50 protein-coding genes and 2 pseudogenes (1 of these 52 only partly in view) are annotated in these 56171 nt (G+C 66.2%); 27 read left to right on the top strand and 25 right to left on the bottom strand.

The features are described from left to right. The first annotated feature begins 477 nt into the window (after positions 1-477). Positions 478-1644 (top strand): annotated as a pseudogene (gene nhaA / locus HL666_RS31165) (Na+/H+ antiporter NhaA). 228 nt (positions 1645-1872) lie between these two features. Then, positions 1873-2073: a hypothetical protein gene (locus HL666_RS31160; RefSeq protein ID WP_172114697.1), complete on the top strand. Its 201-nt coding sequence runs from the start codon at positions 1873-1875 to the stop codon at positions 2071-2073. Positions 2074-2162: 89 nt separating this feature from the next. On the opposite strand, the gene HL666_RS31155 is transcribed toward HL666_RS31160, so the two are convergent. After that, positions 2163-2678, bottom strand: a complete 516-nt coding sequence (locus HL666_RS31155) for a hypothetical protein (RefSeq protein WP_246740029.1) — start codon at positions 2676-2678, stop codon at positions 2163-2165. Positions 2679-2809: 131 nt separating this feature from the next. Next, a complete protein-coding gene (locus HL666_RS31150) occupies positions 2810-4357 on the bottom strand; it encodes an acetolactate synthase large subunit (protein ID WP_172134023.1) in 1548 nt (515 codons plus the stop codon). A 280-nt stretch (positions 4358-4637) separates the two neighbouring features. Between HL666_RS31150 and HL666_RS31145 the strand changes: the two genes are divergently transcribed. Together HL666_RS31145 and HL666_RS31140 are read left to right on the top strand one after the other, a co-directional pair. After that, positions 4638-5210: a L,D-transpeptidase gene (locus tag HL666_RS31145; RefSeq protein WP_172185366.1), complete on the top strand. Its 573-nt coding sequence runs from the start codon at positions 4638-4640 to the stop codon at positions 5208-5210. 137 nt (positions 5211-5347) lie between these two features. Then, the gene (locus HL666_RS31140; RefSeq protein WP_210262376.1) at positions 5348-6091 is read left to right on the top strand and encodes a DUF2927 domain-containing protein; all 744 of its coding nucleotides are present in this window, start codon (positions 5348-5350) and stop codon (positions 6089-6091) included. 224 nt (positions 6092-6315) lie between these two features. On the opposite strand, the gene HL666_RS31135 is transcribed toward HL666_RS31140, so the two are convergent. The 3 genes from HL666_RS31135 to HL666_RS31125 form a co-directional block, all read right to left on the bottom strand. After that, on the bottom strand, positions 6316-7455 hold the full coding sequence (locus tag HL666_RS31135) for a M48 family metallopeptidase (RefSeq protein ID WP_172134021.1): 1140 nt from the start codon (positions 7453-7455) through the stop codon (positions 6316-6318). Further along, positions 7430-8563 carry a DUF898 family protein gene (locus HL666_RS31130; RefSeq protein WP_172134038.1) on the bottom strand — a complete coding sequence of 378 codons (1134 nt, stop codon included), beginning with the start codon at positions 8561-8563 and terminating at the stop codon, positions 7430-7432. Before HL666_RS31130 ends, HL666_RS31135 begins: the two co-directional genes overlap by 26 nt. 215 nt (positions 8564-8778) lie before the next feature. After that, positions 8779-9951, bottom strand: a complete 1173-nt coding sequence (locus HL666_RS31125; RefSeq protein WP_172185364.1) for an isovaleryl-CoA dehydrogenase — start codon at positions 9949-9951, stop codon at positions 8779-8781. A 224-nt stretch (positions 9952-10175) separates the two neighbouring features. Between HL666_RS31125 and HL666_RS31120 the strand changes: the two genes are divergently transcribed. The 9 genes from HL666_RS31120 (at position 10176) to HL666_RS31080 (ending at position 21430) form a co-directional block, all read left to right on the top strand. Further along, positions 10176-11471, top strand: coding sequence for a cytochrome P450 (locus tag HL666_RS31120; protein WP_172185362.1), 1296 nt, complete (start codon positions 10176-10178; stop codon positions 11469-11471). A gap of 188 nt (positions 11472-11659) precedes the next feature. Next, on the top strand, positions 11660-12931 hold the full coding sequence (locus HL666_RS31115) for a cytochrome P450 (protein ID WP_172185360.1): 1272 nt from the start codon (positions 11660-11662) through the stop codon (positions 12929-12931). 216 nt (positions 12932-13147) lie between these two features. Then, positions 13148-13693, top strand: coding sequence for a thiamine pyrophosphate-binding protein (locus tag HL666_RS31110; RefSeq protein ID WP_172134017.1), 546 nt, complete (start codon positions 13148-13150; stop codon positions 13691-13693). Next, positions 13693-14274, top strand: a complete 582-nt coding sequence (locus HL666_RS31105) for a thiamine pyrophosphate-dependent enzyme (RefSeq protein WP_172185358.1) — start codon at positions 13693-13695, stop codon at positions 14272-14274. The genes HL666_RS31110 and HL666_RS31105 overlap by 1 nt, the downstream gene beginning before the upstream one ends. A 158-nt stretch (positions 14275-14432) precedes the next feature. After that, a complete protein-coding gene (locus tag HL666_RS31100) occupies positions 14433-15599 on the top strand; it encodes an acyl-CoA dehydrogenase family protein (RefSeq protein ID WP_172114716.1) in 1167 nt (388 codons plus the stop codon). Positions 15600-15607: 8 nt separating this feature from the next. Then, the gene (locus HL666_RS31095) at positions 15608-16720 is read left to right on the top strand and encodes a CaiB/BaiF CoA transferase family protein (protein ID WP_172185356.1); all 1113 of its coding nucleotides are present in this window, start codon (positions 15608-15610) and stop codon (positions 16718-16720) included. Positions 16721-16722: 2 nt separating this feature from the next. Beyond that, complete coding sequence (locus tag HL666_RS31090) at positions 16723-17571, top strand: HTD2 family dehydratase (RefSeq protein ID WP_172185354.1); 849 nt, start codon at positions 16723-16725, stop codon at positions 17569-17571. Between the two features lie 108 nt (positions 17572-17679). Continuing rightward, positions 17680-19299 (top strand): benzoylformate decarboxylase, encoded by a 1620-nt coding sequence (gene mdlC / locus HL666_RS31085; RefSeq protein ID WP_172185352.1) that lies wholly within the window; start codon positions 17680-17682, stop codon positions 19297-19299. A gap of 352 nt (positions 19300-19651) precedes the next feature. Beyond that, positions 19652-21430: a hypothetical protein gene (locus HL666_RS31080; RefSeq protein ID WP_172185350.1), complete on the top strand. Its 1779-nt coding sequence runs from the start codon at positions 19652-19654 to the stop codon at positions 21428-21430. Positions 21431-21833: 403 nt separating this feature from the next. On the opposite strand, the gene HL666_RS31075 is transcribed toward HL666_RS31080, so the two are convergent. Continuing rightward, entirely contained in the window at positions 21834-23531 is a 1698-nt protein-coding gene (locus HL666_RS31075) for an outer membrane beta-barrel protein (RefSeq protein WP_246741667.1), read from the bottom strand. A gap of 439 nt (positions 23532-23970) precedes the next feature. Continuing rightward, entirely contained in the window at positions 23971-24768 is a 798-nt protein-coding gene (locus HL666_RS31070; protein WP_246740027.1) for an SDR family NAD(P)-dependent oxidoreductase, read from the bottom strand. Between the two features lie 86 nt (positions 24769-24854). Here HL666_RS31070 and HL666_RS31065 point away from each other — a divergent pair, with 86 nt between their 5' ends. Continuing rightward, positions 24855-25325, top strand: coding sequence for a MarR family winged helix-turn-helix transcriptional regulator (locus HL666_RS31065; RefSeq protein ID WP_246741666.1), 471 nt, complete (start codon positions 24855-24857; stop codon positions 25323-25325). 636 nt (positions 25326-25961) lie between these two features. Continuing rightward, positions 25962-26117 carry a hypothetical protein gene (locus HL666_RS31060; RefSeq protein ID WP_172185346.1) on the top strand — a complete coding sequence of 52 codons (156 nt, stop codon included), beginning with the start codon at positions 25962-25964 and terminating at the stop codon, positions 26115-26117. An 83-nt stretch (positions 26118-26200) separates the two neighbouring features. Here the strand turns inward: HL666_RS31060 and HL666_RS31055 are convergent, their stop codons facing one another. Together HL666_RS31055 and trhA are read right to left on the bottom strand one after the other, a co-directional pair. Then, positions 26201-26995, bottom strand: coding sequence for an SDR family oxidoreductase (locus HL666_RS31055; RefSeq protein ID WP_172185344.1), 795 nt, complete (start codon positions 26993-26995; stop codon positions 26201-26203). Between the two features lie 24 nt (positions 26996-27019). Next, positions 27020-27715, bottom strand: a complete 696-nt coding sequence (gene trhA, locus HL666_RS31050; RefSeq protein ID WP_172114734.1) for a PAQR family membrane homeostasis protein TrhA — start codon at positions 27713-27715, stop codon at positions 27020-27022. Positions 27716-27920: 205 nt separating this feature from the next. Between trhA and HL666_RS31045 the strand changes: the two genes are divergently transcribed. After that, positions 27921-29384, top strand: a complete 1464-nt coding sequence (locus tag HL666_RS31045) for a YcjX family GTP-binding protein (RefSeq protein WP_172185342.1) — start codon at positions 27921-27923, stop codon at positions 29382-29384. Next, positions 29381-30412, top strand: coding sequence for a YcjF family protein (locus tag HL666_RS31040; protein WP_172185340.1), 1032 nt, complete (start codon positions 29381-29383; stop codon positions 30410-30412). The genes HL666_RS31045 and HL666_RS31040 overlap by 4 nt, the downstream gene beginning before the upstream one ends. Here the strand turns inward: HL666_RS31040 and HL666_RS31035 are convergent, their stop codons facing one another. Then, a complete protein-coding gene (locus tag HL666_RS31035; RefSeq protein ID WP_172185338.1) occupies positions 30413-31918 on the bottom strand; it encodes a glycosyltransferase family 39 protein in 1506 nt (501 codons plus the stop codon). Between the two features lie 224 nt (positions 31919-32142). Here HL666_RS31035 and HL666_RS31030 point away from each other — a divergent pair, with 224 nt between their 5' ends. The 3 genes from HL666_RS31030 (at position 32143) to HL666_RS31020 (ending at position 35799) form a co-directional block, all read left to right on the top strand. Beyond that, complete coding sequence (locus tag HL666_RS31030; protein ID WP_172185336.1) at positions 32143-33879, top strand: adenylate/guanylate cyclase domain-containing protein; 1737 nt, start codon at positions 32143-32145, stop codon at positions 33877-33879. 241 nt (positions 33880-34120) lie between these two features. Then, positions 34121-34321 carry a cold-shock protein gene (locus HL666_RS31025; protein WP_006609369.1) on the top strand — a complete coding sequence of 67 codons (201 nt, stop codon included), beginning with the start codon at positions 34121-34123 and terminating at the stop codon, positions 34319-34321. Between the two features lie 269 nt (positions 34322-34590). Further along, positions 34591-35799, top strand: coding sequence for a CaiB/BaiF CoA transferase family protein (locus HL666_RS31020; protein ID WP_172114742.1), 1209 nt, complete (start codon positions 34591-34593; stop codon positions 35797-35799). 1 nt (position 35800) lies between these two features. Here the strand turns inward: HL666_RS31020 and HL666_RS31015 are convergent, their stop codons facing one another. Both HL666_RS31015 and HL666_RS34720 read right to left on the bottom strand, forming a co-directional pair. Beyond that, positions 35801-37345 carry a hypothetical protein gene (locus HL666_RS31015; RefSeq protein ID WP_172185380.1) on the bottom strand — a complete coding sequence of 515 codons (1545 nt, stop codon included), beginning with the start codon at positions 37343-37345 and terminating at the stop codon, positions 35801-35803. A gap of 184 nt (positions 37346-37529) precedes the next feature. Continuing rightward, a pseudogene (locus HL666_RS34720) lies at positions 37530-37709 on the bottom strand (hypothetical protein); the annotation flags it as partial. A 2687-nt stretch (positions 37710-40396) separates the two neighbouring features. On the opposite strand from HL666_RS34720, the gene HL666_RS31005 reads away from it, so the two are divergent. Then, positions 40397-40864, top strand: a complete 468-nt coding sequence (locus tag HL666_RS31005; RefSeq protein WP_172185332.1) for a hypothetical protein — start codon at positions 40397-40399, stop codon at positions 40862-40864. Between the two features lie 98 nt (positions 40865-40962). On the opposite strand, the gene HL666_RS31000 is transcribed toward HL666_RS31005, so the two are convergent. The 3 genes from HL666_RS31000 to HL666_RS30990 all read right to left on the bottom strand — a co-directional run bounded on the left by HL666_RS31000 (position 40963) and on the right by HL666_RS30990 (position 43268). Next, on the bottom strand, positions 40963-41349 hold the full coding sequence (locus HL666_RS31000) for a DUF302 domain-containing protein (protein WP_172114748.1): 387 nt from the start codon (positions 41347-41349) through the stop codon (positions 40963-40965). A 302-nt stretch (positions 41350-41651) separates the two neighbouring features. After that, positions 41652-42074, bottom strand: coding sequence for a hypothetical protein (locus HL666_RS30995; protein ID WP_172114751.1), 423 nt, complete (start codon positions 42072-42074; stop codon positions 41652-41654). 114 nt (positions 42075-42188) lie between these two features. Further along, complete coding sequence (locus tag HL666_RS30990) at positions 42189-43268, bottom strand: endonuclease/exonuclease/phosphatase family protein (RefSeq protein ID WP_172114753.1); 1080 nt, start codon at positions 43266-43268, stop codon at positions 42189-42191. A 320-nt stretch (positions 43269-43588) separates the two neighbouring features. On the opposite strand from HL666_RS30990, the gene HL666_RS30985 reads away from it, so the two are divergent. After that, positions 43589-44542 (top strand): right-handed parallel beta-helix repeat-containing protein, encoded by a 954-nt coding sequence (locus HL666_RS30985; protein WP_246739365.1) that lies wholly within the window; start codon positions 43589-43591, stop codon positions 44540-44542. Positions 44543-44660: 118 nt separating this feature from the next. Here the strand turns inward: HL666_RS30985 and HL666_RS30980 are convergent, their stop codons facing one another. Next, positions 44661-45305 carry a glutathione S-transferase family protein gene (locus HL666_RS30980; protein ID WP_172114755.1) on the bottom strand — a complete coding sequence of 215 codons (645 nt, stop codon included), beginning with the start codon at positions 45303-45305 and terminating at the stop codon, positions 44661-44663. 87 nt (positions 45306-45392) lie between these two features. Here HL666_RS30980 and HL666_RS30975 point away from each other — a divergent pair, with 87 nt between their 5' ends. Further along, positions 45393-46376 carry a helix-turn-helix transcriptional regulator gene (locus HL666_RS30975; protein ID WP_172185330.1) on the top strand — a complete coding sequence of 328 codons (984 nt, stop codon included), beginning with the start codon at positions 45393-45395 and terminating at the stop codon, positions 46374-46376. 241 nt (positions 46377-46617) lie between these two features. Here the strand turns inward: HL666_RS30975 and HL666_RS30970 are convergent, their stop codons facing one another. The 6 genes from HL666_RS30970 to HL666_RS30945 form a co-directional block, all read right to left on the bottom strand. Next, entirely contained in the window at positions 46618-47115 is a 498-nt protein-coding gene (locus HL666_RS30970; RefSeq protein ID WP_172114759.1) for a TPM domain-containing protein, read from the bottom strand. 11 nt (positions 47116-47126) lie between these two features. Next, positions 47127-48023 (bottom strand): TPM domain-containing protein, encoded by an 897-nt coding sequence (locus HL666_RS30965; protein ID WP_172185328.1) that lies wholly within the window; start codon positions 48021-48023, stop codon positions 47127-47129. A gap of 15 nt (positions 48024-48038) precedes the next feature. Continuing rightward, on the bottom strand, positions 48039-48650 hold the full coding sequence (locus tag HL666_RS30960; protein WP_172114763.1) for a LemA family protein: 612 nt from the start codon (positions 48648-48650) through the stop codon (positions 48039-48041). Positions 48651-48807: 157 nt separating this feature from the next. After that, positions 48808-49635: a sterol desaturase family protein gene (locus tag HL666_RS30955; RefSeq protein WP_172185326.1), complete on the bottom strand. Its 828-nt coding sequence runs from the start codon at positions 49633-49635 to the stop codon at positions 48808-48810. 58 nt (positions 49636-49693) lie between these two features. Further along, complete coding sequence (locus HL666_RS30950) at positions 49694-50020, bottom strand: hypothetical protein (RefSeq protein ID WP_172185324.1); 327 nt, start codon at positions 50018-50020, stop codon at positions 49694-49696. Positions 50021-50104: 84 nt separating this feature from the next. After that, entirely contained in the window at positions 50105-50368 is a 264-nt protein-coding gene (locus HL666_RS30945) for a hypothetical protein (RefSeq protein ID WP_172114800.1), read from the bottom strand. Between the two features lie 210 nt (positions 50369-50578). Between HL666_RS30945 and HL666_RS30940 the strand changes: the two genes are divergently transcribed. After that, complete coding sequence (locus HL666_RS30940; RefSeq protein WP_172114770.1) at positions 50579-51286, top strand: response regulator; 708 nt, start codon at positions 50579-50581, stop codon at positions 51284-51286. Between the two features lie 3 nt (positions 51287-51289). Next, entirely contained in the window at positions 51290-52642 is a 1353-nt protein-coding gene (locus HL666_RS30935) for a sensor histidine kinase (RefSeq protein WP_172185322.1), read from the top strand. Positions 52643-52655: 13 nt separating this feature from the next. Here the strand turns inward: HL666_RS30935 and HL666_RS30930 are convergent, their stop codons facing one another. The 3 genes from HL666_RS30930 to HL666_RS30920 are packed head-to-tail and all read right to left on the bottom strand — an operon-like array spanning position 52656 to position 55371. Then, a complete protein-coding gene (locus HL666_RS30930) occupies positions 52656-53669 on the bottom strand; it encodes an ABC transporter substrate-binding protein (RefSeq protein ID WP_172185320.1) in 1014 nt (337 codons plus the stop codon). Between the two features lie 38 nt (positions 53670-53707). Continuing rightward, positions 53708-54574, bottom strand: a complete 867-nt coding sequence (locus HL666_RS30925) for an ABC transporter permease (protein WP_172185318.1) — start codon at positions 54572-54574, stop codon at positions 53708-53710. 17 nt (positions 54575-54591) lie between these two features. After that, the gene (locus HL666_RS30920) at positions 54592-55371 is read right to left on the bottom strand and encodes an ABC transporter ATP-binding protein (protein WP_172185316.1); all 780 of its coding nucleotides are present in this window, start codon (positions 55369-55371) and stop codon (positions 54592-54594) included. A 116-nt stretch (positions 55372-55487) separates the two neighbouring features. Between HL666_RS30920 and HL666_RS30915 the strand changes: the two genes are divergently transcribed. Then, positions 55488-56153, top strand: coding sequence for a response regulator transcription factor (locus HL666_RS30915; protein ID WP_012046528.1), 666 nt, complete (start codon positions 55488-55490; stop codon positions 56151-56153). After that, positions 56128-56171 carry the 5' portion of a sensor histidine kinase gene (locus HL666_RS30910; RefSeq protein WP_172185314.1) on the top strand. Its footprint extends 1363 nt past the window's final position, so only the first 44 of its 1407 coding nucleotides appear in the window; its start codon is at positions 56128-56130; its stop codon lies off the right edge, out of view. The genes HL666_RS30915 and HL666_RS30910 overlap by 26 nt, the downstream gene beginning before the upstream one ends.

Below are 56171 nucleotides of genomic sequence, written 5' to 3'. Positions count from 1 at the left end.
CTCGGCTTCTTCTGTCACCACCTCGCCTCAAATGCCCTCGCCTCGCAGGCCTCTCCCTGCAGGGCTCGGCTCGCTCCACCGAAGCGAGCCACTCGCCGACCGAGACGAGAGATCCGGAAATAGGGTGGCATGGGCCACGCGCGGGGCGGCGTTCGCTCAAGAGCGGACGCGGCGAAATGCGCCAGCGAATCGGCCGCACATCCTGCGGTCGTAGTCCGGATCAAGTGCCATGCTTCGACAGGCCGAAGAATCGGAAATCGTCGCCGGTGCTCTGACAAGCGGCGCCATCCGCGCGGCGGCTGTCAGGTTCATCGTTAGGGAGCGACGCTACCGAGATCTTCGTCTTCATCTCGGACGATGCGGCTGCCCAGGTTCCGTCGCTTGCCGGGAGCATCGAGCCATGCGGGCCGCAGCGATTGGCCGCATCCGTGTCAGAGCCACAAGGTTTGACTGCCTGCGGCTGGCATAGACCATACGATGTTGCCACTGTTTCATTCGTTGAAGCGTCATGCGGCCAGTCAAGCGGGCGCCGGCGTCATCCTGATGATCTCGGCGACCGCCGCTCTGATCATCGCCAACTCTGCGGCATCAGATGTCTACTTCGGCACTCTCCAGCGATACGTCGCGGGTCTGTCCGTCCTGCATTGGATCAACGACGCTCTCATGGCGGTGTTCTTTCTGCTCGTCGGGCTGGAGATCAAGCGCGAGTTCCTGACAGGGCAGCTTTCAAGCTGGCCGCGTAGGACGCTCCCGGCGTTTGCGGCGGTAGGCGGAATGGCTGTTCCCGCCCTCTTCTACGTTGGCTTCAACCTGAACGATCCCGAGACGATTCGCGGGTGGGCGATACCGACAGCCACCGACATCGCGTTCGCTCTCGGAGCACTGGCCTGCTCGGCTCCCGCGTTCCGGCATCGCTCAAGGTGTTCCTGACCGCGCTCGCCATTCTGGACGACCTTGCGGCGGTCACGGTCATTGCGGTCTTCTACACCGATCATCTTCTGCTCGGATGGCTCGCGGCGGCAGCAGCCATCATCTTGATGCTGCTGATCCTCAATCGAGCCGGGGTTGCCAGGGTGTGGGTCTACTTGATCCCTGGCTCCGTCCTCTGGTTTGCCACGCTGCAGTCCGGCGTCCACGCCCTTGGCAGGTGTCGCACTCGCACTGACGATTCCTGCGTCGGGAGCCGGCCAGTCACCGCTGCTCCGGCTGGAGCATGCAATCCAGCCATGGGTCTCCTTCGTGATCCTGCCTGTCTTCGCCTTCGCGAACGCCGGCGTCTCTCTTGCCGGAATGGCCTGGGTGGTGCTGAAGGAGCCCGTGACGATCGGCATCGTGACCGGCCTGTTCCTGGGCAAGCAGATCGGCGTGTTTGCCGCGACATGGATGGCCATTCGCCTTGGACTGGCTGAACGACCTGACGGAGCGGCCTGGCACCAGATCTACGGGGTGGCAGTCCTGTGCGGCATCGGCTTCACCATGAGCCTGTTCATCGGCCTTCTTGCATTCCCCAGCGCCGGGACGCTTCAGAACGAGGTGAAGGTCGTTGTTATGCTGGGATCTCTGATGTCCGGACTACTCGGCATGGCGCTGCTGAGTCTGCCCGCGAGGCGTGACCCGCCCCAGTTGGGACATAGCCCGGCATGAAGGGCAATCGGATCGCGCTCACCCGGCCATTTTGACCTCGCTCGCCCACGCATGTCGTCCCTGCGTCCAGCACATTCGCCACAGAATGCGCCAGCCAGCTCCAGCGGCGATGGCGCAAGGCGGCAATTGCAGGGCGGAACTCTCACGTTTTCCTGACCCATGCGTCAGAACGCCGCGGTTCGAAACCGCCTATGCTCCTGGCGTTTCCAACCCACGGAGGTTTTCCGCATGCGTAAACTGATCATCGCCACCGCCGCCCTCGCCTTCGTCTCGTCGGCCGCTCTTGCCCAGTCGACCGAGAAGCCGATGACGACCACCGGCCAGGCGGCCAAGGGCGGCGACGCCATGGGCGGAGGCGACGACATGAAGATGAGCAAGACGAAGAAGAAGTCGTCGAAGAAGTCGTCCGGCGACGCCATGTCGAAGTAAGGCGCGGTCACCCGCGAATATCGCCGACGAGATCGGGCCGCTCCATGCGGGGCGGCCCTTCCTCGTGTGAAGGTCCGCCGGCGAGCATCTCAGCCCCCGGCCAGACCCATCTGCTGCAATCTTCCCGCGAACCACGCGGACAGCCCCGGATCGATCCGGGCTCCGACATAGATCTCAGGCGTGATCACGCTGCGACGGTCGAGAATCACCAAGACGCCGATCCAATAGGCAAACCACAGATGCGGGTCGGTCAGGGCCATCAGCTTGTGCCGGTCGTGCGCCAGCGGCTGATGGTTGCTCGCCTTGCGGACCTCGATCGCCAGCAGATTGTCGGGCACGGCGCGCTTGTGCACGACGATGTCGGGGTAGATCGACTTCCCGAGTTCGTCATCGGTCGAGACGATCGCGCCGCGCGGCAGCAGCATGGCGCGGTCGCCGAGCCGATTGTAGTCGCAATCGACGTCCCAGCCGAGGAAGTTGCGTTCGAGATGCACCGCCAGCCGGTGCGTCAAGGCGCGCTCGCCGAGATCCCGGTCGAGGATGTAGCGCTCGCGCGCGTAGAACTCCTGCAGCGCGGAGATCAGCCGGTTCAGTTCACTGTGCATGCCGCTCGGATACAGGAGAGAAGGACACCTCACCATGAACACGCGATCGGCGTGAGTCGCCAACCCCATAAATCGAGGCGAGGCGCCTTCCCTCGGCCGGCGGCCGTTTTGCGGCCGCCGGCGTTGCGGATTTACATCTGCACTTCGATCAGGCGCGGGCCGTATTCTGCATTGGCCTCCGCCAGCGCGGCGTTGAACTCGTCCGCCGTGGTGACGGCGCGGCCCGGAACGCCCATGCCCTTGGCCATGGCGACGAAGTCGAGCGTCGGGCGGTCGATCTTGAGCATGTCCTGGGCGCGCTGGCCGGGTTCGCCTGCGCCGACGCCGTCGAACTCACCGCGCAGGATCTGGTAGATCCTGTTGGCGAACACCACCGTGACCACGTTGAGGTTCTCGCGCGCCTGGGTCCACAGCGACTGGATCGTGTACATCGCACTGCCGTCACCGACGAGGCACATCACTTTCCGATCCGGGCAAGCCACCGCGGCGCCGGTCGCGACCGGAGTCGAGAAACCGATCGAGCCGCCCATGTTCTGCAGCCAGTCATGCGGCTTTGCCGCCGCCGTCGGCGGGAAGAAACCGCGGCCCGTGGTGATGGATTCGTCAACCACGATCGCATTCTCCGGGATCGCATAGGCAATCGCCTGGGCGATCGTCGTGTGGTTCAGCGCGCCGGTCGGCTTGATCAACTCGGCGAGCGGCTGCGGCTTGACGTCTGCGGCCTTGGCGCCCAGATGGCCGGCCAGCGCCTCGAGCGCGGCGGCGGAGTTCTCGCCCCAGGCGGTCATGCGGTGCACCTCGGTGCCCTCGGCCTTGAGCATGCTCGGCTTGTTCGGATAGGCGAAGAAGGCGACGGGGTCGTTGGCCTCGACCAGCACGATGTGCTTGTAGTTCTTCAGGATCGGCAGCGCCTGCTCGATCACATAGGGGATGCGGTCGATCGAGAACCGCCCTGCCCCGCGCGCCATCCGCGGGTGATAGGTCTGGCCCATCACGCGGCAGCCGGTCTTGCCGGCGATCTGCTGGGCGAAGGTCAGCGCCTGCTCGGTCAGTGCGCCCGCGGTCATCAGCACCAGGGTCTCCGGACCGTGGGCGTGCAGGATCTTCGCGGCCTTCTCGACTGCGTCAGCCGAATAGCTCGGGCGCTGCGCGTCGGCCGGAACCGGGGCGATGCCGTCGGCCTCGTTCCAGGCGGTGTCGGCGGGCAGAATCAGGGTGGCGATCTGCGGCGGCGCGCTCTTGGCGGCGGCGATCGCGGCGGCGCCGTCGGCGGCCACGGCCTTGGCGCTCGGCGAGGTCCGCACCCAGTCCGACATCGGCCGCGCCAGGCCCTCGATGTCCGAGGTCAGCGGGGCGTTGAAGCCGATGTGGTAGGTCGCGTGCTGACCGACGATGTTGACGATGCCCGAGCGCGCCTTCTTGGCGTTGTGCAAATTGGCGAGGCCGTTGGCGAGGCCGGGGCCGAGATGGAGAAGCGTCGAGGCCGGCGTGCCCTTCATGCGGAAATAGCCGTCGGCCGCGCCTGTCACCACGCCCTCGAACAGGCCGAGCACACAGCGCATGCCCTCGACCCGGTCGAGCGCTGCGACGAAGTGCATCTCGGAGGTGCCCGGATTGGTAAAGCAGACGTCAACGCCCCCCGCGACCAGGGTCCGTACCAGGCTTTCCGCACCGTTCATCCTATTCTCCCGTTTAAGTCCGCGCGCCATTTGCAATGCCGGGCAGATCAATCATTGTTCGCCGGCCGCGTCAAAGGGGCTGGCCGCATTGCTGCCATCGCCGCGGCGCCCATGCGCCGTCGTGGCTAACAGGGTGTTCGACCCGCGCGCCCCAGGATTTTCCGTGGGATTTGGGTCACGGACCGCCGCCACATACCGGCCTCACGCCGCCGTGGGTTGCGGAATGCAACCGTTTATGGCCTGTCTGCGGGCGGAATTTGATGTTTGCCAGGGGATGGAAATGAAGCGCTGTCTTGCTTTGGGAATTGCTGCGATCGCGTTGATGGCAAGCGCCGGGATGGCGCGGGCGGAAATGTTCGACACCAGGGACATCTTCGGCGGCGGGACGAACTTCTACCAGAGCGGCGTCAGCCCCATTCCGCGCGAGAGGGTCATGTTCCAGGGCGACTATGCGCCCGGCACGATCGTCGTGAACACCTCCGAGCGCCGGCTCTATCTGGTGCTGCAGGGCGGCCAGGCGCTGCGCTACGGCATCGGCGTCGGCCGCGACGGGTTCCGCTGGAGCGGCGTCCATCGCATTACCGCCAAGAAGGAATGGCCGGCCTGGACCCCGCCGTCGCAGATGCTGCGCCGCCGCCCGGATCTGCCGCGTCACATGGCCGGCGGCATCGAGAACCCGCTCGGCGCGCGGGCGATGTATCTCGGATCCACGCTGTATCGCATCCACGGCTCCAACGAGCCGGAGACGATCGGCCAGGCGGTGTCGTCGGGCTGCTTCCGCATGACCAATGACGACGTCACCGATCTCTACGACCGCGTCTCGGTCGGCACCACGGTGATCGTCAAGAACTGAAGCACGGGCGAGTTGCACGCGGGATCATGTCGCAAGGCCGGAGCGCTTATCATCGCCGGGAGCAAGCCATCCGCTTGCGGCGGTCGGCCCGGACCGCGGCAGTCGCCCTGACTGCCGCGCTGGCCTCGATCGTGACCATGACGATCCCGCTGCCGGCCTCGACCGCGGAGATTCCGGCCATCGCCGCGCGCCAGCGCGCCGAGAAGAAGAGCTTCACCGACGCCGAGATCACTGACGGCTTCTTCAAGACCGCGTTCGGCGCCGAATACCATCTCGCCGGGCGCGTCGATCGCATCCGCAAGTACAGCGCGCCGGTGCGCGTGTTCGCTGACGGCCGCCGCGCCGACCGCAAGGCGCAGCTCGCCAAGGTCGTGGGCGACATCGCCGCCCGCGTCCGTCATCTCGACATCGCGATGACCGAGACCAACGGCGACGCCAACGTCCGGGTCAAGCTGGTACGCGACCGCGACCTCTACCACACCATCAGCCAGGCCTATGGCAGCGAGCGCGCCCGCGAGATCAAGACCTCGCTCGATCCGCAATGCCTGTCCGGCTTCCGCAAGAACGAGGCATTCGAGATCGAGCATTCCGACGTGATCCTCACCGTCGACAATGGCGATTTCGTCTTCCTCGACTGCGCCTATGAGGAGCTGCTGCAATCGCTCGGGCCGATCAACGATACGGCGAGCGTGCCCTGGACGATGTTCAACGACAACGTTTCGATGGGCTATTTCGACGTCTACGACCAGTACATCCTCAACATGCTGTACGACCCGCGCGTCAAGGCCGGCATGTCGCTGGCCGAGGTCAAGGCGGTGCTGCCGGCCGTGCTGACGGATGTCCGGGCCTGGGTGAAGCAGGTCAACGATCTGGCGGAGTGAGGCGGAAGCTCAGCTAGTGGGGCATCGTCTTGGCCCTCAGATGAAGCCCCTGTCTCGCGTCAAGCTCTGGTGTCGTCCCGGCGAACGCCGGGACCCATACGCCGCGGCCCTGCGATGGGAGCACGCTGGGCGAGACCTTCTTCCAACAATCCGACTCGGTGGTTATGGGTCCCGGCGTTCGCCGGGACGATACCGGATTTGGGGAGAAGGCGTCGCCAACTCAGCTACTTGCAGATCCCCTTCATCGCCTTCCATTCCTCGGCGCTCAGCAGCGGCGGGCCGCTGGCGGGGCGGTCGGCGGCGCGCATGCGGGCCAGGCGATCCTCGGTCAGGGGGTGGCTCGACCACAGCGACAGCTTGCCGTCCTGCTTGCCGGTGATGCGGAACATCAATTCGCCCATCGGCCGGGTCGGTCGGCCGAGCTTGCGCATCACCTCGATGGCGAAACTGTCGGCCGCCTCCTCCGCCTCGCGCGAATAGGACGCGTCGATCATGGCCCGGGAAGCGAAGACCGCGGCGCCCGCGCCGGTGACGTCGCCGAACAACAGCCCGATCAGGAACGAGCTGCCGCCGTTGTGAATGAGCTGCCGCAGATTGTCGCGATGCTTGAGATGACCGAGCTCATGGGCCAAAACGCCGGCGACCTCGTCCGGATCGTTCGACTTGTCGAGCAGCCCGCGGAACAGGAAGAAGCGGCCACCCGGCAAGGCGAAGGCGTTGGGGATCGGGGTATCCAGCACCTGCGAGGCGATGCTGTCGTCGAGCCCGGCCGGCCGGCGCAGCGCCGTCACCAGCTTGGCGAAGGCCGCCTGCCCGGCCGCCTCGCTGCAGAGCTTGTCGCCGAACAGCGCCTGGATCTGCACCACGGCCGCTTCGCCGAGATGGCGCTCCATCGCCGGTGGAACGAGGGGCGTCAGCCGCTCGGCGGCAAAGGGAAGCACGACCAGCACGATCGCGACGATGGACGCCGCAGCCGCCAGCGACCAGGCGACGATGCGCGCGATTCCGCCGCGCGTCAGCCGGTTCTCGTCGATATGGCTGCACCGCGCGATCAGCTCGGCGGCAGCCGCGGCGTCGCGGATCTCGAGCCGTGCCAGCGGCGAGGCCGACAAGCAGCTGACGCGCAGCGTGCCACTCGGCCCGTCGACACGACGAATGTCCGCATAGGGCCAGGATACGAAATTGTCGGCGCTGCGCATCACGAGCTGATTGGCGAAGCCGATCGTAACGGTCTGCCGCCGGTTCGACAGTCCGTCGAAATAGGTCGCAGGACTGCCGGACGGCGCCGCCGGCTCGGCCGGCACGCCCTCGGCAGCGCGAGCCGCGCTGAGCTCGGGATCAGAATCCGGCGACGTCGAGTCCATCGGCAAACCCCTCGCCGAGCGCGCTGGCCAGATCGCCCTTTGCGGCGACATTGGCCATGGCCTCGACGCCATGCACCTGAACCGATTGCAGCACCGTCGCCCACATGTCGCGCACCAGATAGAGGCGCATCACGACGTTGAGCGCCAGGATCCAGGCGACGTAGCCGAGCCCCAGCAGCACCAGCATCGGAATGTTGTTGGAGAGCGCCTGGGCCTGCGGCAGCTCATCGCTCCCCAGCCCGAGCAGGCTGTGCATCAGAAAGGCCACAGCGCCGAAATAGGCGCCGGATGCGATCGACAACAGGATCCACCAGCCGATCACTTTCCAATACAGGCCGTAGAATGCGTTGCCCGGCAAGGTCGACTCCAGGCGCACGCCGCCAAAGCGGATGCCCGACAGCCACCAGCGCCATTCGACGGCTTTGAACTGCGCATAGACGAACGGCAGCAAGGGAAACAACAGCATCGCAAACGGCGCGATCACCCAGAGATACCAGGCCCGCTTGAAAAACTCCCAGCCGCGTCCCTCGAAGTCGCCGCTGAGATCGCCGTAATGCGAATGCCGCATCTTGTAGCGCTCGAGCGCTGCGGCGCGCCATGGCCAAGCCAATCCCAGCGTCAGCACCGCCAACAGCGTCCACAGCATGGCGCGGCCGGAATAGGCCCAGCCCGAGCCATCCATCCAGAACCGGATGCCGCGCCAGACCGTGCGCGTCAGCCGGTAGCGCCGCGCGCGATAGATCGCGAACTGGCCGAAGGCGTAGAAGGCGATCACGAGCGGCACGCTGGCGAACCCCTGGTACCGCTCGGCCTCCACGGTGACGAGGAAATAGGCAAGGTAGATCGGGACCAGGATCGCCATGGCGAACAGGAAGCCGATCAGAAGCTCCTTGCCGCGGCCGGTATATTCGGCGGCGTCCCCATCGACCGATGTGTTGACCCACAGATGCCGGCGGATGTCGGTCGCCAGCCAGAACCGGTAGAAGCCGAGGGTGATCAGTTCGATGGCCGCACCACGGCTGACCAGCCGGAAGAACTCGCCGCGTGCGCCGGAAAACACCGCGGCGAGCGGCGGAAGCGGCGGAGGCTGCTGCGGAACATAACTCATCTGGTTCACGGCTCGCGCCTCCGACACACGCAATGACATACAAAATACCTCGGTTGTTCGTCGCGGCGGCGACTCCGAGGTTCGAGGTGGGCGACGCATTTTGCACGCAACTCGGCCGGAAAAAAACACCGGCCGGGGCGAAGCGCAAATAAATATCGCGCCCGGCCGATTGGCGAACGCGAATCTTTCGCGCGCGCCTCAGGCCGGCCGGCGTCTCACGACGTCTTGTCGAACAATTCCCGCCCGATCAGCATGCGCCGGATCTCGCTGGTGCCGGCGCCGATCTCGTACAGCTTGGCATCGCGCAGCAGCCGCCCGGTCGAATAGTCGTTGATGTAGCCATTGCCGCCGAGCAGCTGGATGGCGTCGAGCGCGCATTGGGTCGCCTTCTCCGCCGCAAAGAGAATCGCGCCCGCGGCGTCCTCGCGGGTCGTCTCGCCGCGATCGCAGGCCTTGGCCACGGCGTAGACGTAGGCGCGCGCGGCGTTCATCGTCGTATACATGTCGGCGACCTTGCCCTGCACCAGCTGGAACGTGCCGATCGGCTGGCCGAACTGCTTGCGCTCGTGCACATAGGGCAGCACCGCGTCCATGCAGGCCTGCATGATGCCGAGCGGCCCTGCGGCGAGCACCGCGCGCTCATAGTCGAGGCCCGACATCAGCACGTTGACGCCGCGGCCGACCTGCCCGAGCACGTTCTCCTCCGGCACCTCGCAATCCTCGAACACCAGCTCGCAGGTATCGGAGCCGCGCATGCCGAGCTTGTCGAGCTTCTGCGCGGTCGAGAAGCCCTTCATGCCCTTCTCGATGATGAAGGCGGTGATGCCGCGCGGGCCGCCTTGCGGATCGGTCTTGGCATACACGACCAGCGTCTCGGCGATCGGACCGTTGGTGATCCACATCTTGTTGCCGTTGAGGACGAAGCGGTCGCCCTTCTTGTCGGCGCGGGTCTTCATCGACACCACGTCGGAGCCGGCCTGCGGCTCGGACATCGCCAGCGAGCCGACGTGCTCGCCCGAGATCAGCTTGGGCAGGTATTTGCGCTTTTGCGCCTCGTTGCCGTTGCGGCGGATCTGGTTGACGCAGAGGTTGGAGTGGGCGCCGTAGGACAGACCGACCGAGGCCGAGGCGCGCGAGATCTCCTCCATCGCGATACAGTGCTCGAGGTAGCCGAGCCCGGCGCCGCCATACTCCTCCTCGACCGTGATGCCGTGCAGGCCGAGCTCGCCGATCCGAGGCCAGAGGTCGCGTGGAAACTGATTGGAGCGGTCGATCTCGGCCGCGCGCGGCGCGATCTGCTCCTGCGAAAAGCTCGCCACCGTCTCGCGGATCGCGTCCGCCGTCTCGCCGAGATCGAAATTGAACATGCGCTGCGCGTTGGCGATCATGGGGCGGCCTCCTGCTAGTCTTCTGCTCTGCAACAATGGCCCAAAGCCATATTCCGTGACGTGGCGCTTGTCACGCCCGACATCCAGGTGAACACCAGCCTTGCGACGCAAGACCGGCCCTGGCGGCTCCCGGCAAACTCAGCGCTTGCCCCGCGCTCCCGGGCAGGATGTAATCGCGCCAAGTGTCGCCGGACAAATAGAAGCTGGCCATCAAGGAGACGTCCATGCACGGGACCACCACCACGGCCGAAGCAGATCGACCCGCCGCGGCAGGCGAGCGCGTCATCGAACGGGCCGCCGGCCGCGCAGCATCGCTGCCGCTCGCCGACTTCGATCCCGGCCATCCCGAGCTGTTCCGCACCGACACGCATTGGCCCTATTTCGACCGGCTGCGCCGCGAGGACCCGGTGCACTACTGCCGGGACTCGATGTTCGGTCCGTACTGGTCGATCACCCGCTACGACGACATCATGGAGATCGAGACCAACCACGCGGTATTCTCTTCGGCCTCGGCGCTCGGCGGCATCACCATCCGCGACGTGCCGCCCGATCTCCGCCGAGAAAGCTTCATCGCGATGGACCCGCCGCGTCATGCCGCGCAGCGCAAGACCGTGGCGCCGATGTTCACGCCGACGCATCTCGACGAGCTCGCGATCAACATCCGCAAGCGCTCGGCGGAATGCCTCGACAACCTGCCCGTCGGCGAGGTGTTCGACTGGGTCGACCGCGTCTCGATCGAGCTGACCACGCAGATGCTGGCCGTGCTGTTCGACTTTCCCTGGGAGGACCGCCGCAAGCTGACGCGCTGGTCCGACATCGCGACAACGCTGCCCGGACCGGACGGCCTGGTCGCGACCGAGGACGAGCGGCAGGCCGAACTGATGGAGTGCGCGCGCTATTTCGCGCGGCTGTGGCAGGAGCGTGCCAGCCAGCCGCCCAAGAGCGACCTGCTGTCGATGATGGCGCACAGCGAGGCGACGCGGAACATGGATCCGAAGAACTTCCTCGGCAACCTCGTGCTGCTGATCGTCGGAGGCAACGACACCACGCGCAACACCATGTCCGGGAGCATCTACGCACTCAGCCAGCATCCGGAGCAGTACCGCAAACTCAAGACCAATCCGGCGCTGATCGACAGCTTCGTGCCGGAGGTGATCCGCTGGCAGACCCCGCTCGCGCACATGCGGCGGACGGCGCTCGCCGACATCGAGTTCCGCGGCAAGCAGATTCGCAAGGGCGACAAGGTGGTGATGTGGTACGTCTCGGGCAACCGCGACGAAGCCGCGATCGAGCGCCCCTACGACTTCATCATCGATCGCTCCAGGCCCCGGCAGCATCTGTCCTTCGGCTTCGGCATCCACCGCTGCGTCGGCCTGCGGCTGGCCGAGCTGCAACTCAAGATCATCTGGGAGGAGATCCTGAAGCGCTTCGATCATATCGACGTGATGGACGAGCCAAAGAGGGTCTATTCCAGCTTCGTGAAGGGGTATGAGACATTGCCGGTGAGGATTGCGGCGTAAGTTTAATCCGCTCGACGATTTCGCGTACGAACTATCTGCGAATCCGTCATTGCGAGGAGCCGAAGGCGACGAAGCAATCCAGACTTTCTTCCTGGCCCTGGATTGCTTCGCTTCGCTCGCAATGACGGAGACCAACCATACTTCATGCATTGTCGAGAATGGATCGACCGTTGAAAAAGGACCACTCCATGACCGGCCAGGCCGCGCTTCGTTCCGACCATGCCGATCTGCTGCGCGAGGCGCGGCGGGAGGCGTATTCGACGCCGATCGAGGACTTCCATCCCGGCGCGCCCAGGCTGTTCCAGAACGACACGCTGTGGCCGTGGTTCGAGCGGCTGCGCAAGGAGGCGCCCGTGCATTACTGCACCAAGGCGCCGATCGAACCCTATTGGTCGGTGACGCGCTACCACGACATCATGCATGTCGACACCAACCACGCGCTGTTTTCCTCCGACGTCAGCAACGGCGGCATCATGATCCGCGACGTGCCGCCCGGCTATGAATGGCCGAGCTTCATCGCGATGGACGAGCCCCGCCATGGCGAGCAGCGCAAGACGGTGCAGCCGATGTTCACGCCGGATCATCTCGACGAGATGGCGGTGCTGATCCGGCAGCGCTCGGCGAGAGTGCTGGATTCGCTGCCGCGCAACGAGACCTTCAACTGGGTCGAGAAGGTGTCGATCGAGCTGACGACGCAGATGCTGGCAACGCTGTTCGACTTCCCGTTCGAGGAGCGCCGCAAGCTGACGCGCTGGTCGGATGTCTCGACCGCCTTGCCCAAGAGCGGCATCGTGTCCTCGGAAGAAGAGCGCCGGCGCGAGCTTGCGGATTGCGCCGAGACGTTCGGCAGGATGTGGAAGGAACGCCAGGCCCATCCGGGCCGTGACCTGATCTCGATGATGGCGCATAGCGAGGCGACGCGGCACATGACGCCGGACAATCTGATGGGCAATCTGATCCTGCTCATCGTCGGCGGCAACGACACCACGCGCAACACCATGACGGCCTCGGTGCTGGCGCTGAACGAGAACCCTGCCGAGTATCAGAAGCTGCGCGACAACCCGGCGCTGATCGAGACCATGGTGCCGGAAGTGATCCGCTGGCAGACGCCGCTCGCACATATGCGCCGCACCGCGCTGGTCGATACCGAACTGGGCGGCCGGAAGATCCGCAAGGGCGATCGTGTCGTGATGTGGTACGTTTCGGGCAACCGCGACGAGGAGGTGATCGAGAACCCCGATGCCTTCATCATCGACCGCAAGCGGCCGCGCATCCATCTCTCCTTCGGCTTCGGCATCCACCGCTGCGTCGGCATGCGGCTGGCCGAACTGCAGCTGCGCATCGTCTGGGAGGAGATCCTGAAGCGCTTCGACCGCATCGAGGTGGTCGGTGAGCCGAAGCGTGTGTATTCGAGCTTCGTGCGGGGGTATGAGAGCCTGCCGGTCCGGATTCCGGGATGAGCACCTCCGCTCCTCACCGTGAGGAGCCCGTCTCGAACGGCGAGGCGCGAGACCTCGGCCTCATGGTTCGAGACGCCGCTACGCGGCTCCTCACCATGAGGGGTGACACCCTTCGCAATGGCGGACCTTTCAACCCTCATGGCGAGGAGCGCCGCTCGCGGCGCGTCTGGAACCATGAGGCCCTCGCAACCGGATGCTCATGAACTGCAGGACGCGATGACCGTCTCAGATCCGCCCAGCCCAGCTCCCGATTGGCCGCTCGCCATTTATCAGGCGCTCAAGGCGGCCGACGTCCGGCAGCTCTGCTACGTGCCCGACGCCGGCCATTCCCGCCTGATCCGGCTCGCGCATGACGATCCGGCGATCGCGACGACGGTGCTCACCACCGAGGAGGAAGGCGTCGCGCTCTCCGCCGGGGCCTGGCTCGGCGGCCAGCGCGCGGTGTTGCTGATGCAGTCCAGCGGCGTCGGCAATTGCGTCAACATGCTGTCGCTGCTGTCGAGCTGCCGCTTCCCGTTCCTGAGCTTCGTGACCATGCGCGGCGAATGGGCCGAGTTCAATCCATGGCAGGTCGCAATGGGCAAGGCGACGCAAGCCGCCTTCGAGATCATGGGCGTCACCGTGTTCCGGCTGGAACGTCCCGAGGACGCCGGCGAGATGGCAGCCGCAGCCGCAAGGCTCGCTTACGACAGCGATCAGCCGATCGCGGTGCTGATCGCCCAGCGCATGATCGGCGCCAAGAAGTGGACGGAGAGCAGGTGATGGACGCAGCACTCGACCGCCGCGCCGCCGTCAACGCGCTTCTGCGGGACCGCGGCGAACTCCTGGTCGTCAGCGGCCTCGGCTCATCGTCCTACGACGTGTTCGCCGCCGGCGACCATCCGGCAAACTTCTACCTCTGGGGCGCGATGGGCGGCGCGGCCATGATCGGCCTGGGGCTGGCATTGGCGCAGCCGTCGCGGCCGGTGGCGGTGATCACCGGCGATGGCGAGCAACTGATGGGGCTCGGCAGCCTCGCCACGATCGCCGCGAAGAAGCCGAAGAACCTCGCCATCATCGTGCTCGACAATGCGCATTTCGGCGAAACCGGGATGCAGCAGAGCCATTCCGGGCTTGGCGCCAATCTGGAGCTGATCGCCACCGGCGCCGGCTTTCCTTCGGTGAGCACGATCGCCGATCAGGCTGCGCTCGATGCTTTCCGTCCGAAGCTGCACGATCTCGCCGGCCCGCATTTCGCCCGCGTTGGCATCTCGACCGAGCACGTCGACCGCGCTTTGCCCGCGCGTGATGGCGTCTATCTGAAGACCCGCTTTCGCCGCCATCTCGGATATCCCGTCAGCTAGAACACGGCGCCTCGTGCTTCGATCTGTCGCTGCGGCAAGGCTGACCGGCGGCAACGCTGGCATTCCAAGCTTGCCAAGCGTGGCACGCTTCGTCATAGGCTATCAGGAACAAGCAGAGGGAGACGCAGGCCGTGCAGGATCGGCCTGCGAGGAAGCCAATGACAGAACAACATCAGCACGACGATTATGCCGACATTCGTGATGCCGTCGCGAAGCTCTGCGCCCAGTTCCCCGGCGAATATTGGCGCAAGCTCGATCGCGAGATGGCCTATCCGTCGGCGTTCGTCGATGCGCTCACGCAGGCTGGCTATCTCTCCGTGCTGATCCCCGAGGAATATGGCGGCGCCGGGCTGAAGCTGTCGGCAGCGGCCGCGATCCTCGAGGAAATCCAGCGCGCCGGCTGCAACGGCGGCGGCTGCCACGCCCAGATGTACACGATGGGCACGGTATTGCGGCACGGCTCCGCCGAGCAGAAGGCGAAGTGGCTGCCCAAGGTCGCGAGCGGCGAGTTGCGGCTGCAGGCCTTCGGCGTCACCGAGCCGACCTCGGGCACCGACACTTCCTCGCTCAAGACCTTCGCGAAGCGCGACGGCGACAGCTACGTCGTCAACGGCCAGAAGATCTGGACCAGCCGCGCCGAATATTCCGATCTGATGATCCTGCTGGCGCGCACCACGCCGAAGGATCAGGCGCAGAAGCGCACCGATGGTCTCTCCGTCTTCATCGTCGACATGCGCGAGGCCAAGAAGGCCGGGCTGACCATCCGCCCGATCCGAACGATGATGAACCATGCGACCACGGAGGTGTTCTTCACCGACATGCGCGTGCCCGCCGAGAACCTGATCGGCGAGGAGGGCAAAGGTTTCCGATACATTCTCTCCGGCATGAATGCCGAGCGTATCCTGATCGCGGCCGAATGCGTCGGCGATGCCAAATGGTTCATCGCCAAGGCCACCGCCTATGCCAAGGAGCGCGTCGTGTTCGGCCGTCCGATCGGCCAGAACCAGGGCATTCAGTTCCCGATCGCCAAGGCCTATGCCTCGATGCGCGCGGCCGAGCTCATGGTCAAGGAAGCCACCCGCAAATACGAGGCGGGACTGGATTGCGGCGCCGAGGCCAACATGGCCAAGATGCTCGCCGCCGACGCCTCGTTCGAGGCTGCCAATGCCTGCATCCAGACCCATGGCGGCTTCGGCTTCGCCGAAGAGTACGACGTCGAGCGCAAATTCCGCGAGACGCGGCTGTATCAGGTGGCGCCGATCTCGACCAACCTCATCCTCTCCTACGTCGCCGAGCACGTGCTCGGCATGCCCAGGTCGTACTGAGGTCTGTCATGCTTCCGCTTGAAGGGATCACCGTCGTCGCCGTCGAGCAGGCCGTGGCTGCGCCGTTCTGCTCGTCGCGCCTGGCGGATGCCGGCGCCCATGTCGTCAAGATCGAACGTCCCGAGGGCGATTTCGCCAGGGGCTATGACGCCGCTGCCAAGGGCCAAAGCAGCTACTTCGTCTGGCTCAACCGCGGCAAGGAGTCGCGCGTCGTCGATCTCGCCAAGTCGGACGGCCGCGCCGAGCTCGAGACGCTGATCGCAAGCGCCGACGTGCTGCTGCAGAACCTCAAGCCGGGCTCGATGGACAGAATGGGCTTTGCCCGCGAGCGGCTGCGCAAGGACTATCCGAAGCTGATCTGCTGCACCATCACCGGCTATGGCGACACGGGTCCCTACGCCGACCGCAAGGCCTACGACCTGCTGATCCAGGCCGAGAGCGGCCTCGCCTCGATCACCGGCGGCCCCGAAGGCCCGTCGCGTGTCGGCATGTCCATCGTCGACGTCGCAACCGGCGCAACCGCCCATGCGGCGATCCTGGAGGCGCTGATCAAGCGCGGCCGCACCGGCGAGGGCGCCGACATCCGGATCTCGATGTTCGACGTGATGGCCGACTGGCTCACGGTGCCCTTGCTCAACGCCGAAGCCGGCAATGCGCCGAAGCGCATCGGCCTCGCCCATCCCTCGATCGCGCCCTACGGTGTGTTCACCTCGAAGGACGGCAAGGACATCCTGATCTCGATCCAGAGCGAGCGCGAGTGGAAGACGCTGTGCGCCAAGGTGCTGGACCAGCCTGCTCTGCCCGAGGACCCGCGCTTCGCCAACATGGTCGAGCGCGTCCGCAATCGCAGCGTCACCGACGGCATCGTCGCCGCGCGCTTCGCGGCGCTGTCGCGCGACGAGTTGCTGGCCAAGCTCGCGGCCGCCGATATCGCCTTTGCCGAGGTCAACAGCATGGCCGATCTCGCCGTGCATCCGCATCTTCGGCGCATCGAGGTCGACACGCCGAACGGCGTCGTCTCCTATCCGGCGCCGGCGGCGATCGTGGTCGGCGATGACAGGCGCTATGGCGCGGTGCCCGCGGTCGGTGAAGCCGCCTCGCCGCATCAGCGAAAGGGTTGATCATGACGGACACGCTCGATCTCGATCACCTCAAGCAATGGGTCGGCCGCAGCGCCGAAGCCACCGACATCGTGACGGCGCAGCTCACCAAGGGCCTCCGCGCGACGCTCTTCCAGGACATCGGCGAGCCGACATCGGGCGAGATCGCGCCCTACACGGTGCATTGGTGCCTGGCCCAGCCGGTGTTTCCGCACGATCAGCTCGGCCCCGACGGCCACCCGACCCGCGGCGGCTTCCTGCCGCCGGTGCCGCTGCCGCGCCGGATGTGGGCCGGCGGCGAGGTGCAGGTCGTCGATCCCCTGCGCGTCGGCGACGTCGCCACGCGGGTGTCGACGATATCAGACGTCAGCTTGAAGAGCGGCTCCACCGGCCAGCTCTGCTTCGTCGCGGTCGAACATGTCGTGTCGACGCCGCGCGGTGTCGCGATCCGCGAGCGCCAGGACATCGTCTATCGCGACATGGGCGGCGCGCCGGCTGCACCCGCGAAGGCACCGCCGCCTCCGCCGGCCGCGCAACACAGCGAGAGCCATGTCTCCGATCCGGTGCTGCTGTTTCGCTATTCCGCGCTGACCTTCAACGGCCATCGCATCCACTACGACCGCGACTACGTGACCAAGGTCGAGGGCTATCCGGGCCTCGTCTTCCACGGCCCATTGCAGGCCGCGCTGCTGGTCGAGTTTGCCGCCAAGCTCAAGGGCAAGCCGCCCGCCAAGTTCGCCTATCGCGGCGTGCAGCCGCTGTTCGAGGGCAGCGAATTCTCGGTGAATGCCACCGACAAGGACGGCGACCTGGAGCTGTGGACCGCCAACGCCGAGCGCCAGCCGACGATGAAGGGCACGGCGACGTGGTGATATAAGCCTCGTCATTGCGAGCGAAGCGACGCAATCCAGAGTTCCGTAGCGACTCTGCATTGCGTCGTCGCTTCGCTCCTCGCAATGACGGCAACTGAGGAAACGCCTTTGGCCAAGACAACGAAAACAACGACCAAGCCCGTCACGGTCAAGCAGGCCACCTTCGAGCTGCTGCGCGCCTTCGGCATCAAAAAGGTGTTCGGCAATCCCGGTTCGACCGAGCTGCCGTTCCTCAGCGACTGGCCCGACGACATCGACTACGTACTCGGCCTGCAGGAGGCCTCCGTGGTCGGCATGGCCGACGGCTATGCGCAGGCGACGCGCAACGCCGGCTTCGTCAATCTGCATTCGGCCGCCGGCGTCGGCAATGCGCTCGGAAATATCTACACCGCGCACCGCAACCAGACGCCGCTGGTCATCACCGCCGGCCAGCAGGCGCGCTCGATCCTGCCGCTGCAGGCGTTCCTCTACGCCGAACGCCCGAGCGAATTTCCGCGGCCTTACGTCAAATACAGCGTCGAGCCGGCGCGGCCCGAGGACGTGCCGGGCGCGATCGCGCGCGCCTACTACACGGCGATGCAGCCGCCCTGCGGCCCGACCTTCGTCTCGATCCCGATCGACGACTGGATGCATCCGGCGCAGCCGCTATCGGCGCGCAAGGTCAGCCGCGAACTCGGCCCCGACCGCGCCGCGATCGAAGAATTGGTCGGTGCGCTCGCCGCGGCGACCAACCCCGCGCTCGTCATCGGCCCCGGCGTCGATCGCGCCGGCTGCGTCGATCTGATGGTCGCGGTGGCGGAGAAGACGAAGGCCAGCGTCTGGACCAGCCCGTTCTCGGCGCGCTGCTCGTTCCCCGAACGCCATCCGCAATTCCAGGGCTTTCTGCACGCCTCACCCGGACAACTCTCGGAGGCCCTGAAGCCGCACGACCTCGTGATGGTGATCGGCGCGCCGGTCTTCACCTTCCATGTCGAAGGCCATGCCGCGATCTTCGACGGCGCGACGACGCTGTATCAGATCACGGACGATGCCGACGGCGCCGCGGTGCCCCCGATCGGCACCAGCATCATCGCGACGATGCGTCCCGCATTGTCGCTGCTGCTGGAGTTGCTGCCGGAGAGCCGGCGCGCCGCGCCGAAGGGCCGCGTCCTGCCCGATGCGCCGAAGCCGGCGGATCCGATCCCGGTCGATTACCTCCTGCACACGCTGTCGCAGGCGCTGCCCGCCAGCGCCGCTGTCGTCGAGGAGATCCCCTCGCATCGCCCGGTGATGCACAAGTTCATGCCGATGCCGGGCGCGGATTCGTTCTACACGATGGCGAGCGGCGGGCTCGGCTACAGCCTGCCGGCGGCGGTCGGCATGGCGCTGGGCCGCAACGCGGGCCGCACGGTGTGCCTGATCGGCGACGGCTCGGCGATGTATTCGCTGCAGGCGCTGTGGACCGCCGCCCAGCGCGGGCTGCCGATGACGGTGGTCGTCATCAACAATTCCGGCTACGGCGCGATGCGCTCGTTCAGCCAGGTCATGCAGGTGCGCAACGTGCCCGGGCTCGATCTGCCGGGCCTCGATTTCGTCAAGCTCGCCGAAGGCATGGGCTGCGATGCCGTGCGCGTCAGCCGCTCGGCCGATCTCGCCGCCGCCCTGGCGCGGGCTCTGGCGCATGACGGCACCAGCCTCGTCGAGGTGATGGTCGATTCCGCGGTCCCGCTGCTCTACGCCAAGAGCTGAGCAAGAGCTGAGCGAGGGCTAAGCCGCCGTTCGCTCAGCGGACGTCTTGTCAACGCAACGCCGATGCGACAATGCGTCGCATCTTCAATGGCGGCGGGGTGGCATGCCGCGAAATGCCCACCGGCCGGCCGCATCGGTGCAACCGCCACCGGCGTCTACAACCGATTGTTTCAAAAGCTTTCTGGCCCCCTGCGCCATGTCGCCGCGGCCAGCCCGCCGCAAACACCGCGAAATCCTGCCGCCAGATGGCAAGCGGGCGCCATGCTGCTTGCAAGGTCCGACCATCCTGCAAACCAAAATCATTTCCACAAGGTTCCATCATCCAATCCAGCGTACCAAGGGAGTTGAGCTGATGGCGGAAAACAAGAATTTCAAAACCGCAGCATCGAGGACCGATCTCTATCGCCATGTCAGCGTGCTGGCCCTGATGTCCGCTCTGGCGCTGACGGCGCTCCCGCATCAGGCCAATGCGCAGGCTGTGACCACCGCGCTCGCCACCTCCGCGACGACCAACGCCGCCGCCAAGGCGGCGCAGGATGCCGCGGCGAAGGCTGCTGCCCAGGCAGCCGCCAAGGCGGCCCAGGACGCCGCTGCCAAGGCTGCTGCCACGGCGGCCAGCAAGGCCGCCCAGGACGCGGCCGCGAAGGCAGCGGCAAAGGCGGCCAGCGACGCGGCCGCGAAGGCCGCAGCGAATGCTGCCGCGAAGGCCGCCGCCAATGCGGCTGCGAAGGCCGCCGCGAACGCCGCCGCCAAGGCAGCAACGACGGCAGCGACGACCGCTGCCACCACGGCCGCGGCGACCGCCGCGAGCACGGCCGCCAAGACGGCTGTCGCGAGCACGGCCGCGACCACGAGCACCGCCAAACCCGCCGCTGCCGCCGCAACGACCAGTACCGCCGCAAAGCCGGTTGCAGCGGCCGCGGCATCGACGACGACCACCGGCACGGCCAAGACGGCAGCCGCGACCACCACGACGACGACCGCTGCCAAGCCGGCGGCCGCCGCAGCGGCGGCCACCACCGTTGCCGTCGCCAAGGCCACCGCCACGCCTGCGGCCGCAGCAACGCCCGCCAAGGCTGCCGCCGCCGCCGCCGCGAGCAGCACCGATGCCGTCGCAAAGGCGAACGCCGCAGCGGCGGCTGCAGCCCAGGCCGCTGCCGCCGCCGAGGCCCAGGTCGCCGCCGACCGCAAGGCCATCGACGTTGCGCGCCAGGCCGAGCAGAACGCAAAGGGCGCCGCGATCGAGGCCCAGGAGCAGGCCGAGAAGAACCCGACGGCCGCCAACCAGGCCGCGGCCACCGCGAATGCCGCGAAGCTGGCTGCCGCCTCCGCCGCGCTGCAGGCCGCCTTCCAGAAGCTCGACAAGGACATCGACGTGTCCAACGAGGCCAAGGAAGCCGCCAACGCCGCCAAGGATACGGCACGCGAGACGGCCGAGGCTGCCGGGAAGGCTGCTCAGCAAGCCGGCCAGGCCGCAGGCAATGCCAACAATGGCGGCAATGCGAACAATGGCGGCGCCGCGGCCGGCAACGGCAACGCCAACAACAATAACAACAACCAGCAGAACCAGGAGGCGAAGGAAGCCGCCGAGCAGGCCGCGCTGCAGGCGGCGCTGAAGACCGGCGAGCAGGCGCGCGCGGTCGCCCAGCAGAAGACCCAGGCCGCCAACGCCGCCGCGAGCCAGAACCAGAAGACCGTCGAGGCCGCGCTGAACCAGAAGATCGGCGCGATCGACGCTGCGGTCGAGGCGGCCGAGCAGAAGGTGAATGCCGATCGGCAGACCCTGGAGAAGGCCCGCCAGGCGGCGCAGACGGCGCAGCATGAGGCGCAGGAAGCCGCCGAAGCGGTCGAGCGCGCCAACAACGCGGCGAACCAGGCCGCATTGGCTGCCGCTCAGGCCAAGGCGCAGACCGCCACGACCGCGTTCAACCAGGCGAACGCCACGCTGAACGCCGACAACCAGGCCCTGACCCAGGCCCGCGAGACCGGCGAGCAGCAGGAGGGAGCGTTGCGCGCAGCGGCCCAGCAGCAGATCCAGGCCGGCTACGCCGCCGCGCAGCAGGCGACCCAGGCTGCCTGGGCCGAGGCGCAACAGATCGGCAACGCCGCGCTGGCCGCCCTCGAGCAGTAAGGCCACGGCGCTCCGCGTCGCCCTCCGGTTAATCCTGGGCGGCGCGGACCCGATAATCAGAACAAGGCCCTCACCAGCCGCATGCCGAACAGGCCGGGGGATCACGGTCACGCGACGGGATCTGACCTCACCCCGTCAACTGATCCGCCCCGGTCCCCCCATCCGCCGGCCATGCATGCCTCCCGCCCCGCCCCCTTGCGGGGCTTTTTTTTGCGCGGGCCGACGCGCGAGCCCGGCGCACTCCCTCTCCCCGTCCTTCACGGGCGCGCGACGAGCCTCGCTGTCGCTGAGAGGGATGAGGTAGGAGGCAGCGGAACGGGGCGGCGCAGTCTCCCGCAGCGAACTGATCGTCCGCCAGCCCAACAAATGCGATCGCGGCGGACGACGGAGCGCTCCAAGACGCTCAATATTGATAGCGCACGCCGACGAGACCGACGACCGCCATGAAGTTGTTGAGCGGGATGTTCGAGCGCGTCCATTCGGTGCGGACCTCGCTCTTCAGCTGAATGTTGCGGTTGACCTTGTAGGTGCCAGCGGCGGCGACGAACATGCGCTGGTCGACCCGGCCGCTGCCGACGAACTGATCCTGGCCATAGCCGGCGCGCAGCGTGCCGATCAGCCAGGGCTCGAACTGATGATCCATCTGCAGGATCACGTCGCGCGACAGGATGCCCGAGACGTTGATCGCCGGCGTCTCGGAGGCCTGCGATCGTGCCACCAGCACGAAGGTCGTGGCATCGGTCGCGGCCCATGCGAGGGTCGCGTCCGCGATCACGCCGCTGATGTTGGGCATCATGGGCGAATCCATGCGGCGCGTGAGATAGCCCACCGAGGCCTCGCCGGTCAGCGATCCCATGTTGACGACGGCACCGGCCCGCCCGGAAATGCCGGTGGAGTCGCGGCGCTGGCCGTTGAAATCGACCTGCAGATCGTGGTTGCGACGATCGAAGCTCATGTCGATGAAGGGCGAGATGTTCGGCGTCAGCACATAGGTGACGCGCACCTGGGCGCCCGGCTGGGTGTAGTTGCGATCCCGGGTCCGCAGCGGCACGTTGGCCGTGATCATGGCATCGTTGAAGACGACCCGATCGGCCGATCCCTTGAAGGCGATCTCGGTCGGGCCGATCTTCTGCAGCACGCCGGCGCTGCCCCCGAAGGTCGTCGCGCGCGGCAGCTTGAGCGCCCCCGGAAGCGCCAGGGCATCGTTGACGAACCGCGCCTCGCCCGTGACCGCAGTGCCCTCGGTGACGTCGTAGCGCCCTTGCGCGCGCGCCTCGAAGGTCGGATGGCTGAGGGAGCGGACATTGGTGTCCTCGGTGTAGGCGCCGCGGAAATCGGCATTGAGCTGATGCCGCTCCCATTGCGACCGTACCGCAACTTCCGTCGCCACGATGGCGACGGGTGACCCGGGCCCTGCGTTGCGCCGCGTCGGATTGGTGTCGTAGCCCGCCTGGATCTCGACGGCCGGCTTCACCAGGAAAGACCCGACCGTCAAGCCGGTTGGATCGTAGGGCTTGGCTTCGGCCGTCACCGGCTGCGGCTTCACCGTGTTGAGATTGCGCTCCGGCAGGACGTCGCGGTTGCGCAGCACGGCCGCCGGCTGGGCTGCCGCCACGGTGTCCTCCGGCTTCTCCGCCGGGGGCGCATTCGCCGGAGCCGCAGGCCTTGCCGCAATCTGCCTGGCTGCGGATGGCGGCGCGGGAGACATCGTGCGCGCGGCCTCGCGCGCCGGCTCGGCCGTGGCGATCAGCGCGCCGCGCGCCGGCTGAAACATCGCGGGGCCAAAGCCGCCGGCAGGCCTGCCTGGCGCAGCCAAGGTTGGCGCGCCGGCCTCTCGCACGGGGCGCAACAGCGCGCTGACGCTGCGCGGATCCTGACGCATCATCAGTGTCCGGCCGTCGGTGGTGATCCGCGGAACGTGGTAGTAGATGCTTCGCGCGGTGACGTGACGAAAGAACAGCCGATCGGCACGTCCCGGCACGACATCGGTCGGCTTGGTCTTGATGGTCTGCTGCGCGGACGCGGCATCCACCACCATCACGGTCAGAAGCAGCACCTCGACGAGCGCAAGCGTAACCCCGCGCTGGGATCGCGTCACCATGAGCCGCTTCGTCCGCACGGCGAACGCGCCGGTCTTGTGTGGTGAATGAGCTTGCAACGGAAAGCCGGGGCTGTGCAGAAATCGTGCGATGACGTCGGGGCGCTGCCGACATCACACGCAGCCTGTGCACGCGACCAACTCCCCTTGCCGGCCAGATGACCGGCAAAGGTCGGCGGAAGTTTTGCCGAGCTGCGGAGATTTCATGCGGACGGACGCCCGCAGCAAGCTGCCCTACGCGGACCGCATCGCGGTCTCGGCGTTCGTGGACAGAACTAATTAGTTGAAACGACGATGCGGACCGCTCATCGCCGCCGATATTGGCTGAAATCCGGCTTTGCGACGATACCGCAGGGATCGCCGATGACAGATCTCGCCCCATTCCGGAGGCAGCTGCGGGCCGCGCCCGCCGCTCCCGGGCGACCGACATGATCCGTCGGCCTCAGGAGGCCAGAAACCCGCCATCTGCGGCCAATACGTGGCCGACGACATAGGACGAGGCGTCCGACAGCAGCCACAGCACCGCCTCGGCGATGTCCTCAGGCTGCCCCATCCGGCGCAGTGGCAGGCCCGCGGCGACGGTCGCGATGTCGCCGACACCCGCGCGCAGCATCATGTCGGTAACGACGCGTCCCGGCGCAATCGCATTGATCCGGACGCCACGCGGTGCCGCCTCGAGCGCGACCGAGCGCGTCAGCGAGATGACGGCGGCTTTCGAGGCCGAGTACAGCGCAAGCCCGACATTCGGATTGCGCACGCCGCTCACGGAGGCATTGATCACGATGCGCCCATGCCCCCGCGCATACATGATCGGCAGTTGCGCGCGCAGGCAGAGGAATACCGAGCGCACGTTGGCGTCAAACACGTCCGCATAGACGCCGTCGCCCTGCTGCTCGATCGGCGCCCGACGCTCCTGGAACCCCGCATTGTTGAAGGCCGCGTCCAACCGGCCGTATCGATCCATCACCGACCGCACGAGATGCACCACGTCCGCCTCTTGGGTGACGTCGGCTTTCACCACCAGCGCCTCCGCGCCGAGCAAGCGGCACCGTGCCGCCGTATCTGCCAGCGCGGCCTCGCGTCGGCCGGCGACGACGACCGCCTGTGCGCCTTCGGCCGCGAGCTTCACGGCGGTTGCGCGGCCTATGCCGGAGCCGCCTCCCGTGACGAGGCAGACCTGCCCCTGCATGCACGACGCCTTGGGCGAGCGGGCGTCGGTGGTGAGCGGCGTATCGGTCATCTCGTATCCTCCGGCGAGACAGCGCCGTCGATGCGACGTTGCATCGGCTATTTGTTGTATGATACAACTATATGGCAGGAGTCAAGATGCCCGATCCCGATCTCACCCTCGTCGACGACGTCCGTGCCGCTTCCCGCCTGATGGTGCGCGAGCTCGGCTTCATGGAATCGACGCTGGCCGCAACCGACCATCCGCCATCGGCCGTTCACACCATCCTGGAGATCGGCCTGCGCGGCCCGCTGACGGCGATGCAGCTCGGCACGATCTTGCATCTGGAGAAATCCAGCATCAGCCGCATGGTGCGCAAGCTGGTCGACAGCGGCGAGTTGCAGGAGACCGTCGATCCGGCCGATGCCCGCATCAAGCCGCTCTGCCTCACCGCCAAGGGACGGAAGACGCTGGCCGCGCTGCACGCCTTCGGCCGGCAGCAGGTTCGCGGCGCGCTGTCTTCGCTGTCGAAGGCCGAACGGCAGACGGTACGCGAAGGCCTTTTGCTGTACGCCCGCGCTCTGGAGACCTGGCGCGCGACGGACCGCGATATGCAATCGCCGGACTAGATCATGATGCGTGTCGGCGGAAACGCATCATGATCTCATCTCTTTGTTTGAGCATCATCCTTTCGGAGAACCGGTTTCCATTTTTCCGGATCATGCCCTCGCGATGCGCCCGGCGGGCGGATCGCGCATGAGAGCCATGAGAAAACTGCCCGTCGTGTTGAAATGCCGCAGCGGGAGGCCTTGTGTCGTCGGGCAAATCACGACGATCTTTCCGCGCATCCCGCCTCACCACGGAGGGGCGTTGCGCGCGATCGTCACGACACGCGAGGCGGGGATGCGGTGGCCGCGACAGCTCGCAGCGTCTCTTCGGAGGTGCGGACGAACGATGCTGGTGCGGACGTGAAGTTGCGTGGTCCTGGCGCCCCGATGCTGGCGTCAAGCGCGTGGCGATGCTCACGCATCGTACGGGCGACGGTGGCTAAACGCCGGACACCGAGGAGAGCGCAAAGTAAGCGTGAAAACCACCGCGCGGGGAATGCCGGGTTGATCCGGCTGAACCTGTGGTACCTGCCGCCTGCATTTTTTTCGCAGGCGGGCCATGGGTGACGCCGTCACCCGGCATTCCCTGCGCCCTTCGTTTGCTGGAAGGGACAAGTCAACGTACAACTCGGGCATGATGTGCCGCGAGAAGGCCCAATGACGTCCAGCGATGTTCGATCATGTCCGCTGCTGATGGTGTGCCGACAATCTCCCTCCATCGTCATCCTGGCGATCGCCGGGATCCATACGCCGCGGCTGAAATCGTCGAGCGAGATCGTCGACGCGCGTGCCTCGAACTGCTCCCTGGGGTGATGGGTCCGGCGTTCGCCGGGACGACAACGGAGGACGTTGAGAAAGTTCGCGGGCATCGTCGTCGGCGGACGGCAACCGCAGCCCTACGTCCCGAACTCCTCGCGCATCCTCGCCTGGATCTTGGCCATGCCGCCGAGCCAGCGGTCGTAGTTCTCGGCCTTCTTGCGCATGTAGCCGAGCACCTGCGGATGCGGCAGGATCAGGAAGCTCTCCTCGGCAAGCCCCTTCAGCACGTCCTGTGCCACCTGCTCCGGCGTCAGGTCGCCGTCGCCGGATTGCGGGCCCTTGGGGATCGATCGCAGCATGTCGGTGTCGACGCCCTGCGGACACAGGATCGAGACCTTGATGTTGTCGGCCTTGTGCGAGATCGCGAGATTCTCGGCAAATCCCACCGCGGCGTGCTTGGTGGTCGAATACGGCGCGCTGCCGACCTGCGACTCCAGGCCGGCCGCCGAGATCGTGTTGAGGAAATAGCCGCCGCCGCGCGCCTTGTAGCGCGGGATCAGGTGCCGCGCAGCCCACACATGGGCCATCACGTGAATGGCCCAGCTGCGCGCCCAGGCCTCGTCGGAGGTGCCGCCGACATTCACGGACAGCGGATCGAAGCCGCCGCCGATGCCGGCATTCGAGCAGAACAGGGCGATCGGCCCGAAACGCCGCTCGGTCTCCTCGATGACGCGCCTGACGTCGGATTCCTGGGAGACGTCGCATCGGAAGACCGCACCGCCGATCGAATCCGCGACCGCGTTGGCGCCGGCCTCGTCCAGATCGGCCACGATCACCTTGGCCGCGCCCGCGCGCGCGAACGCCTCGCACATCGCCTTGCCGATGCCGCGGGCTCCGCCGGTGACCACCACGATGTTTCCGGTCACCTGCATGCAAAGCCCTCCGCGTGGAATTTTCTATGTCAGAACCAGATCGAGCACTGCGGTATAGTGGAAGCCGGCCCCCAGCAGCACGAAACCATGCCAGATCGCGTTCTGGAAGCGCAAGCGCCGCCACGAGTGGAAAATGACGCCGAGGCTGTAGAGGATGCCGCCGGTGAGCACGCAGGCCAGCACGGAGGTCGGCATGACCGTGATCACCCGGTCGTACATCATGATGCCGCTCCAGCCGAGCGCCAGATACAGCCCGATCGACAGCGTGTCGAACCGGCCCGGCCAGCGCAGCTTGAGCACGATGCCGAAGATCGCGACGCCCCAGACCCCGAGCAGCAGCGCCGCCGAGAACAGCGAATCCTTCAGCGCCGCGATGAACGGGGTATAGGTCGCCGCGATCAGCACATAGATTGCCGAATGATCGAACCGGCGCAGCACCCATTTGGTCGGCGACACCGGCCACAGATTATAGGTTGCCGACAGGATCAGCATCGACAGCAGGCCGGACACGTAGATCGACACCACGACGATGTCGACGGGGTTGGCATAGATCGACGTCAGAACGACGAGCACGGTCGCGGCCACCAGGCCAAAGCTGATGCCGACCAGATGAACGATGCCGTCGGCGATCATCTCGACCTTGTCGTAATTCCAGCGGACCGCCCCGGTGGCGGCGTGGACGGACGTGGAGGCGAACTGCTTAAGTTGAAATACGGTCATGGACGAACCTGGGACGAACCTGGCGCTGGATTGCCGGGAGATAAGCTTGCAGGGACGATTATGGTTTCCAGTGGTCAACGTTCCGTTCAAGCTGTGGTTCTACCTGGAACAGGCCGCAAATGTGAGCTTGAATCCGGCGTTTTGCATCGCCACCTATCAAAAGTCGCTCACGCCCTTTTCAACTGGCGAATCTCCCTTCCCTGCCATGGTGTCCTTTTCCGAACTCGTCGAGGAAGCACGGCTCTCGGCCCGCGCCTTGCTCGACTACGGCGAGAGCTTCCTCAACCCGACGATCCGGCTCGGGGTCACCGGGCTGTCACGGGCCGGCAAGACCGTGTTCATCACGGCGCTGATCCACGGCCTCGTCCGCGGCGGGCGCCTGCCTGTGTTCGAGGCTCTGGCCTCCGGCCGCATCGCCCGCGCGTATCTCGCGCCGCAACCGGACGACGGCGTGCCGCGCTTTGCCTATGAAAGTCATGTCCGGTCGCTGGTCGCAGAGCGGCGCTGGCCGAGCTCGACGGTGGACATCAGCGAGCTCCGCCTGGTGATCGAATTCCAGCGCGGCAACGGCGCCGAGCGCACCCTGACGCTGGACATCGTCGACTATCCCGGCGAATGGCTGCTTGACCTGCCGCTGCTCAACAAGAGCTATGAGCAATGGGCGCGCGAGAGCCTTGCGCTGTCGCGCAGCGAGCCGCGCGCAAATCTGGCCGGCGCATGGCACGCGCATCTGGCGACCCTCTCCGCCGAAGGGCGCGAGGACGAGCCGGCGACGCTGGAAGCCGCACGCCTGTTCACGGACTATCTTCGCGCCTGCCGCGACGACCGTTTCGCCATGAGCCTGCTGCCGCCCGGGCGTTTTCTGATGCCCGGCAATCTCGCGGGATCACCGGCGCTGACCTTTGCGCCGCTCGACGTGCCGGCTGACGGCCATGCGCCGGACGGCTCGCTATGGGCGATGATGGTGCGCCGCTACGAATCCTACAAGGACATCGTGGTCAGGCCGTTCTTCCGCGACCATTTCGCCCGGCTCGACCGCCAGATCGTGCTGGTCGACGCGCTGTCGGCGTTCAATGCCGGACCGGAGGCCCTGCATGATCTCGAAGCCGCGCTGACCGGCATTCTCGATTGCTTCCGCGTCGGGCGCAGCTCGGTGCTGTCCACCTTGTTCAGGCCGCGCATCGACCGCATTCTGTTCGCGGCCACCAAGGCTGACCATCTGCATCATACCAGCCACGACCGGCTCGAGGCGGTGCTCCGCCGCGCCGTCAACCGGGCGGTGGCCCGCGCCGAGAGCACGGGTGCTGCGATCGATGTGGTGGCGCTGGCCGCGGTCAGGGCGACACGCGAGGCGCTGGTCGCGCGCGGCCGCGACAAGCTGCCGTCATTGCTCGGCACCCCCGCTGCCGGCGAGAGTGCCAATGGCGAGATCTTCGACGGCAATACCGAAGTAGCGACGTTTCCGGGCGAGCTGCCCGCCGATGCGGAGGAGCTGTTCAAGGGCGGCGCCTATCGCGGCCTGTCGAGCGCCGCCGCCGACGGGACCGATTTCCGCTTTCTGCGCTTCCGCCCGCCGCTCCTGGAGGCGGACGCTGGCGGCGAGCCCGCTTTGCCCCATATCCGTCTCGACCGCGCCCTTCAGTTCCTGATCGGAGACCGGCTGCAATGAGCGAACGCACCAGGCACCGCCGTCCCCAGACGTTCCGGCTCGACGATCCCGATGTGGTCGTGGTCGATGCCGACGATGCCGCCCGGCCGGGCCGCGGCACGATCCAGATCACGCCGGAAGCCGATCCGGCCCTATTGCCGGTGCCGGTCGAGGTCGCGCTGCCGGCGCGGCGCGGCTTTCGCTGGGGCGCGCTGTTCTGGGGCTCGGTCGGCGGCCTCGTCCTGCTCGGTCTCGGCCTCGGCGTCACCAGGCTGATCGAGGATCTGTTCGCGCGCAGCCAGGCGCTGGGCTATGTCGGCGCGGGCTTTGCCGCGGCAGCGGCCATCGCGCTGGCCGCCGTGATCGGGCGCGAGACCTATGGGCTGGTGCGGCTGGCCACCATCGAGAAGCTGCACGCGCGCGCCGCCGCGGTGCTGCTGTCGGATGATCGCGCCGAGAGCCGCGAGGTCGTCGCCGAGCTGCTGCGGATCGCCCACGCCAATCCGCGGCTGGCACGGCCGCGCGCCGAGCTCGCCGGCCATGCCGACGACATCATCGACGGCGCCGACATGATCAAGCTCGCAGAGCGCGAGCTGATGGCCCCGCTCGACATCGAGGCGCGGCGGCTGGTCTCGGTCGCGGCACAGCGCGTCTCCGTGGTAACCGCCGTCAGCCCGCGCGCGCTGATCGACGTGCTGTTCGTATTCGTCGCCAGCTTGCGAATGATCCGGCAGCTGGCGCGGCTCTATGGCGGCCGCCCCGGCGCGCTCGGCATGATCAGCCTGCTCCGTCACGTGATCGCCCATCTCGCCATCACCGGCGGCATGGCAGCCAGCGACAGCCTGATCCAGCAGGTGCTGGGTCACGGCATTGCGGCGAAGCTGTCGCAGCGCCTCGGCGAAGGCGTGCTCAACGGCCTGCTCACGGCGCGGCTCGGCCTCGCCGCCATCGACGTGACGCGGCCGATGCCGTTCGCCGCGCTGCCGCGCCCGGCGCTCGCCGATCTCGCCAAGGATCTGCTGCGCAAGCAGGAGGAGGACGAAAAATGATCAGGCGCGCGCCGTGCCGTCGAGTTCGCCGGCGAGCCACCGCCATTGGTAGAACGGCGAGTCCGGCGGCGGCGCCAGCTCCGGCGTCCAGCCGGTCAGACTGTCGATCGCATAGCGATCCATGACGACGCCGCGCCAGGTCCGCTCGACGCGGCCGAGCGGCTCGCGGCGCGCGGTCGTTTCCGCAAGCAGCCGGCCGGTGCCGTCCGGCTCGCGGACGACATAGAGGCCGGGATGCCCCGCGATCAGGCCCATGCCGGGATCACGAAAGCCCATGAAGCGGGCACGCTCGTTGATCTGAATGACCGGCACGCGCCCCCTGAAGAACCACCGCATCATCGCATAGGTGCGATAGTCGGAGGTCGCGATCCAGGTGGCACCGGTCCTTGCCAACTCCTGATCGACGCGCGCGGCGACCTGCTGATAACCGGCCTCGGCCCCGATCGGATCGGTCCGCCCGAGGAAATTCCAGGGCGCGGCGACATAATACAGGAAGATCAGCAGGACCGTGGCAATGCCGCTCGCGACGGCAATGCGCGCCCAGCGCCTGGTCGAGCGAGTGAACCACGCCGACGCACCGTCCCGCGGCAGCGCGACGATGTTGATCGCGACCGCTGCAAAACCGATCGGCCACATGAACATCGGCCAGGTGTCGCCGATCCGCAGCGTGAACGACTTCCAGAGGAAGTACAGGAACGGCACCAGCACTGCGGTCGACAGCAGGATCGCGACCGGCTGCCGCTCGCGATAGCCGCGCCGGGCCGTGAGCGTCAGCGCGGACAGCGTGACAGGCAGCACCACGAAGCCGACCTGTCCGAACTGCAAGCCGAGATAGTCGCCAAACGTCCGGAACGAAAAGTCGCGCGGGGCAGTGGCGCGGACGAACTGGAATCGAAACGAAGCCCAATCATGCTGCGCGTTCCAGATCAGAACCGGAGAGAACACGACGAGCGCAATCAACGCGCCACACCAGGGATAGGGGCTGAGGAGCCAGCGGCTGCGCCATCCAGGGACGAGCAGGAACGCGGCCACGGCCGGCAGCAGCATGACGACGGTGAACTTCGACAGCAGCGCGAGGCCGCCGAACAGCCCGGCTGCCAGCCACCAGCGGCCGTCATCGGTCTCGGCGAGCCGCACCAGCGCCCAGATCATCGCCAGCGCGAACGGGATTGCTGCGATATCCGGAGCCACCTTGGCCATCAGCAGGCCGTAATACAGCGCGGCTTCCGGCAGCAGCGCGGCGAGCATCACGGCGCGCGCATCATGCGTGACGCGGCGGACGATGTCGGCAAGCAGCAGCTGCGACGCGCCCATCGCAACAATACCGGCGAAGCGTACGCCGAGATTGGTGTCGCCGAACAGCGCGGTCCCCAGCCGAATGAACCAGGCGATCATGGGCGGATGATCGAGGAAGCAGAGCTGCAGCTCCTTCGACCAGGTCCAGTAATAGGCCTCGTCGGTGCGCAGATCGAGGACGCTCGCATAGACGATGCGAACGATCGTCATACCTGTGATCACAGCCAAGGTCAGGAGCCACGCGGCGCGCGTGGACCGCGGATGAGAGCTGTCAATGCTGGAGGAAAGGGCCGTCACGCGGTGCTTTTCCCCGACTCCGCGGGGCGAGTCAACGCTCCCACGCGCCAGCCTCGCTCGCCCGGCCTCGGCGCCCGCCCCTCTAGGCCGGCAGGGAATAAATCTCTAGCATCGCGGTTCGAGATCACACGGACCGCATGACCCCTTCGCTTTCCCATCGTCTGAAAATGGCTCTTCGCGGCATCGGCGTCCGCCAGCTGCGGCTCATCTGCGGCCTCATTCTCTTCAGCTACCTGCTCAGCCATTTTCTCAATCACGCTCTCGGGAACGTCTCGCTGCAGGCGCTCGCCGACGGCGTGGCGTACCACCTGGCATTCTGGCAGTTCCTCCCGGTGGCTGTCCTGTTCTACGCCGCCGCTCTCACCCATGGCGGCCTCGGCATATGGGCGCTCTACCAACGCCGCCAATTCAGCCGCAACACGTTGGAGCCGCTGCAGCTCGTGCTCGGCCTGAGCATTCCGGCGCTGATCTTCAGCCATCTCGCCGGCGTCCGCCTCGGGTACACCCTCTACGGACACGAGAAGCTCTATCCGCAGGTGCTGTATTCCTATTGGGCCGGGCCGTCGTGGCGGCTCTGGCTGATGACGGCGACCCTGCTGATGTCGTGGACCCATGGCTGCATCGGCCTGCATTTCTGGCTGCGTCTGAAGCCGTTCTACAGGCGGGCGGCACCATGGCTGCTCGCCTGCGCGGTGCTCATACCGACGCTGGCGCTGCTCGGCTTCTATCGCGGCGGCCGTGACGTCATGACCGCGAGCGCGGCGCAGCAGTGGCGCGCCGAGAACCTGTCGCCCAGACAGATGGGGACGCCGCCGGAACAGGCAAAGCTCGAGGCCATCATGAACGGCTTCCTGATCGGCTATTTCGGCCTGATCGGAATCGTGCTCGCCGCCCGCGGCGCACGCGCATTGCATGAGCGGCGGGGCGGCATGGTGACACTGTCCTACAACAATGGGCGCATCATCCGCGTGCCGAAGGGACTTTCAGTGCTCGAGGCCAGCCAGCGCAACAACGTGCCGCATGCCAGCATGTGCGGCGGCCGCGCGCGGTGCTCGACCTGTCGCATCAGGGTGATCGGTGATGCCAGCGCTCTGCCCGCGCCGTCGCCGCGTGAGGCGTTCGTGCTGGCGCAGGTCGGCGCTGCAGATCCCTCGATCCGGCTGGCCTGTCAGCTGCGCCCAACCGACGATCTCTCCTTTTTCCAGCTGTTCATGCCGAACCTGGCGCCGGGCGATCGCGGCAGCCAACGCGCCGGCATCGGGCAGGAGCGCTATCTGGTCAGTCTGTTCGTCGACATGCGCGGATCGACCGGCCTTGCCGAGAAGCGGCTGCCGTTCGATGTCGTGTTCATCGTCAACCGCTTCCTGGGCGCAGTCTCGCAGGCCGTCTTGAGCAATGGCGGCCAGCCCAATCAGTTCGTCGGCGACGGCATGCTGGCGCTGTTCGGTCTTGCCGTCGATCCGCACATGGCCTGCCGCCAGGCGATCCAGGCCGCCCGCGACATTGCGGCCAACATCGCCGAGCTCAACGCGGTGCTCAGCCACGATCTGCACGATCCGATCCGCTTCGGGATCGGCATTCATGGCGGCGAGGTCATCGTCGGCGAGATCGGCTATCGCGACCACATGGTGTTCACCGCGCTCGGCGATGCCGTCAACGTCGCATCACGCCTGCAGGACATGACAAAGGCGCTCGGTTGCCAAGTCATCATCTCCGACGACGTTTACGCGCGTGCCGGAGTTGCTTCCGGCACATTGCCGCAGCAGGAGGTGGAGATCCGCGGACGCGCCGAGCCGATGCGGGTTCGAACGGCGATGGATCCGGCCGACCTCGGGTCGCTCGCACCTGCTACGGAGGAAGGCGCCGCCGCGTGAGGGTCTCGTTGAACCTGTTTGCACCGTGCTCTGTCATACCCAGAAGGTTGAAGCGGCCGGCGGAACGATAAGTGTGAGCGGCCAATTGCCGCAAAGGCGCCATGATATCGATCATTTCGGGTCAAAAGCGCCCGCTGTTTACGCTACCAAGCCTGTAGCAACCGAAGTAGTCTTGAACTCCGAGTGTGACGGTTTGCGGGGACCGCCGGCTCGAACTGGATTGATCCCGCGGAGGCAACGTATGGCTAAAGGTACGGTCAAGTGGTTCAACCCGACCAAGGGCTACGGCTTCATTCAGCCGGCGGCCGGGGGCAAAGACATTTTCGTCCATATCTCTGCAGTACAGAAGGCGGGACTGACGACCCTCAACGAGGGCCAGACGATCGAGTACGAGGAGATCGCCAACCGCGGCAGAAGCTCGGCCGAGAACCTGAAAGTGTAGAAGACGACGAGCCGCGCCATTCCGCCCGGCGGCTTTTCCCGCTCTACGGCTTTTCGGCGCGCATCGCTTTTTTCATCATGCCACCGTAGCACGAGGCACTCCGAGACCAGACAGGAGCGGTGCCCGCTCCTGACCATACTTGCGTTTCTTTGTAGTACGAACTCTCTCCCCGCCATTGCCTCGACCGCCCGACCTGGGTCAAATGGGCTTCGAACCGCGCGAATGATGAATTCCAGCACGCGGAAAGCAACAAACGGGAGCGACGCCTCATGGACGACAAGGGCATTTTCCATGGCTTGAAGGTGCTGGACTGCGCCAGCTTCATCGCCGCCCCCGCCGCCGCGACCGTTCTTTCCGATTTTGGCGCCGACGTCATCAAGATCGAGCCCCCCGGCGCCGGCGACCCCTACCGCAACCTGCCGAACCTGCCCGGCTATCCTCGCAGCGAGCACAACTACGCTTGGTACCTCGAAGCCCGCAACAAGCGCAGCATCGCGCTCGACCTCTCGAAGCCCGAAGCGCAATCGGTGCTGCAGCGGCTGGTCGCGGAGGCGGATGTCTTCATCACAAACTTCCCGCCCTCGGTTAGAAAGAAGCTCGGCCTGACCTACGAGAAGCTCGCGCCGCTCAATTCGCGTCTGATCTATGCGTCGTTCACCGGCTATGGCGAGAGGGGCGAGGAGGCCGACAAACCGGGCTTCGATAGCAATGCCTATTGGGCACGATCCGGGCTGATGGACCTCGTCCGCGCCGACGAGAGCACGACACCGGCCCGATCTGTCGCCGGCATGGGCGACCATCCCTGCGCGATGGCGTTCTATGGTGCCATCGTGACCGCGCTGTATCAGCGGGAGAAGACCGGCAAGGGCTGCCACGTCGCCTCCAACCTGATGGCGAACGGCGTCTGGGCGGCCTCCGTCCTGGCCCAGGCCAAGCTTTGCGGCGCGAAATTCGTCGAGCGGCGGCCGCGCGAGCGGGCGCTGAACGCGGTGGCCAACCACTACAAGTGCAGGGATGGCCGCTGGATCATGCTGTCGCTGCTCAACGAGGAGAAGCAGTGGCCGATCCTGGCCCGCTGTCTCGGCCGCGACGACCTGATCGACGACCTGCGCTTCGTCACCAAGGCGGATCGCCACGCGCGCTCGGTCGAGCTGATCCAGGAATTCGATGCGGTGTTCGCGACCAGGCCGCTGGCGGAATGGCGCAAGATCCTCGACGGCAGCGGGCTCGTGTTCGGCGTGGTGGGCATTCTCGATGACATCCCCGACGACAAGCAGATGATCGAGAACGAGGTGCTGGTGCCGTTCGAGAACGACACCATGCTGACCGTCAGCAGCCCGATCTTCATCGACGGCCAGCGCAAGGTCGCCCCGCGCAAGCCGCCGGGCGTCGGCGAGCACAGCGACGACATCCTGCGGCAGGCCGGCTTCGATGACGAGGCCATCCGCGACCTCAGGTCGCGCGGCGCGGTGGCCTGAGCTAACGCGTCGCGATGAAGCACATGCCGAACCGCGTCGCAGGACCTGTCTGACAGGCCAGGTTCGCGGCGCAGGTCCATGTCGAGAAGCTCTTGTCGTTGTCGGCGGCGTCGGCGCGGCTCGCATAGCAGTGCCCGCCCCAGCCGTCATTGTAGACCGTGCCGGCGAGCTCCTCGCTGCCGCGCAGCTGCGGGCGGCTGGCGAAGCCGCGCGAGAAATCCGGTGTGCGGCCGTCGGCGATGGCGGTGAGGATGTCGCGGCGGCGGATCTGGTCGCCGAAGAAATGCGGCGAACCCGGCACCACGACGGTGTTGGACGGCTTCTCCGCCATCCAGTCCACGCCGGGGAAATGGAAGCCGCCGATGCCGCGGGTCTGGTGGCACCCCCCGCAGCTCGAATCGTTCAGGCGGCGCTCGAAGCCCGAGACCGACTGGATGTTCTGCAGTCGGATGCCCTGCGCGGCCGCCTTCGCCAGCGCCCCCACCACGTCGCTCTCGCTGAACACCGGAGCCGGCCCGCCCGCCTCGCCCTGCACCAACCCGTAGGCCGGCAGCATGTCGGAATTGACGAAACCTGTCGGCGTCGGCGCCACCGCGACCTTGGCCAGGAACTTGTCGGGGATGACCGCCATGCCGCGATCGAGCTCGCCGAGATGGACGGGATCGAGCAGCCACGCCTTGAACTCGCGCGCGAGGCCGGCATCCGCCAGCAGCCGGTCGCGATCGATCTGGTCCTCCAGCACCGCCTCCTCGAAGGTTGCGGTGGTGGCCTGATAGTCGAAAACCTTCATCATGTAGTCGGTGCGGAAATCGCGGATGGCCGATTTCGGCGCATGCGCGACCTGGAGGTTGGTCTCGATGCGGTGGATGTTCTCCGGCCGGATCAGCGCCAGCGGGCCAGCCGGCTCCGAAAGCTTCGCCGCAAGCTCCGGACCCGTCAGCTGCAGATCCGCCGTCGCCAGCCAGCGCCTGGCAATCTCCGCACAGCTCGGCGTATTGCTCTTCGCCTCCGCATCACTGCGCGCCTTGAGCACGACGTTGAGCGTCATCGGCAGCCGGGGCGAGGCGATCTCGCCGCCCTTGGCCTCCGGCGGCGTGGTCCGCGTCAGGCGGTACAGCAGCCGCACCTCGCCGCAATGCTCGGGATCGACGAAGGCGCGGTCCATCCGGTTGACGACGCCGGTCAGCACGAAGCGTGCATCCGGGGAGTCGAGCATGCCGCGATCGAACAGCTGGAAGGCGTAGGAAGTCCCGACGCCGATGCTCTCGTTCGGCAGGCTCGCTTTGTGCTTCTCGACATAGCGGTCGAACTCGGCCTCGAGCGCCTTGCGTACCGGCACCATCGACGGCAGCCCGAACAGCGCGGCGCCGGTCAGCGGCGCCTCATTCGCGGCCGCGGACGCCAGCATGCGGCCGAGGCCGAACGCGCCCTTGTCGAGCGCGCGCAGCGCGAACGGCTCCAGGATCGCGGTGCCGCGCTCGAGCGGCGCGCGCTCGTCCGCGTGTGCGAGCGAGCTGCAACACAGCATGGCCAGGCCCACTACCAACAATCGCACGACGCGCCTCCTGTTTCGCAACCGACCGCGCAGACCACGCCATCGGCTGAGCCGCGCGCCGGCTTGCTACCGGCCGAACATAGCCGAAAGGCGGCAGCGCCGGCCAATTGTGCGACGAGGCGCCTCACGTCGCGGTGAGGCGCCTCGTCGGATGGGTTCACGCAGAGATGGTTGGTCAGCGCGCGACGACGAGCCCCTTGGTCGTGACCACCACCCAGCGCCCGTCCTGCTTGCGAATGGCGTCCACCTTGCCGAGGCCGGGCACGGGATCGCCGGCATAGACCTCGTAGAGTCCGCCGCGGCCTTCAATGAGGGCGCCGCCACGGCCGACGTCGCGCAGCACCCAGCCTTCGACGACCTTGGGCTTGGCGGCCTCCGCGCGGCTCGCCTCTGCCCTGGCCGTCTCGGCGCGGGCGGTTTCGGCACGGCCCGAGTCCGTCCTGGCCGGCTCGGCCCGGCTCGCCTCCTGCCGCATCGGCACGCCTGACGGCGGGGCCGCCGCGTTGATCGCGCCGACCGCCTGAGGCACCGACGCCGTGTTGTCACGCGCCGTCGCCTGCGAGGTCGCGGACGCCTGCGCCGCGCGCAGCCGGTCCACCGCCTCGCTGAGCCGCTGCAGCTCGCTCGGCTTGCCCGACGACTTCGTCGCGAGCTCACCCAGCACCTTTTCGAGCCGGTCGAGCCGCTCGGCCGATTTGTTGAGCTCGACCAGGCTGGTCTGATTGGTCTGATCGAGGCTGGCCTTGAGGGTGGCGATCTCGTTGTCGATGCGCGACACTGCCGCACTTATGGCCGGATCCGCAGCACCGCCTGCCGACGTCTCGGCCATGCCGCCGCCGGTGCGATCGATCAGAGTGGCCGTCACGACGGCGCCGGCGACACCACCGACCACCATCGCCAGCAGCACGATCGCGGCGACGGCCGGAAGCCCGAAACGCCCGGTCATCGCAGCGGGAGGCGACCCGGCCTTGCCCGGTTGCGGCGGCAGCGCCGCTGCGGCGGCCGCGATCGTCGCAGCGGGCGGAGCCTTGGACGGTCCCATGGACGGTCCCTTGGACGCAGCCTCGGACTTGGACATCGCGTCGAATTTGAACGGCTCGGCCTTCAGCTTGCCCTTGGCCCAGGCGGCGGCCTTGTCCACGGCAGCTCCGGCCAGACCCGCTTTGCTGACCGGCTCGGCAGCCGTTTCGGCCGCCCCCGCCGGGGGCTTGGCGGCCACATCGGGCTTGATCGGCGCCTCGGTCTTCACCGCCGGCTCCGGCTTCGCGGCGAGCTCGGGCTTCACGGCCGCCTCCGACTTGGCCATGCCATCAGCCTTGGCCATGCCGTCAGCTTTGGCAGCCGGCTCAGCCTTGGCAGCGCCCTCGGGCTTGGCTGCGGCAACCGCCGGCTTGCCCGGCGCTTCCGACCGGGCTGACACGTCCGTCTTGCCCGCCGCGTCCTGCTTCGGCGCAGAGGCGCCCATCGGGCCGATCTTCGGCGCGTTGGCCGCCAGCGCGGACAGCTTGGGCGTCTCCACCTTGAGCAGATCGCCCGCCGCGGCCACGGTCTTGACCGGCTCCGACTTGACCGGCTCGGTCCTGATCAGGTCCAGGATCGTCGACGGCGATTTGGCTGCGCCCGGATTCGAGATGCTCTGGCCGGAGTTGACCTTGATCGGGTCGGACTTGATCGCATCCGCTTTGGCCGTCTCCGGCTTGACCTTGTCCGATTTGGTCTTGTCGGACTTGACCAGATCGAGCCGCTTCGGCTCGGGCTTGGTCGCCTCGGGCTTGGCCACCTCGAGCTTGGCGGACTCGGCCGGTGCCGGCTCGACCTTGACGGCCTCCGCCTTGATCTCCTCGACCTTGGCAGGCTCGACGTTGGTCTCCGCCTTCGGCTCGGAGGTGGACTCGGCCTTGACGGCGTCAGCGGCGACCAGCTCGGGCTTGGCCTGCGGCGTCACCGCTGAAACGTCGGTGGTCAAAGCCTTCACGTCGGCAGCCTGACGGTCCGCCGTGGGCGCCTCGTGATCGGGCGAGATCATCGCCTGCGCGGCCGGAGCGATCGCCGGCACGGCGGCATCGGCAACGTCGGGGGACGCAGCGGTCCTCAGCGCCGGCTCAGCGCTGGCCACGCCAGGACTTGCAATGCCGAGGCTGGCTGTGCCGAGGCTTGCAGTGCCAAGACTGGTCTGTTCGGCCTTTTGCTCGCTCACGATCAAGTCTCCAGATGACGTTCAGCCCTTGGTAACCTTAGTTAGCGTTTGATTGATTGCCAAAATCTTACTTTTGAAGGGCTTACCTGAGTTTTAGGGATTCATCCGGGGCGGATTTGCGCCGACAAAGTGGAGCAGGTGTGGCAGGCGGTGCCCGAATAATCATCGTTAACCGGCCGCCCTGTCAGGACACAGCAGGCTGCGCTCCCGCGGCACGTCTTCGCGCCCGAGCTCTCGGCAGCGTTCTCCCTCCTCAGATCGGAGGGCGCAGGGAAGACCGAGCCTCGGCTGAGGCCCGTGGCCCCCGTGCGGAAAAAATGCACGGGGCAGGAACCACAGGTTCAGCCGGAACGACCCGGCCTTCCCTGCGCGATGGGCTTACGGCTGCTTCGTAGTCTCCCCGGTGCGCCGGGCTTTCTGGTCACCGTCATCCGCACGAGGCGAAGCCTGCATGCGAACTTGGCATCGGCATCGGGATGCCAGGACCCTACGACTTGACCGTCCGTACCGCGCTTGCTCGCCGGCCCGCTTGCGCAGAGCCCCAAGCCCGATACGGCCACCGCTCCCCGCTGCTACGCCTCGTGACGATCGGCCGAAACGTCCCTCTTCATCGCAGGCGGGATGGCCGGGATCATCGTCGTGATTTGCCCGACGACACAAGTCGGCAAGCGTGCGACAAACTGGCTCGACGGGCAGTTGGCGCATGGTGGGATTGCGGGAATTGCCCGTCGGGTGAGTGGGAGTGAGGGCAGGTTGAACGTTCGTCGCGTTTCACGCACTGTCACTACAATATCTCGTAGCCTGCGCCCCCGTGCGCTCGTCGCATAGAACATGACGTGCTTACCATGACTGCCATGCGGACCTTCTCGTCGATAGCGACTGCCGTGACCGTCGCGGCATCAATGGCAATGGTGGTGTCGACCAGCGCACTCGGGACATGCAAGACGACGCTACGCGGAGAGCTGGTGCGCTCGCCAGAAGATGAGGCTCGCCGGGAATATCGAGTCTCGCCTTCGAAGTTCCTGTTTTTCTCGCTCGACGAGACCGTACAGAGAAGCGGATCAAGCCGTGAGGAACGATTTCAATACTTCGTGGTCCCCAACACGAGAACGACCTTCCCGATTCCGTTTTCCCTCGACATCGACTCTCCAAGAGACTGTCCAAGCAAGCTCAACTTGACCGTACAAGGCGACGACAACCCGGACTTCTTCAACGTTATCAGACAAGGAAATATTGCCCCGCTATTTCTCGGCATGAAGACGATCCGCCTCGACAACTACGAAACGATACCTGTTGGCGGACCGACCTTCTGAATGCGGTCCGTAAACGCTGATCACGCGACTGGCGAAGTGCACGATTGCGCGGTGCCGGTGCTCCAATCGATTGCTGCCCGCGGCCCGCCGAAGAACACCTAGATCGCGGCAACCGCGTCGGCGAGCAGATCCCGTACCTGCCCCGCAACACGGATGAGTTCAGTGTTCTCGATCGCCTGCATCGAGGCCACCGGATCGATGGCACTGACCTCAACGCCGCCCTCAACCTCCCGCAGGATGACGTTGCAGGGAAGCATCGCGCCCACCCGTGGTTCGATTCCGATTGCCTGATGCGCCATCTTTGGGTTGCACGCGCCAAGAATTCGGTACCCTTTCATCTCGACATCGAGCTTCTTTTTCATCGTCGCCTTGACGTCGATCTCGGTCAGGACGCCAAAGCCATGGTCCGCAAGCGCCTTTCGCGCACGGGCATCGACGTCGTCGATGCCCGCCTCGGAGATCATCCGATTGATTGTGTAGCTCATGGCTCATCCGCTTCCAGGTTGGAGGGGGTGCTTTCGCGATCCCGACGCGACGTCTCTTTGAGCGCTGATCTTCAAGACCTGCTCTTGCGGACCACTTGCACGTCGGCCGCCAAAGAGATGACCTCACACGGCAACATCGAAGGCCATCAGTCTCGAACTCCTCGATCGCCTTCTCGGTTCCAACACCACTGTTCTCTCTATAAGGGCACAAGCATAATGAGAGAAATCAAGAACGACCCTCGGAGCAAGCTTGGCAAGCTTGCCTCCGTCGCAAGTTGGACGATCGCCTCGCCGATGTCTGATCATCTTCCTGCGCCAGCAACTCCCCGAGATGAACGGCTTCCATGGCGCCCGGCCCCCCGCCGCTGGCCATCAAGAACCCCCTCCTTTGTGAGCCGTCGAGCCATTTCGGCAACGGCGACATAGGTCTTCGAACCTCGCAGCTCCTTATGACCTCTCATGATTGCCACGGTCGGCTGCTTGCGAGCGGAAATGACCTTCCACATGGCGCGAAGGATGGAGTTGTCGTGAAGTGCCTCCATCATTCCGGCATCCCTGGTTTTGGGTGCCGCGCGACCGTTCTGCACGAAATAGACATAGGTCAGGAAATCGGGAATCCGGAGATGACTCCCGGGATCTGCGACATCGAAGCCGCGCATGAGTTCTTGTGACTCATAGACGTGCGATCGAATCGGTTGAAAGGGCAGGTCCTCGTCAACGTTCATGGCCGATCCCCCTTGTCTGAGACTCGCCTTGTCTGAGACTCATCTGCGAAAGCTGCGCTTCACTCCAAGTTCGGCCTCGATCCCGGCTCGACTTCACCCTTCGCCAGCTCGCCGTCAAACGTCCAGATCAACCCAGATGGCGGCGTGGTCGGAAGCCGCCAGCTTCCAATTATCGATGCCCTTGAAAGGATGCTCCTTGCCGCCCGTGAGCTCTTCAAGCTTCCACATGCCGCGGCGCTCCAACCCTGCATCCACGACATGTTGCCGCAGGGCTTCCGAAACGAAGAGATAGTCGATCGTGTTATACTGGCGGTCCGCGCCGTAGTAGTATGTCCAGCGATCGTCCAGCGGACGATCGACCAGATCGAAGCAATTGTGGAGGTTTGGCGTTCTGATCAGTGGAGCCAGCGGCTTGCTGTCGGGCTCATCGTTGAGATCACCGGCTACGACGACCAGATCTTTCTTGAGATTGTATCGGGTTTGCAGAATGCGCGACACCTCGGCGGCCTGGCGTCTGCGCTTGGCGTCCGATTCCTGCTTGTTGCGATCTTTCGCCTTGAAGTGATTCACGAGGACATGGAGTCTTCTGTCCTTCTTGAGTCGAAGCTCGACCTCGAGGCAGTCGCGCGAGAAGATGGTCCCGATCTTGTCGCGAGCGAATATGTTCGTGCGAGCAGAGAGGATCGGCACAGTCTTGACGGCGCCGAGAGCGATGTCGATACCACGGGGGTCGTTTCCATCGATGACGATGCGGTCGCTAAAGCGCGAGTCGATGATATCCGTGTTGAATCTCTTCAGAGTATCGGCACTCTCGACCTCGACAAGGCATTGAACATCAGCAGCGACTTCCTTGATCACCTTGCCGGTAAACTTGATCTGCTCCTCCGAAAAGCGTTCCCGTTGAAGATCAACGAAGCCGTCCCAATCGGTCCGGCCATTCGCCAGAAGTTTACTGTCGGCGCTGAACAGGAAGCGCCCTGCCGTCGACGATCGAATATTGATGGAGATGTACTTCTTTACGTCGGCGTGCAACTTCTCGATCCGGCTCTTCTCGCCGGCATAGCTCTTCAGCTCCAGGAGCCCAGTCAGCTCCGCGATCTGAGCAAGAATTCCCGCGGCGTAGTCATTGTCCTTCATGTTCAGGACAGCCGGACGCGAAAACAGATTCTCCACATTATAGGAGGCAACCCGCATGAAATTCTCCGAATCCAAATCTGGATGAGCAATACGAACAAGGAAAGCGGCAATAATCCTTAGATTGCATAATCGGACATCACAATCAACGAAACCAGGAGCGGGCAAAACGCCGCGGACGCGACGTCGCGTCCCAGGAGTCGGCGTCCTGGGGGGCCGACTCAGAAGCTCGCTCCGCGAGTTACGCCGCCGAATGAGGGCTCAATTTGGCGGAAGAGGCAGAGGTGCGCATCGCGTGATGGATGCCATCTTGCCGGCGTCCTGTGAACTCTCAACGTCTTGGCGCCGGTTGTCGATCGCAAAATGTGCCGTCTCTCCTCATGGATTTCAATGAACGCTCTGGTTGCTTTCATAGACTAATACTCTGTGTTCGGACTATTTTTTCATCACCAGAATTTCTAGGGGAGCGCTCCATGCGAAAGCTCGTTTCTTCGATCGGATTTTTGTGCGTTGCAATGTTGATGCTTGCCTCGTCAGGCGCGCAGGCGCAGGCGACGCGAACCTGGGTGTCCGGGGTCGGCGACGACGTCAACCCGTGTAGCCGGACGGCGCCATGCAAGACCTTCGCCGGCGCGATCTCGAAGACCGCCGCCGGCGGCGAGATCGATGTGCTCGATCCCGGCGGCTTCGGCGCCGTGACGATCACCAAATCGATTACCATCGACGGCGGGGGGACCATGGCCTCGGTCCTGGCGTCGGCGACCAACGGCATCAACGTGAATGCCGGCGCCAACGACGTCATCATCCTGCGCAATCTGAGCATCAACGGCGCCGGCACGACCCTCGGCATCAACGGCGTCAATTTCCTCGCCGGCCGAAAGCTCGTCATTGAGAACTGTACGATCGAGAACTTCTCACAGAGTGCAGTCTCGGTCGCGCCGTCAGGTGCGGCGCAGGTGGTGATCGCCGACTCCTCGCTGAAGGCGTCCGCCTTCGGCGTCACCGTCTCGACCGCGAATTCGGCGAGCGCGATCAGCGTGCTCGTCTCGAACACGAGGACCATCGTAAATGGCAATGCCGGGATATCCGCGACGGTCCCGGCCGGAAAGCCGGGGATGGGCGTCTTTCTCGACCGGCTGGTCTCCGAGTTCAACAACACCGGGGTTCTGGCAAGCGGCAGCGGCGCCATCGTGACGTTGGGAAATTCCGTCATCCAGGGCAATTCCAACGGCGTCGTCCAGACCGGCGGTGGCTCCGTCTCGTCCTTCAAGAACAACGCGATCAGCAACAACGGCGTCGACGGCACGCCGCTCGCGGGGATCAGCCTGAACTAGCGACGCCGCTGCGGGAAGCACGAGGTTTGGCGATCCCAGCCTGCCAGACGATGTGCAATCGCTTCGGCGAGGTCCCGCTGCCGGCGGGACCTCGCTCGATTCCAGCGATGGCCGGCGCTCAGACGCCGGCGGCGGCCGCGTGCTGGGCGGCCATCTCGGCATCCGCGGCCGTGACGCGCTGGAACGCCGGACGCTGGGTGATGCGCTCGGCGTAGCGCACGAACACGTCCTTGCGCGGCACCACGCCGAACATCATGGTCCAGTTGAAGGCGACGCCCCACAGCACGTCGGCGGCGGTCATGCGCTCACCGAGGAGATACGGCCCCTTGGCGAGCTGCTGCTCCAGCGCCCCCAGCATCGTGTCGTAGTCGGCATAGGGCGACTGCGTGACCGGCGCCGGCTCGCGCTTCATGAAATGGTCGATCACGGCCGGCTCGAACGAGGCGCCGTAATAGGCGATCCAGCGCAAATAGGGACCGCGCAGGACGTCGTCGAGTGCCGGCGTCAGCCCCGCCTGCGGAAACAGATCGGCGAGATAGATGAAGATCGCGACCTGCTCGGTCACGATCTGGCCGCGATGTCCGATCGTCGGCACCTTGCCGAGCGGATTGACGGCCAGGAACTCCGGCTTGCGCTGCTCGCCGGCCTTCATGTTGAGGACATGCAGATCGTAGGGCGCGCCGAGCTCTTCGAGCAGGACGCGTGTGCCGGCGGCGCGGGTCTGCGGTGAATAATACAGCGTGATCTTGTCGTCGGCGGTCATGATGGTCTCCTCCCATTGCCGGCTGCGGTGGCGGGCTTGTCGCACACCATACCTGACAAGGCGTGTCAGGTATGTTTAAACAACGGCATGCGCGCCAGTCGTCTGCTCTCCATCCTCACGACCCTCCAGGCCAAGGGACAGGTCACCGCGCCCGAGCTCGCGGATGCCTGCGAGGTCTCGGTGCGCACGATCTATCGCGACATCGACGCGCTCTCCGCCGCCGGAATCCCAGTCTATGCCGAGCGCGGCGCCGAGGGTGGGTTCCGCCTGCTCGACGGCTATCGCGTCCGGCTCAACGGGCTGTCGCCGGCGGAGACCGATGCGCTGTTCATGGCGGGCCTGCCCGGCCCCGCCGCCGCGCTCGGGCTCGATGGCGCGATGAGCGCGGCGCAGAGCAAGCTCGTCGCGGCGCTGCCGCCGAGCCATCGCGCCAATGCCGGCCGGATGCAGGCGCGGTTTCATCTCGATGCGCCCGGCTGGTTCGGCGAGGCCGAGGAGCCGGTGCATCTGCGCGCCATCGCCGATGCGCTGCTCGCCGACCGCCAGATCGACATCCGCTATCAGACTTGGCGCGCCGAGAAGCGCCGTCGCGTCGCGCCGCTCGGCCTCGTGCTCAAGGGCGGCAGCTGGTATCTCGCAGGAGGGGTCGAACGCAGCGTGCGCACCTATCGGGTCGCACGCATTCTCGATTGCGCGGTGTCCACCGAGAGCTTCGCGCGGCCGGCCGATTTCGATCTCGCCGCCTATTGGCGTGCCGCGACGGAGCGGCTCGAGGCAGAGATGCATCCGAACGCAGCGACCGTGCGCCTGTCGCCGCGCGGCGTGAAGCTGCTGGAGGTGTGGAGCCAGCCTTATGTGCGGGCCCGCACGCGGCTCGCCGACGACGCCGATGCCGATGGCTGGCGCATCGCGACGATCCCGACCGGCACGACGCTATGGCACGCGGCCGGCGAGCTGCTGCGCTTCGGCCCGGAGGTCGAGGTGATCGATCCGCCGGAGCTGCGGGCGAAGATGGCGGAGCTGGCGGCGGCGATGGCGAAGCGCTACGGCGGCTCTGCGGAGAGAATGTGAGTGGCCGACCAGGACTCTCTCCGCGCGTCATTCCGGGGCGGCGCGCAGCGACGAGCCCGGAATCCACAATCCGGAGCGGTGTTGGGACGAAGAAGAGCGCCACGGCGATCCCGCGCCTCACCATATCTCGTGGCTATGGATTCCGGGCTCGCGCGTGCCCCGCGCCCCGGAATGACGTGGTGAGGGCGTGGGGTTACTCACGCGCAGCCGGGGTGAGCGAACGCGGGAGGGCTGAGACGAGCTACATCACCACTGGCGCGTCGGGCAGCTCGTTGGTCTCGCCGGCGTGCGGCGGATAATGCTTGGCGAGCTCACGCGACACCGCGGCGATGCCTAGCATCACGCCCTGCTCGAATCGCCCGGCGCGGAACTCGGCCTCCATCGCTCGGCAGATCGTCTCCCAGCCGGCGGCACCGACGCGCTCATGGATGCCGCGGTCGGCGATGATCTCGACGTCGCGGTCGGCGAGCAGCAGATAGATCAGAACGCCGTTGTTGTGGGCGGTGTCCCAGATCCGCAGTTGCGAGAACACGTCGAGCGCGCGCTCGCGCGGCGGCTGGTTGCGCCACAGCGGCCGGCCGTCGAGCGCGCCTTCGACGACGAAGCGAAGCTGGCCGGCATGGACCCGCTCGCTGTCCTTGATCGCCTGCTCGATCCTCGCCAGTACATCCGGCGTGAAGATGCGCGTGAGCTGCCAATGATGATGCAGCAGATGCCGGCCGATCCGTGTGATGCTCATGTGCGTTCGCCTCACCAGCTGCCCGAGGCGCCGCCGCCGCCGAAGCTGCCGCCGCCTCCTGAGAAGCCACCGCTGCTCGAACTCCCGCTGCTCCAGCCTCCCGACGAAGAGCCGCTCGACCAGCCGCCGCGGCGGCCGCTCCCCGGCCCCGCCATCGAGGCGAAGCTGTCGGCAATGAAGGCGATGACGAAGCCTGCGATCGCCGACAGCGCCACCAGCCCCGCCGATCCCACCAGCACCCAGGCGATCACGCCCATCGCGCCGCCGGTCGCGAGCGAACCGAGCAGACGGCCGAGCAGCGTCCGCAGGATGCCGCCGATCACCAGCGCGCCGAACAGCGCCACCGGCGCAAACGAGGTGATGGAGTCCATATCGAGGTCGGTGCCGTGCGAAGCCTGCGGCTGCGGCACCGGCAGAGCCTCGCCATTGATCACGCCGATCATGCGATCGACGCCGGCATCGATGCCGCCGGCGAAATCGCCGGAGCGGAATTTCGGCGCGATGACCTCGTCGATGATGCGGCGCGCGGTGGCGTCGGTGAGGCTGCCTTCCAGGCCGTAGCCGACCTCGATGCGCAGCTTGCGGTCGTTCTTGGCGATCACCAGCAGCGCGCCGTCGTCGACCTTCCTGCGGCCGATCTTCCAGGCCTCGGCGACGCGGATCGAGAACTGCTCGATCGTCTCGGGCTGCGTGGTCGGCACGATCAGCACCGCGACCTGGCTGCCCTTGCGGGTCTCCAGGTCCTTGAGCTTCTGGGTGAGACGCGCGACGTCCGACGAGGACAGCGTCCCGGTCTGGTCGACGACGCGGCCCGTCAGCTGCGGAACTGCGACATCGGCCAGCACGATCGTCGCGAGGCAGACGAGCAGCGTCGCAAGCAGCGCCTTGACGGCTGAGCGCGCGCGCAAGATCGGAAGCTCCGGCTATTTGGAGGGCGCAGGCGACGGCGCGTTGAAGTCGACTTTCGGCGCGACCGAGATTTCGCGCTCGTTCTCGACGGTGAAGTTGGCCTTCTCCTTGTAGCCGAACGCCATGGCCGTGAGGTTGTTCGGAAAGGTGCGGATGCCGACGTTGTACTCCTGCACCGACTTGATGTAGCGGTTGCGCGCCACCGTGATACGGTTTTCGGTGCCTTCGAGCTGGGACATCAGGTCGCGGAACAGCGCATCCGATTTCAGCTGCGGATAGTTCTCGGTGACGACCAGGAGTCGCGACAGCGCGCCAGTCAGCTCGCTCTGCGCGGCCTGGAACTTCTGCAGCGCGGCGGGATCGTTGACGACGTCGGGCGTGGCCTGCACGCTGCCGACCTTGGCGCGGGCGTTGGTGACGCCGAGCAGCACATCCTTCTCCTGCTGCGCAAACCCCTTCACGCTGTTGACGAGGTTGGGCACCAGATCGGCGCGGCGCTGATACTGGTTGACGACCTCGGACCAGGCCGCCTTGACCTGCTCGTCATTGGTCTGGATCGCGTTGTAGCCGCAATTGGTCAGGCTCAGCGTCATGAGCGCCGCCAGCACGGTCAGCAATCTCCGCATCGCAATCTCCCCCATCATCGGCCGCNCGGTCAGCAATCTCCGCATCGCAATCTCCCCCATCATCGGCCGCCGCGCGGGAACATTGTCCGGGCGCGGCATTGCCTGCGCAGGATCAGATAGTCGACATCGCGGCAAAATGAAAGGTGGACGGCCTCAGTTACGGCGGCCCGAACAACAGCCGCAGCTTGCGCCGGACACCGGGCGCCCGCCAGGCATCCCCTGCGAGCGCGATCCATTCGCCGAACACGATGCGGAACGGATTGTTGGTGGGCAAGCGGCCGCGGAGGCCGAACTGCAGCGGTTCGTCGCGAGGCGCTTCGGCGAAGGTCCCGAACATCAGGTCGAACACGATCAGCACGGAGCCGTAGTTGCGGTCGAGGCAGCTGTCGTTGACGGCGTGATGCGTGCGATGATGGCGCGGCGTGTTCAGCACCCATTCCAGTGGACCGAGATGGACGGGGGCGCCGGTGTGCAGGAAGAACTGGTAGAGCAGGCCCAGTCCGAGCAGCAGCATGATCGCCAGCGGATGAAAGCCGATCCAGGCGAGCGGCACGAAGAACAGGAAGGCGCCGGTCAGTTGCCCGGTCCAGCCGAGCCGGATGCCCGCCGAGAGATTGAAACGCGTCGCCGAATGATGCACCGCATGCGTGGCCCATAGCCAGCGGATCCGGTGAGAGGCGCGGTGGAACCAGTAGTAGCAGAACTCGACCGCGATGAAGAGCACGGTCCAGCTCCAGACGGAATCGAGCGGGATCTCGAACAGCCGGTGCTGATAGGCGAAGACCAACGGAAACGCCGCCACACCGCTGGTCGATGCCTTGGCGATGACGTTGCCGATCGCCACGCCGAACGACGCCAGCGTCTCAGCCGGATCGTAGATGTCCTCATGGTCGGCCAGCCGTCCGTAGATCAGCTCGAGGCCGATGAAGGCGATGGCGAGGAGCAATGGCCAGCCGGCGGCATGGTCGTCGAGAACGGCGCGCATGGTCGGCGTACTCCTGCACGATGATACTGGTCTCGTTGAAGGCCTGATGGCCGGGCGCCTACAGCCTGGTACGCGATTGCGGCGCGGGTCGCAGCGCGGCGCCGGCAGCCGTCAGAGCGTCGCTCGCGGCTTGCATCGCGCCGGCGCAGGTGTCGCTGAGCTGATCGGATTGGGCAGCGAGACAGCGCACGATGCGGCCCCCTCCCGGCCGGACGGTGGCACACAGCCGCCTCTGGTCGGCATGGCAGGCTGCGATGGCGGCCCGGACGTCAGGCCGCTGCAACGCCGGGCCGACGTCGATACCGCCGGCGCGCGCCAGGGAGGCTGCAAAGGCGAGCGTGGTCGCGAGCGCGCTCGCCAGCGACAGGCGATGGATCTTGCGCATGAGGTCTCCATTGGGTGCTCGAGAGCCGCGGACGATTTGCGCCCGCCCGGCCCCGCGGGAGGTGCGGAGCCGGTGTCGATCGCGTCAGCGCGTGACGGTGCTGCTGCGGCTGACGGTGCCGCCATACGGACCCGTCGTCGTTCCGGTGTGGGTACAGCTGCCGCCGGCGCAGGTCGTCTGACCGCTGTTGGTGACGACGCCACCGCGCGGGCCGGTGAAACTGCGGCTATGGCTGCAGCTGCCGCCGCCACAGCCGCCCGAGCCGGAGGACGACCAGGTGCCGCCGCGCGGGCCGACGCCGCCGCCGCTGCGGGTCCAGGCCTGGGCGCTGGACGCCCCCAGCGCCATCACCATCGCGGCGATCGCCGCGGCCGCAATCGGGGTCCGAACTGAACTCATCTGTCTCTCCTGTTACTTCGACACCGCCTCATGGCGTGAGGAGAGCCTCGCCGATCAACTTTGCCGGCGGATTGCAGGAAAGAGCGGCCATGTAACGTTTTGTAACGGTCCCTGAGGCAGGGTTGCCCGATCACGCGAGGTGTTCTTAAAACGACCGGCATGGACCAGCGCCCCCATCTCCTGATCATCGAGGACGACATCGAGATCCGCAGCCTGCTGCGCGACCATCTGGCGCGCGAAGGCTTCCGCGTCGATGTCGGCGACGGCGGCGCGGCGCTCGACCGCTTCCGCAATACCTTCGGCGATCCCGACCTCGTCGTGCTCGACATCATGCTGCCCGGAGAGGATGGCCTGTCGATCTGCAGGCGGCTGCGCGCGGCCTCACGCGTGCCGATCCTGATGCTCACCGCCAAGGGCGACGAGATCGACCGCATCGTCGGGCTCGAGATGGGCGCCGACGACTATCTGCCGAAGCCGTTCAGCCCGCGCGAGCTGGTGGCGCGCATCCGCGCCATCCTGCGCCGCGCCGAGCCCGCGCCGCTGGAGACTCGCCGCTTCCTCGTCAACGCCAAGCTCACGGTCGATCTGGACAAGCGCGAGATCGCGCATGCGGAGGACGGACCGCTGCCGCTCACCAGCGCCGAATTCGAGCTGCTCGGCTGCTTCCTGGTCAGGCCTAACCGCGTGCTGTCGCGCGATCAGTTGATGGACTGGACCCGCGGCCGGCAGGCCGATCCGCTCGACCGCACCATCGACGTGCAGGTCAGCCGGCTGCGCAAGAAGATCGAGCGTGACGGCGAGGACGAACTGATCAAGACCGTGCGCAGCGCCGGCTACATCTTCACCGGTTCGGTCAAGGAGCTGTAAGCCGTGCTCGGACGCCTCGGCTTCGCCGGCCGGCTGATGGCGATCGTGCTGTTCGCGCTGATCGCGCTGTGGGCGGTCGGTCTCGGCTGGCTGTTCCTCAGCGAGTCGCGCGAGGAGATTTTCAGGCGGCTGTTTCCGCTGCCCGAGCAGGTCAGCGCCATCGTCGAGCTGATCGAAAACGCAGGGTCCGCGGAGCGCCCGCTCATCCTCAAGGCTGCCAGCAGCGAGCGGCTGCGCGTCACGCTGACCCAGGAGCGCCCCGAGGCGTCAGCGGAGACGATGCGCCGGCCGCTCGCCGAGCAGTTCCTGAAATTGTATCTGCAAGCGCTGCGGCCCCGCGACGTCATTGTGCTGCGGTCGCGTGCCGGGCTGCCGCGCTGGCGCGACTGGCACCTTGGCGACTATTGGCGCAACGCCAGCCGCTCGGTGCGCTTTGCGGTGTCGCTGCGCGACCACGACTATGTCGTGTTCGAAGCCAGTGGCGCCGCCGGCCCGCGCCTGTTCGGGCTGCCGCCCGGCTTCGGCGTCGGCCTGCTCGGCGCGCTGATCGGCATGGCCGCAGTGATCGCGATCGCGCGCGAGGCGCGGCCGCTGCGCCAGCTCAGCCGCTCGCTCGGCCAGTTCAGCAGTGATGCCACCGCGGTGCATGTGAAGCCGGCGGGCGCACCGGAGATCCGCAACCTGATATCGGCGGTGAACGACATGCAGACGCGCATCTCCGAGCTGGTGCGCGGCCGCACGCTGCTGCTTGGAGCGGTGTCACACGACCTCAAGACCTACATCACCCGGCTGCGGCTTCGCGTCGAGCGCCTGCCGGAGCAGGAGCAGCGCGACAAGGCGGCCGGCGATCTCGACGAGATGACCCGCCTGCTCGAGGACGCACTGGCGGTCTCGCGCGGCGGCTTTGCCGCCATCCAGCGCCAGCCACTCGATCTCACGGCGATGCTCATGGAGATCGTGGACGACCGGCGGCAGAGCGGCGCGCAGATCAGCGCCGAGCTCGGCCGCGCGCCGCTGACCGTCCTCGGCGAGCCAACCGCGCTGCGACGCCTGTTCATCAACCTGATCGAGAACGCGTTGCGCTTCGCCACGCGCTGCACCGTGCGGGTGCTGCCGGACAAGTCCGCCGTGATCGCGATCGACGACGATGGTCCGGGCATTCCGCCCGACGCGCGCAACGCGGTGTTCGAGCCGTTCTTCCGGCTGGAGAACTCCCGCAGCCGCAGCACCGGCGGCAGCGGGCTCGGCCTCGCCATCGTCAAGCAGATCGCCGACGCCCATGGCGCCAGCCTCGATCTGTCGACCTCACCGGAAGGCGGCCTGCGGGTGCGCGTCGCGTTTCCGCAGGCCTCCTAGACCAAGTGCGGCGTCAGCTGCCTTTCCTGTCGCGCAGCTGGGTGACGAACATGTCCTGCCAGTTCGCCGGCTTGACCTTGATCGAGCCGACGCCGTGCATGAACTCGGCGATCTTCAACACCCCCTCCGGCGTCGCGGAGAACCAGGTGTCCTTGTCCTGCAGCATCTCGAGCACATCCTCCTTGGTGGTCTTCACCTTGGCGGTGCGGGCGTAGATCTCGGCGGCGGCGGCCTTGTCGTTGGCGATCAGGTTGCAGGCCTCGTCGAGCGCGTCCAGGAAGGCCTGCACGACCTTCGGATTGGCATCGACGAAGCGCTTCGGCGCGAACACGACGTCCATCGTCAGCCGTCCGAGGACGTCGGCGGAATTGGCGACGCGGCGGATCTTGGAATCCTTCAGCTCGATATAGGAGAACGGCGGCGAGGTGAAATGCGCCGTGATCTCGGTCTTGCCCGAGGTCAGCGCCGCCACCGCTTCCGGATGCGGCAGGCCGACGGTCATCGGATCGAGCTTGGCGTAGTTCTCCTTGCCGAACTCATGCGCCGCCATCATCTGCAGCATGACCGCCGACAGCGAGGTCTTGATGCCCGGCAGCGCGATCTTGTCGCTCGGCTTGAAATCCTTCAGCGACTTGATCTCGGGATTGTTGGTGTTCATCCACAGCGACGTCGAGGAGAGGCCGCTGACGCCGACCACCTCGACCGCCGGAATGCCCTTGGCCTTGGCCCACAAGGTGATGAAGCCGGGCGCGCCGGTGCCGGCGATGTCGAGCGAGCCGGCCATCATCGCATCGTTGATGATGTTGCCGCCGTCGAGCAGCTGCCAGCTGACCTTGAACGGACCTAGCCCGGCCTTCTCGGCCTGCTTCTCCATCAGCTTCTGATCCTCCATCACGATCAGCGGCAGATAGAGGATGCCGTAGCCCTTGGAGAGCCTGATCTCCTTGACTTCGGCCTGCGCGGCGGTGGCGCCAAGCAGCGCGGCGAGGCCGATCGCGGCACCCGCGAGTGATTTGCTCCAGGACATGTTTGTCTCCCTTACCCAGTCGTTGTGGTTATAGCCGATCAGTGCTGCATGCCCCAACGCCGCACCGTCTTGCGTTCGATGGTGGCGAACACGACGTTCTCGATCACGAGGCCGATGATGATCACGGTGAACAGGCCGGCGAACACGTTCGCCGTCTCGAGCTGATTGCGGTTCTCGAAGATGAACCAGCCGAGGCCGCCGGACCCGGACGACACGCCGAAGACCAGCTCGGCCGCGATCAGCGTGCGCCAGGCGAAGGCCCAGCCCACCTTGAGGCCGGTCAGGATCGCCGGGAAGGCGGCGGGGATCAGGATGAAGCGCACCAGCTTCAGCCCGCGCAGGCCGTAGTTGAGACCGACCATGCGCAGCGTGTTCGACACCGAGCGGAAGCCGGAATGCGTGTTCAGCGCGATCGCCCACAGCACCGAATGCACCAGCACGAAGATGATGCTGCCCTTGCCGAGGCCGAACCAGATCAGCGCCAGCGGTAGCAGCGCGATCGCCGGCAGCGGGTTGAACATCGAGGTCAGCGCCTCCAGGAAATCAGCGCCGATCCGCGAGCCGATCGCGATCGTGGTCAGCACGGCAGCCAGCGCAATGCCGACGCCGTAGCCGATCAGGAGCGTCTCCAGCGACACCAAAGTGCGCGCCGGGATCACACCATTGGCGACGTTCTCGAAAAATGCCGACAGCGTGTCGGTGAAGGTCGGAAACAGCAGGGGATTGCCGAGCCACACTCCGTAGGCCTGCCACAGCGCGGCCAGGGCCACCAGGATGATGGCCTTGCGGACCGCACCGAAGCGGTAGATGCGTTCCAGCCAGGACAGGCTCGCCTCGACCTTGACGTCGCCGAGGGGCGTCTCTGCATTGACGATCTCGGGGCGCAGCGCCAGCGTCTCGCTCATGATCTCTCTCCCGTCCCTCAGTGATGGCCGAACAGCATGTCGTTGATGCGTCCTTCGAGCGCGACCTGCTCGGGCGAGCCCATCGTGCCCGGAGGCACGCTGTTCAGCTCGGCGCGGACGCGGCCGGGATGCGGCGACAGCAGCAGGATGCGCGAGCCGATCTTGATCGCCTCCTCGATCGAATGCGTCACGAACAGCACGGTGAAGCGGGTGTCCTGCCACAGCTGCAGCAGCTCGTCCTGCATCTTGCGCCGGGTCAGGGCGTCGAGCGCGGCGAACGGCTCGTCCATCAGCAGCACGTCCGGCTCCATCGCCATGCCCCTGGCAATGGCGACGCGCTGCTTCATACCGCCGGAGAGCATGTGCGGATAGGAATCGATGAACTTGGTGAGGCCGACCTTGTCGATGTAGGATTTTGCGCGCTCCTGCGCCTCATCAGCGCTCAGCCGGCCGCTCGCCGTCAGCGCGAACACGACGTTCTCGCGCACCGTCTTCCACGGCAGCAGCTGGTCGAATTCCTGGAACACCATCATCCGGTCCGGACCGGGCTCGGTAACCTCATTGCCTTTCAGCCGGATGCGGCCCTCGGTCGGCTTGAGGTAGCCGCCGATCGCCTTGAGCAGGGTGGACTTGCCGCAGCCGGAGGGCCCGAGCAGCACGAAGCGGTCGGAATCGAACACCTTGAAATCGACGCGATAGGTCGCCGTGACCAGCGTGTCCGGCGTCTTGTACTGGAGCGTCACGCCCTCGACGGAGAGCAGCGGCTCGAACTGGGATGGTGTCTGATGGACGGTCATGCGTCCTCCCTCTATGTTGCAGCGCGAAATTTCGCCTGGTGCACTTCGGCGCCCTTGTTCGAAGTGATAGAGGAGGAGACTGACGCGAACCTGACTCCGGGACTGAGACGACGACCTTGCGCATCCTGCTGGTGGAAGACACGCCCGAGATCGGCGCCGCCGTGACCAGCCGGTTCGAGCGGATCGGCTACGCCGTCGACTGGGAAAAGGACGGCCGCACCGCGAGCGAGCTGATCGAGGTGCAGACCTATGACCTCATCGTGCTCGACGTGATGCTGCCGAACATGGATGGCTTTGCCGTGCTCAAGCATTTGCGCAAGCGCGGCCTGCGCACGCCGGTGCTGGTGCTGACCGCGCGCTCGGCGGTCGATGACCGCATCGGCGCGCTCGACCTCGGCGCCGACGACTATCTGATCAAGCCGTTCGACTATCGCGAGCTGGAGGCACGGGCGCGAGCCCTGCTCCGCCGGGCGGCCGGGCAGTCCGACAATCTGCTGACCTTGGGGCCGCTGGTGATCGATCGCGCCGGGCGAACCGCGAGCGTCGCCGGCCAGCCACTCGACCTGACCCGACGCGAGCTGACCGTGCTGGAGATCCTGGCCGCGCGCCCGGGCCGCTACGTCGCAAAGGAGGAGCTCGTGGAGCAGCTGTTCAGCTTCGACCAGGACCCGAGCCCGAACGCCGTCGAGCAGTTCATCGCGCGTCTCAGGCGCAAGCTCGCGGCAACGACCGTCGAGATCAAGACCGAGCGCGGCCTTGGCTATCAGCTCCACGCTTCGTGATCTCCGGACCTCGCTGCG

Source organism: Bradyrhizobium aeschynomenes (assembly GCF_013178945.1).
GTDB classification, from domain to species: Bacteria; Pseudomonadota; Alphaproteobacteria; order Rhizobiales; family Xanthobacteraceae; genus Bradyrhizobium; species Bradyrhizobium aeschynomenes.
Note: the sequence above shows the minus strand (reverse complement) of the source record. Positions and strands in the feature narration are given on the sequence as shown.

What these genes read in the sequence shown, in the direction of transcription:
- HL666_RS31160 (WP_172114697.1), top strand. Translation starts at nt 1,873, where the DNA reads ATGCGTAAACTGATCATCGCCACCGCCGCCCTCGCCTTCGTCTCGTCG.
- HL666_RS31155 (WP_246740029.1), bottom strand. Translation starts at nt 2,678, where the DNA reads ATGCACAGTGAACTGAACCGGCTGATCTCCGCGCTGCAGGAGTTCTAC.
- HL666_RS31150 (WP_172134023.1), bottom strand. Translation starts at nt 4,357, where the DNA reads ATGAACGGTGCGGAAAGCCTGGTACGGACCCTGGTCGCGGGGGGCGTT.
- HL666_RS31145 (WP_172185366.1), top strand. Translation starts at nt 4,638, where the DNA reads ATGAAGCGCTGTCTTGCTTTGGGAATTGCTGCGATCGCGTTGATGGCA.
- HL666_RS31140 (WP_210262376.1), top strand. Translation starts at nt 5,348, where the DNA reads ATGACGATCCCGCTGCCGGCCTCGACCGCGGAGATTCCGGCCATCGCC.
- HL666_RS31135 (WP_172134021.1), bottom strand. Translation starts at nt 7,455, where the DNA reads ATGGACTCGACGTCGCCGGATTCTGATCCCGAGCTCAGCGCGGCTCGC.
- HL666_RS31130 (WP_172134038.1), bottom strand. Translation starts at nt 8,563, where the DNA reads ATGAGTTATGTTCCGCAGCAGCCTCCGCCGCTTCCGCCGCTCGCCGCG.
- HL666_RS31125 (WP_172185364.1), bottom strand. Translation starts at nt 9,951, where the DNA reads ATGATCGCCAACGCGCAGCGCATGTTCAATTTCGATCTCGGCGAGACG.
- HL666_RS31120 (WP_172185362.1), top strand. Translation starts at nt 10,176, where the DNA reads ATGCACGGGACCACCACCACGGCCGAAGCAGATCGACCCGCCGCGGCA.
- HL666_RS31115 (WP_172185360.1), top strand. Translation starts at nt 11,660, where the DNA reads ATGACCGGCCAGGCCGCGCTTCGTTCCGACCATGCCGATCTGCTGCGC.
- HL666_RS31110 (WP_172134017.1), top strand. Translation starts at nt 13,148, where the DNA reads ATGACCGTCTCAGATCCGCCCAGCCCAGCTCCCGATTGGCCGCTCGCC.
- HL666_RS31105 (WP_172185358.1), top strand. Translation starts at nt 13,693, where the DNA reads ATGGACGCAGCACTCGACCGCCGCGCCGCCGTCAACGCGCTTCTGCGG.
- HL666_RS31100 (WP_172114716.1), top strand. Translation starts at nt 14,433, where the DNA reads ATGACAGAACAACATCAGCACGACGATTATGCCGACATTCGTGATGCC.
- HL666_RS31095 (WP_172185356.1), top strand. Translation starts at nt 15,608, where the DNA reads ATGCTTCCGCTTGAAGGGATCACCGTCGTCGCCGTCGAGCAGGCCGTG.
- HL666_RS31090 (WP_172185354.1), top strand. Translation starts at nt 16,723, where the DNA reads ATGACGGACACGCTCGATCTCGATCACCTCAAGCAATGGGTCGGCCGC.
- HL666_RS31080 (WP_172185350.1), top strand. Translation starts at nt 19,652, where the DNA reads ATGGCGGAAAACAAGAATTTCAAAACCGCAGCATCGAGGACCGATCTC.
- HL666_RS31075 (WP_246741667.1), bottom strand. Translation starts at nt 23,531, where the DNA reads ATGGTGACGCGATCCCAGCGCGGGGTTACGCTTGCGCTCGTCGAGGTG.
- HL666_RS31070 (WP_246740027.1), bottom strand. Translation starts at nt 24,768, where the DNA reads ATGACCGATACGCCGCTCACCACCGACGCCCGCTCGCCCAAGGCGTCG.
- HL666_RS31065 (WP_246741666.1), top strand. Translation starts at nt 24,855, where the DNA reads ATGCCCGATCCCGATCTCACCCTCGTCGACGACGTCCGTGCCGCTTCC.
- HL666_RS31060 (WP_172185346.1), top strand. Translation starts at nt 25,962, where the DNA reads ATGACGTCCAGCGATGTTCGATCATGTCCGCTGCTGATGGTGTGCCGA.
- HL666_RS31055 (WP_172185344.1), bottom strand. Translation starts at nt 26,995, where the DNA reads ATGCAGGTGACCGGAAACATCGTGGTGGTCACCGGCGGAGCCCGCGGC.
- trhA (WP_172114734.1), bottom strand. Translation starts at nt 27,715, where the DNA reads ATGACCGTATTTCAACTTAAGCAGTTCGCCTCCACGTCCGTCCACGCC.
- HL666_RS31045 (WP_172185342.1), top strand. Translation starts at nt 27,921, where the DNA reads ATGGTGTCCTTTTCCGAACTCGTCGAGGAAGCACGGCTCTCGGCCCGC.
- HL666_RS31040 (WP_172185340.1), top strand. Translation starts at nt 29,381, where the DNA reads ATGAGCGAACGCACCAGGCACCGCCGTCCCCAGACGTTCCGGCTCGAC.
- HL666_RS31035 (WP_172185338.1), bottom strand. Translation starts at nt 31,918, where the DNA reads ATGACGATCGTTCGCATCGTCTATGCGAGCGTCCTCGATCTGCGCACC.
- HL666_RS31030 (WP_172185336.1), top strand. Translation starts at nt 32,143, where the DNA reads ATGACCCCTTCGCTTTCCCATCGTCTGAAAATGGCTCTTCGCGGCATC.
- HL666_RS31025 (WP_006609369.1), top strand. Translation starts at nt 34,121, where the DNA reads ATGGCTAAAGGTACGGTCAAGTGGTTCAACCCGACCAAGGGCTACGGC.
- HL666_RS31020 (WP_172114742.1), top strand. Translation starts at nt 34,591, where the DNA reads ATGGACGACAAGGGCATTTTCCATGGCTTGAAGGTGCTGGACTGCGCC.
- HL666_RS31005 (WP_172185332.1), top strand. Translation starts at nt 40,397, where the DNA reads ATGACTGCCATGCGGACCTTCTCGTCGATAGCGACTGCCGTGACCGTC.
- HL666_RS31000 (WP_172114748.1), bottom strand. Translation starts at nt 41,349, where the DNA reads ATGAGCTACACAATCAATCGGATGATCTCCGAGGCGGGCATCGACGAC.
- HL666_RS30995 (WP_172114751.1), bottom strand. Translation starts at nt 42,074, where the DNA reads ATGAACGTTGACGAGGACCTGCCCTTTCAACCGATTCGATCGCACGTC.
- HL666_RS30990 (WP_172114753.1), bottom strand. Translation starts at nt 43,268, where the DNA reads ATGCGGGTTGCCTCCTATAATGTGGAGAATCTGTTTTCGCGTCCGGCT.
- HL666_RS30985 (WP_246739365.1), top strand. Translation starts at nt 43,589, where the DNA reads ATGGATTTCAATGAACGCTCTGGTTGCTTTCATAGACTAATACTCTGT.
- HL666_RS30980 (WP_172114755.1), bottom strand. Translation starts at nt 45,305, where the DNA reads ATGACCGCCGACGACAAGATCACGCTGTATTATTCACCGCAGACCCGC.
- HL666_RS30975 (WP_172185330.1), top strand. Translation starts at nt 45,393, where the DNA reads ATGCGCGCCAGTCGTCTGCTCTCCATCCTCACGACCCTCCAGGCCAAG.
- HL666_RS30970 (WP_172114759.1), bottom strand. Translation starts at nt 47,115, where the DNA reads ATGAGCATCACACGGATCGGCCGGCATCTGCTGCATCATCATTGGCAG.
- HL666_RS30960 (WP_172114763.1), bottom strand. Translation starts at nt 48,650, where the DNA reads ATGCGGAGATTGCTGACCGTGCTGGCGGCGCTCATGACGCTGAGCCTG.
- HL666_RS30955 (WP_172185326.1), bottom strand. Translation starts at nt 49,635, where the DNA reads ATGCGCGCCGTTCTCGACGACCATGCCGCCGGCTGGCCATTGCTCCTC.
- HL666_RS30950 (WP_172185324.1), bottom strand. Translation starts at nt 50,020, where the DNA reads ATGCGCAAGATCCATCGCCTGTCGCTGGCGAGCGCGCTCGCGACCACG.
- HL666_RS30945 (WP_172114800.1), bottom strand. Translation starts at nt 50,368, where the DNA reads ATGGCGCTGGGGGCGTCCAGCGCCCAGGCCTGGACCCGCAGCGGCGGC.
- HL666_RS30940 (WP_172114770.1), top strand. Translation starts at nt 50,579, where the DNA reads ATGGACCAGCGCCCCCATCTCCTGATCATCGAGGACGACATCGAGATC.
- HL666_RS30930 (WP_172185320.1), bottom strand. Translation starts at nt 53,669, where the DNA reads ATGTCCTGGAGCAAATCACTCGCGGGTGCCGCGATCGGCCTCGCCGCG.
- HL666_RS30925 (WP_172185318.1), bottom strand. Translation starts at nt 54,574, where the DNA reads ATGAGCGAGACGCTGGCGCTGCGCCCCGAGATCGTCAATGCAGAGACG.
- HL666_RS30920 (WP_172185316.1), bottom strand. Translation starts at nt 55,371, where the DNA reads ATGACCGTCCATCAGACACCATCCCAGTTCGAGCCGCTGCTCTCCGTC.